Consider the following 51,143-nt stretch of genomic DNA (forward strand, 5'->3'; position numbering starts at 1 on the left):
TCCCTAAGGCGCGGTATTGTAGTCGACGACCGTCTGCGGATTTTCCTCGCCGTCATAAGACGCGTCGACATCGTACTGGACCAGGGAAAAATCGCCGTTGCGAAACAGATAGGTCCCTGATGAAGAGGCATCGCCGATGCCACGCCATTTGTTGAAGCTGGTGATCGTCTTGGTCTCTTCGTCGTAATCGGAATTAGTTGCCCAGCCGGAGGTCTGGAAGCCAACTATGGTCATGCCCAGCAATTTGCCGTCGCTGTCATTGTTCTCGTAGCGGATGTCCATCTCAGGTTCGGCGAACTGCAATTGTCTCACGCCAAGCACGTCGTCGCTCATGTAATAGATCGAGTTTTCGTTGTAGGCCGCGGCCGAGCAGGCGAAATGGAAAAGCCGCGTTTCGCTTTCGGGATCACTGGCAGACGCATCCTTGCCCTTATAGTGGATCGAGAAAATGTCCGGCTCCTGCGCCAAAAGATCCTTGTCACACTGGTCGCCATAAGTCGCGGCAAACGCCTTTTTGGCTTGCTCAAGCGCTGCGTCCTTCTTCGGCGGCGGCGGTCCTTCGCCGCAGCTTGCCGGCACCGCATCCTCGAAATCGGCCTTTGAGGGTTTCAGCGCACCCTTATCGATGAAGATCGAGCGAAATGGCGGTTCCTGGATCGAGGCGTTGATCTGGCGCAGCGTATAGCAGCCGGCAAAGACATTTTCGCTGCCGTCCTTGGCCGTCGCCCGGATGGCGACCGGAACGCTATAGTAGATGCTGCCGGCAGCCCCGTCTTCGGATACGCCACCGGTTTTGACTTCGACCGTGTCCGTGCTGTCATAGCCTTTGACGAAGGAATTGAAATCCTTGGCCGGCTTGGTGTCGCCGAAATAATCCCAGGCGCGCGCGAATTCGTGCCGGCTGATGGCACTATAAAGTGACCGGATGACCGCTTCGGCATTCGACCTGTCATCGATATAAGGCGCGTCTGCGGCGAGCGCCGATTGGCCGGCAATGGCAAGAGACACAAAAGCGGTCGCTGCAAAAAGGGCGCGTCTCATCGGGAACCTCCACTCGATGAAAAATCCTATCATATCGATTGCGGCGACGTGGTGACGCTTGAACAATCGCCTGCGAAGGCGCTACCTCTCGCCCTCGGCAGTCGGGCCGCGTGGAGATTTCTTGTGACCATATCAATGTATGAAGCATCCGTGCCGGTATTTTCGGCGAGGCTGAAGGCACTAGCCAATGTGCTGAACATTGCCGAGCAAAATGCGGCTGATCGCAAGATTGATCCGCAGGTGTATCTGACGGCGAGGCTGGCGCCGGACATGTTTGCCCTGACCAGGCAGGTACAGATTGCCACCGATCACGCCAAAGGCGCCCCGTCACGGCTTGCGGGACGCGAGGTGCCAAAATACGAGGACAATGAGGCGAACTTCGCTGATCTGCAGGCCCGCCTTACCAAGACGCTCGATTATCTCGCGACATTTTCGGCGGCCGAATTCGATGGTTCAGATGACAGGATAGTCGAACTGCGGCTTGCGGGACGCGAGGTTTCGATGCCGGGGATGCAGTATCTACTGCATGCCGCCATGCCCAATTTCTATTTCCACCTGACCACCGCCTACGACATCCTGCGCCACAACGGCGTGCCATTGGGCAAGTCGATCTTCCTCGGATCGCGTTGAGATCCGCTCGGGAGATATCCGCCACGGCGGATATCTCACAGTTGTTTAGCGCAGGGACATTTCCCGGGCGATGCGCGGGAAATCGGCCGGCTTGACGCCGATATCGGCGCGATCGGCATTGCTCATCGAATGGAGCAGCGCCAGCGCCGCTCGATAGCGCAGCTGTTCCCGCGGACGCGGACGAGCGAACATTTCAGTGAAGAATCCCATGATTCAAGCCCTTATTGAACCTCCAAGGCGGTCAATATAAGCAGATCATGACGATTGTGCAGTGCAGCATTCGCATGGCAGCCATGCTGCCCTGATCTTTTTTGACATAATTCGGCTGGTCCGGCGAAACTTCTGCGGCGCTTTGACCGTAGGCGTCTATGCCGGCACTTGGCCGGTTTTTTCCTCGCCATTCCTGGCGAACTTCCGGACTGCATGAAAATGCAGTCCGGCTTTTTATTAGCCGCAGGGATAAACCCTGTCCGCCGGCGTCCCGGGAAAGTCGTCTGACCTTCCATCCGTGGGCTTGGAAGCGGGCGACGCTTTCCTGTATGCTATTGCGTCCTCCTCGCGCAGCCGCGCAAAATTCCCGCCGGAGAAACTCCATGCACAAACGCCGTCTCGGCCAGACCGATCTTTTCGTGTCGCAAATCTGCCTCGGATCGATGACCTGGGGCCAGCAGAACACCGAGGCGGACGGTCACGCCCAGATGGATCTGGCGTTTGCTCGCGGCGTCAATTTCATCGACACCGCCGAACTCTATCCGATCCCGCCCAAGGCGGAGACACAAGGCCGTACCGAGACATTCATCGGCAATTGGATGAAGGAGAAGCGCAATCGCGGCCAGATGATCATCGCCTCGAAGGTAGTTGGTCGCACCGCCAACACTTGGTTTCGGGGCGACCGCCCGTCTAAGCTGGTGCGCGCCGATATCTTCGACGCTATCGATAAGTCACTCGCCAGGCTCAACACCGATTACATCGACCTCTATCAGATCCATTGGCCGGAACGCGACGTGCCGTGGGGCGCCAATCCGAACCGCATCGGCGCCGTGCCGCGACGCTCCGATGCCGCCGGCGTGCCGGAGGGCGAGACGCCGATCGCCGAGACGCTTGCCGTGTTCGATGAACTGGTGAAGGCCGGCAAGATCCGCCATTTCGGCCTGTCGAACGAGAATTCCTGGGGCGTCATGCGTTTCATTGGCGAAGCCGACAAGGGCCTCGGTCCGCGCGTCGCCTCCGTGCAGAACGCCTATAATTTCGTCAACCGCACCTTCGAGGTGAACCTAGCCGAAGTCTGCGAGCGCGAGCAGGTGTCGCTGCTTGCCTATTCGCCGCTGGCGCAAGGCTATTTGACCGGCAAATACGATCATGGCGCGCGGCCGCAGGGCTCGCGCTCGCAGTTGTTCAACCGCGGCCAGCGCTACGAGACTCCGAATGCTGCCGACGTGCAGCTCGAATACAACCGGTTGGCGCGCACCTTCGGCATGGAGCCGGCGCTGTTTGCCAATGCCTATGTCTCGAACCGGCCCTTGGTCACCTCGAACATCATCGGCGCCACCACCATTTCGCAACTCGAAATGGCGCTCTCTTCCGCCGACGTGGTCTGGACCGAGGACATGCAGAAAGCCGTTGATGCGATCCACCAGCGCGTCGGCAATCCGTGCCCTTGATGCGTCGGGACGTGGTTGTCCGATCGTCATAAGGAGAGGGGAACAGCCGTGGACTTCCGGATCGACGCGGTGCGCGCGAAATTTCCGGCTTTGTCGCTGACCGACAAGGGCCGCCGGCGCATCTATCTCGACAATCCTGCCGGCACGCAGGTCCCGCAGGCGGTGGGGGACGCAGTATCGCGTTGCTTGCTGACCACGAATGCCAACCTCGGCGGCTTCTTCGACACCACCGTTGCAGCACAAGGCATCGGGGACGAGGCCCATCTGGCGATGGCGGATTTTCTCGGCGCTGCGAGCCCGCAGGAAATTATCATCGGTGCCAACATGACGACATTGACCTACCACATGTCGCGAACGCTCGGCCGCACGATGAAGCCCGGGGACGAGATCATCCTCACCCGCATGGACCATGAGGGCAACGTCTCGCCCTGGCTGCAACTGGCAGAAGACCTTGGCCTTGTCGTGCGCTGGCTGCCCTTCGACCAGCAGAGCTGGCAGATCGAAGAGGCGGCGCTCGCCGCGCTGCTTTCCGAGAGGACGCGGCTCGTCGCGCTCAACTACGCCAGCAATCTCACCGGGTCGATCAACCGGGTGAAGGCGTTGACCGGCATCGCCAGGCGGGCTGGTGCGTTGGTCTACGTCGATGCCGTCCAGTTCGCGCCGCATGGCCTGATCGACGTCCAAAACCTCGGCTGCGATTTCCTGATCTGCTCGGCTTACAAGTTCTTCGGCCCGCACATGGGGATTTTGTGGGGCAGGCTGGACGTTATCGATGCGCTTAAGCCGTATAAATGCCGTTGCTCGTCCAATGCCTTGCCGGAGCGCTTCGAGCTCGGCACGCCGCAGATTGAATTGATGGCCGGCCTGTCGGCAGCTGTCGATTATTTTGCCGAGTTGGGCGCGGCAGCCGGCGCGCAAGGATCGCGTCGGCTGAAAATCGCCAAGGCCTTCGAAGTTTCAATCGCTTACGAGAACCCGCTGACGCGACAACTGATCGATGGCTTGTCGGATATTGCCGGCCTGACCATCCACGGCATCACCGATCCGAAGCGGATCAATGAGCGCGTGCCGACGGTGTCGTTCACCGTCGAGGGCATCGTGCCGGAGACGATCGTGCGGCAGATGAATGCGGAAAACATCTTCCTGTGGTCCGGCCACAACTACGCCTGGGAGATCGTCCACCAGCTCGGCATTCCGGCCGAGCAGGGCGTGGTGCGCATCGGCATCGCTCATTACAACACTGCAGCCGAGATCGACGAGACGCTGGAGAGCGTGCACCGCGTTGTCGCCATGCTGCGGCAGGAACGATCCTGAGCGGCCCTCGCGGGCGGATCATCGCTTGTGGGTGCCGCCAAAACCGGTGAGGAAGGCGGTGAGATTGTCGCCGAGCTCGTCGCAGAGATAGCCGCCTTCCTGGACGATGACCGTTGGCAGGCCGAGCCCGGCGATCACCTCGCCAATGCGCGAAAAACCAGGCGTGCTCACCGACAGCCCGCCGAACGGATCACCTTCGAAGGCGTCTAGCCCCAGCGCCACCACAAGCGCATCGGGCGAGAAGGCCTTGATGCGCTGGAACGATGCCTCCAGCGCTTCGAGGAACGTTGTATCGCCGGATTTGCGCGGCAGCGGCAGGTTGAGATTGTAGCCGAGGCCGCGCCCTTCGCCGCGCTCGTCGCCATGGCCCCAGAAAAACGGGTAGAAGCGCACCGGGTCGGCATGCAGCGACACGGTGAGCACGTCCGGCCGGGCATAGAAGATGCCTTGCGTGCCGTTGCCGTGGTGGAGGTCGACATCGAGGATCGCCACCCGCGCCGCCTGTTTGCGCAGAACCTGTGCAGCGACGGCCGAATTGTTGACGAAGCAGAAGCCGCCGGCGACATCGGCAAAGGCGTGATGGCCGGGCGGCCGGCACAGCGCATAGGCGGCCGGCGCTCCAGACATCACCGCCTCGGCGGTTTCAACCGCGCTCCAGGCGCTCCAAAGCGCGCTCTGCCACGTCTCGCCGGAGATCGGGCAGGCGGTGTCGGCCATGTGATAGCCGGCCTGGCCGACCGCCGAGGCCGGATAGGAGCCGTTCCGCGCGATCGGATGGATATTGGGGATGACCTCGGCCGAGGCGCCCTCGATGCGCTGCCAGCGAGCGAAGATGTGCTGGAGAAAATCGAGATATTCCGGCGTATGCACCGCCGCAATCGGGCTGAGTCCGTGATCCCGCGGCCGTTCGATCGTGCAGCCGGCAGCCTTTGCGCCGGCCAACAATCGCTCGACCCGTTCCGGCCTTTCCGGATTGGGCTGCGGCGCGCCGCTCGAGAGGAACGCCTTCGGGTCATGGCGCTTCTGTTCTTCGGCATAGAAGGCTTTCATGTTGGCTCCTCCGGTGCATCGGCAAAGGCGAAAAAGGCGTCGCCGACGATCTTCTGCACCTGCTCGTAGCTGGACCAGGCAATGCCCAATCGTTCGTAAAAAGCCTTGGCGGTCTCGTTGTCGGTATCGACGGACAGCCTGAGATAGGCGCCGCCGCTCTTCCGGCATTGCGCCGCGACTCGGCGCAGCAGGCGTTCACCGATCCTGCGGCCACGAAAACGGTCCTCGACATAGAGGTCCTGCACATAGACGCCGGGCCGTCCCATCCATGTCGAGAAGATCGGGAAATACAGGCAAAGCCCGGCAAATTCGCCACCGATTTCGGCAATCAGGGTCGAGAAGGCAGGCTTTTCGCCAAAGCCATAGGTGCGGAGATCCTGAGCTGTCGAGGTGATCTCCTGATGTGCGCCGACATGCGCGCCGAGCCGCAGGAGCGCGGCGTGGATGGTTTCGACGTCCTCGACGGTCCCGGGCCGGATGACAATGTCTCTTGACGGTGGGTTGGTCACGGTCGCATCTCAGAACGCCACGCGGTCGCCGCCCTTGAGCGCCAGCATCTGCCGCGCCTCGGCCGGCGTCGCGACGTCCAGCGACAATCCGTCGAGCACGCCGCGGATGCGGCGCACCTGGTCGGCATTGGACTTGGCGAGCTGGCGCCCTTCGTAGAGGCTATCCTCCAGCCCGACGCGGACATTGCCGCCCATCGCCGCCGCAATCGAGATCATCGGCATCTGGTGGCGTCCGGCGGCCAGCACCGAAAACCGGTAGCTGTCGCCGAACAGTTTGTCGGCGATGCGCTTCATATGGATCAGGTTTTCTGGATCGGCGCCGATGCCGCCAAGAATGCCCAAAACAAACTGGATGAATAAAGGTCCGGACACCAGTCCACGATCGCGAAAATGCGCCAGCGAATAGAGATGGCCGACATCGTAGCACTCGAATTCGAAGCGCGTGCCGCAACCACGCCCGAGCTTCTCGAGCACCGTCTCCATGTCGGCAAAGGTGTTCTTGAAGATCGTGTCACGGGTAGCCTCGAGCAGCTTCGGCTCCCATTCGTGCTGCCATTCTCGCGGCCGCTCGAGCATCGGGAACAGCGCGAAATTCATCGAACCCATATTGAGCGAACACATTTCCGGCTCGGCCCTGAGCGGCGCGGCCAGCCGCTGGTCGAGCGTCATCAGCGACGATCCGCCGGTGGTGATGTTGATCACCGCATCGGTCGCCTGCTTGATGCGCGGCAGGAACTGCATGAACACCTCGGGGTCGGCGGTCGGCCGCCCATCCCTAGGGTCGCGGGCATGAAGATGCAGGATCGAAGCGCCGGCCTCGGCGGCGGCGATCGCGTCTGCGGCGATCTGGTCCGGCGTCACGGGCAGATGCGGCGACATCGACGGGGTGTGTACCGACCCGGTGATGGCGCAGGTGATGATGACTTTTCGCGACGCCATGGTTCGCCTCTCAGCCTTCGACCGGCAGGTCGAGCTCGCCGGCCAGCACCTCGAGCGAGTCGCCGATGATGGATGTGATCTCGCCGATCTGCGCGGCGGTGACGATCATCGGCGGCGCGACCATGAAATTGTCGCCGTCGACGCCGCCCTTGACCTTGCGTCCGTAGATGATCAGGCCGCGCTCATAGGCGAGGTCGAGCAGCCGCTGGGTGGCCTTCTTTGCAGGCTCGATCGGCCTCAGAGTGTCGGGATCCGCAAGCATCTCGGCACCGGTGAGCAGGCCCTTGCCACGGACGTCGGCGATGAATGGAAACCGCTTCGCCAATCGCTTCAACTCGTCCATCAAAAGCTCGCCCATGTCAGCCGCATTGGCGATCAGGCCGAGACGGTCCATTTCGCCGAGTACGGCGAGCCCGGCGGCGCAGGCGAGCGGGTTGCCGGCGTAGGTGTGGCCGTGCTGAAAGCCGCCCGACGCGAGCAATGGCTGCACCAGCCGCATCGGTGCCGCCAGCGCGCCGAGCGGCGCGTAGCCAGAGCCCAGCCCCTTCGACAGCGCGACGATGTCGGGCTTGCAGTTCCAGTGGTCGCCGCCGAGGAATTTTCCGGTGCGGCCGGCACCGCTCATCACTTCGTCATGGATGAGCAGGATGCCGTAGCGATCGCAGATCTCGCGGATGCGCGGATAGTAGCTGTCGGGCGCCACCAGTGCTGCCGTGGCAGCGCCGCCGACTGGCTCCATGATGAAGGCGAGCACGCTCTGCGGTCCCTCGGCGAGGATCTTTTCCTCCAGCATGTCGGCGTAGCGGATGCCGCGCTGTTCCATCGAAAGATTGTCGCGGTCGCGCCAGGCGATGGGCGCCGGCACGGTCGGCATCATCTGCATCATCGGCACAAATGTTTCGGACAGCGCATCGTCGCCGGTAACGGCGAGCGCGCCGAGCGTGCCGCCATGATAGGAGGGAAAGCGCGAGATCACCTTCCAACGGCTGGGCTGGCCGGTGGCGACCGCCCATTGCCGCGCCAGCTTGATGCAGGATTCGGTCGCTTCCGAGCCGCCGGAGACAAAGAAGATGCGGTCCATGCCTTCAGGGAGTTTGGCCGCCAGCTGCCGCGCGAGCTCCTCTGCCGGTTCGTTCTCGAAATGCAGACGGTAGGCGAAGGTGGCGCGGTCCATCTGCCTTTTCATCGCGTCGAGCACGTTGCGATTGGAGTGGCCGATATTGGCAACCATCGGACCGCTCGATCCGTCGATGAAGCGGCGGCCATCCTGCGTCCACATGTAGATGCCTTCGGCGCGGTCGATCATCGGCCGGCGCAGGCTGGATAGATAAAACAGATGCGAGGCTTCGCGAGTTTCCGGGGCAGGAGACTTCAACATGTCATGGCTTTCCAAGATAGCGGTCAAGGACATTTCTGGTGACGCGCTCGACCATCGCATCCTGCCTTAGCAGGCCGGCAACCCATTCGCAGCTTCCGGCGTGAAACACCTCGCCTTTGCCGCGCGGGAAATTGACGATCATGCCGTTGCCGCGTTTGACCTTGTCGAGGTTGGCATCGCTTGCCTCGCCGAACAGCGTCTCGGCGGTGAAGCGTCCGTCCTCGTCGCCGAGAAACTGGTCCTCGAACGCAATGTCGGTGCTTTCCTCGACCTGGCTCGCCATGCCGACGGCCAGCACTTGCAGCCCGTCCGGTGCACCGCTGTCGGGCTTGGGGTATGGCAGGCCGCCGCGGATCTCGAAATCGAGCCCATCGACCTCGTAGCCATAGACATGGCTGTCGGCGCCGAGCAGATCGCCATAGTAGATTCCGGTGCCGGCAAATGCCCAATGCTCCGGCCGGTAGACCGGAAAGCCGCGCACGCCGCGCGGCGCGCAGCCGCCCCAGCCGGCATAGACGCCTCTTGTCGCGTTGAGGCCGAAGGTCGCGGCACCCGGCCGGCCGATTTCCGGCGCTTCCCAGGAATTGGTGGCGCGCCTTATATCGCCGCCGCGATAGGCCGGGTCCTCGGCGCGAGCGCGGTATTTGTAGCAGACCTGCCGGCGGCCTTCGTCCTCCAGCCTGGTCTGCCACATGAAATTGCCGGCAAAGCGCGCCGCATGACCGCCGCGCTCGACATAGGTGTCGACCGCATCGCGCATTTCCCAGGTCCAATATTCGTCGTGGCCGACCAGGACGACGCAGTCATAGCCGTCGAGAATGTCGGGCGAAAAATGGAGATCGTGCTGGCTGGCGAGATCGACGGCGTAGCCGGCACGCTCGGCGAAGCGGAAGAAATGGCTGTCGTAGCTTGCCCAGCCGGCTGAGGCGTATTTCTTCGAATGGCCGGTGGCAAAGGCCCATTCCATGTGCGGATAGCGCGGCACGGTTTTCGGCGGCACCGCGACTTCGAGCGGCACGCGCGGCGCATCCCTGGGCAGCACGACGAAGCCGCGGCACCAAGGCCGCTGCGTCGACACCATTCGTGCATACTGGTCGCGGGCCGGCCCGGTGATGCCTTCGTAATGGTTGGAACCGCCCCATGTGTTGTAGGCGAGCCAGGTGCCGGTGGCCGCGACCTGCAGCACGCGGCCGGGTTTCTTGCCGGGCTGCGGCGAGACGATGAAAAGGTGATGACAGCGGATCGGCTTGCCGTCGCGAGCGTCCGCTTCAAGCGTGACGCGATAGGCGCCGGACGGCCAGTCGTCGCCGATGCGAAACTCGAACGACGCTTGCCAGCCGCAGCCTTCGACCGAACATTGATCCGGCGTATCTTGCCAGCGCGCCGCAATCCCGGTCCTTTCGAACATTGTCGTTTCCGCGCCGCCGTCGCGGATGATTGCGATGCCGAAACCGGCGGCCGTCGAACTGACATGCAGCGCCACCATCTCGCCGGGGCGATAGGAAAAACGGTCGCTGTAGCACCAGATTTCGCCGCGCCTGCCATCCATACCGGGCCATTCCCAGTAATGGCTGCGCACCGCCTGGCCTCGCTGCTCCGGCGTCAGTCCGAAATCGGGAAACTCGGTCGGCAGATGGTTCATGGACACCGCTAAGGTCGAAGGCCGCCATTTCGGCCATCCGCCGGCCAAGCGTCAATTGGAAACGATCGGGCCAGCCATTGCCCGGCGCTCCCCTTGGCCTTGCCTGACAAACAGACTATCTCACAAAGGGCGGCCTTGTCCGCCACGGGAGCCGACATGCTGAGAGTGCAAAAGGTCAGGGTCAACGATATCTACGTGCCGACGGCGCGCAAGAAGACGCTGCATCCCGAGACCGTCCGCCATCTGGCCGAGGACATTCTGGAAAACGGCATGAAGATGCCGATCCAGGTGCGCCATGACGGCAAGCGCCATATCCTCGTCGAAGGGTTGCATCGGCTGGAAGCGGCCAAGTGGCTCGGCGAGACCGAGATCGACGCCTATCTGGTGCAAGCCAAGCGCCACTGAAGCCACTTATTTCCGTCGTTCGAATCCCCTGTCCCGCGGATTTTTTCGCGGACGGTGTCGGCTTGCGTCTTGTCGGTTCGTCCTAGACACGGAAGCCAAAACCGACGTGTGAGGAAACATCATGACCACCAAGCTCGACATCGCCCCCAACTCCGATCGCGAGCTGGTTCTCGCCCGCATCATCGATGCGCCGCACGAGAACGTCTATCGCTGCTGGACCGAGCCAAAGCTGTTGACGCAATGGTTCTCGCCGAAGCCGTGGATGACGCCGCGCGCCGAAATGGATGTGCGGACCGGTGGCTCCACCCTTGTCGTCATGGCCGATCCCGACGGCAAGGAGTTCCCGAATCCAGGCATCTTCCTCGAAGTCGTACCGGGCAAAAAGCTCGTCTTCACCGATGCCTATACGAAGGCGTGGGAGCCGTCCGAAAAGCCGTTCATGACGGTCGTGCTGACCTTTGAGGACGAGGGCGAGGGTAAGACCCGCTACATTGCCCGCGTCGCGCATTGGTCGGTCGCCGACCGCGAACAGCACGAGAAAATGGGTTTTCACGAGGGCTGGGGCCAGTGCGCCGAACAGCTTGAGGAGGTCGCCAAGCGACTTTGATGCAAACGGGAGAGGGAGACTGACGTGTCCAGATCGGTATTTTTCGCCATATTCGCCTCGGCCGCCGCGCTATTTGCCGCGCCGGGCACCATCAACGCAGAGGAGGCCAAGCCCGCCATGACGACCGCAACCGCAACACTGCCGACGCCGGAAAAATCCGGCCTGCTGCCGATCAACGGCCTGAACTATTATTACGCCGTCTATGGCAAGGGCGAGCCGCTGCTTCTGCTGCATGGCGGTCTCGGCACGACCGACATGTTCGCGCCGATCCTGCCGAAGCTTACCGGGAACCGCACCGTGATCGGGGTCGACCTGCAGGGCCATGGCCGCACCGCGCTCGGCGACCGGCCGCTCAGCCTGGAGGCGATGGGCGACGACATGGCGGCGATCGTCAAGGCACTCGGCTACGCCAAGATCGACGTCATGGGTTATTCGCTGGGTGGCGGCGTCGCCTTCCGCATGGCCGTGCAGCATCCCGAAACGGTGCGCCGCCTAGTGCTGGTCTCGACCGGCTACGCCGCGGACGGCTTCTACGCCGAAATGCGTGGCCAGCAGGCACAAGTCGGCGCGGCGATGGCCGACATGATGACGGACACGCCGATGTACAAATCCTATGTCGCGGTCGCGCCGCATCCGGAGGATTTTCCGAAACTGCTCGACCAGCTCGGCGCCTATATGCGCAAGGACTACGACTATTCCGCCGACGTGCCGAAGCTGAAAATGCCGGTCATGCTGGTGTTCGGCGACAGCGACATGTACCGGCCCGAGCACGAGATCAAGTTCTACCAGATGCTTGGCGGCGGGTTGAAGGACGCCGGCTGGATGCGCGAGAACCTGTCGCAAAACCGCCTGGCGATCCTGCCGAACCGCACCCACTACGACGTGTTCTTCGCGCCGGAACTGACAGCTGCCACGCTGCCGTTCCTCAATGGCGAGACCAAGGTCAAGACCTGGAATGAGGTCGTCAACGAAACGAACTGACGCCCAGTCAATTGTCTGCCGGCCGTCTTCCGCGAGATGGCCGGCATTTCGCCCATGGGGCCTTGGCCCGGCGCATCGGCCAATCGTGTATTGGCCGCATCACAGCTATAGATGGCGCCATCAAAGCTTTTCAATTGACGCTGCCACGCCTATCGATAGGTATGCCGCCTATCCTCACAGGGCAGGGATGCGGGTAATGGCAAGATATCAGGGCGGGTGTTTGTGCGGCGCGGTGCGCTACCGTGCCGAGGCGGCACCGATCAATGAGCGCGTCTGCCATTGCCGGCTGTGCCAGAAGGCACTGGGTGCCGCCTTCAACGCGCGCGTGCTGTTCCGCATCGACGATGTGACGGTCGACGGACCGCTGGCGACGGTGAATTCCTCGCCCGATCTCAAGCGCGGCTTTTGTCCCCGCTGCGGCACGACGATGTTTTCCCGACGCGATTCCGCCGGTATCATCGGCATCACCACCGGCTCGCTCGATGATCCCTCGGTGTTCAGGCCTGAGATGCATATCTGGACCGCCTCGAAGCAGCCCTGGGTGCAGATTGATGACGGCCTGCCGCACTATGAAGGCGCGCCACCTCCGGCTTGAGGTCAAATCTGGACAAAATTTAATCCGAAGCGACACGAGATAGCCGGCAAAGCGTCATTGGCGGGCCATCATTGCTGCCTATCTATTGCGTGCGGGCGGCAGTCGAGGAGGCGACGGAATGAACGACAGCATCAACACCCTGGACGAGCTCTTGAGCGATCCGATGATCAAGCTGGTGATGGAGCGCGACCGCGTGCAGCCGGCAGAACTTCGTACGCTGCTCGAGGAAAAGGTCCGCCGGGCGGACGATGATGTGGCGGTCAACGATCGTTTTGTACCGCCGGCCCACCTGATGGCCACGACCTGCCACAAGCTGTGGCTGTGCGGCTAGGGTCTTGAAACGGTCAGCCGGAATTTGCCGGCAAATAGCTGTAATGGCTGCGGAAATAGGCAAGCTTGAAGCCGAGGCGTGCATAGTTGCGGTAGGCCGGCCCGTCGCGTTCGGACTGCGGCGCCTCGATGTCGGCCACGAACAGTTTTGCACCGCCCGCAAGTCCGTCGCGCACCATCGCTTCGCCGAGCATTGCATCGAGGTCGAAGCTCGGCGCCATGATGCCGGGAACCGGCGCGTCGATGCCGCTCCAGGCCATGCCGTCGGCACCGATGAACATCGAGCGCACCGCCGCCACCGCGCCGTCCCGCCGCAGCATGTAATGCTGCCAGCCGCGTCGGCCGGCCAGCGCCAGCAACCACGGTGAGGTCGGCAACCGATATTGGCTGTCGATGAACCCGGCCCATTCCCTTGCCGTTGCCGGCGTCACCCGCTCGACCGAGACGTTCTCAGTCGGGAAAAGCGGCTCCGCTGGCAATGGGGCGGCGTCGCGAAAGATGCGTTCCCAGCCGCCCTGACGCTGCAAGCCGCGCGCCTCGAGCCAGCAGCTGAGCGTCGCCGGCTCGGTATGTGGATTGGTGTAGAACCAGGGCCGCAGAATGCCGGCGTCGCGATAATGCGCCAGAAGCGCGTCGAGCCGGCTCTCGGTGGCTGCGCTATCGACACCGAGATTCTTGACGCAGTTGAAATGGATGAACGGGATCGTCGTGCAGGTGGTCCAGACGAGATCGCCATCTTCGGCGATGGCAAGGCCTTGCCTTGCGGCAAAGTCTGCCGGGGCGGCGCGATAGAGGTCGAGCCAGGCATCGACCTCGGCGCGTTCGATGACGCGGCTGAGCTCGCCAGATATCTCGTCGATCCCGATGGCGGGCGAGTGTGGCTCGGGCGGGGCTACGGGCTGCAATTCTGACAAGGCGGCGGGCTGCATGACTTCCTCCCAAGTATGGCCTTACACCGTAAGATTAGTGGAGACTAATCTCATGCCGTGAGTTGTCAAGCGGGATTGCGAGGCAGCCAGGTGGCCGAACGCCGGGGGATAGCGCACCTCCGTCCGGGCCAACGTCCCGATGCAAAGCCCTAACAATTCGATTCAAACTTTGTTGGTAGTTTCTTGTTAGGAATCCAGCTTGGTTTGTCCGGCGGCGTTGTCCTGCCTACGGTCTGTTGTGTTTTGCGTACAGGTCCAGATGCGGTTATCAGGCGTCGTCATCTTCTCGGTCGCAGCGCTGTGCCTTGCCGGCTGCACGTCGACCTCCGGCGTCGATGCGCTGCAAGTGCCGTCCAGTGAGACCACCAGCTCGGTTGTGCGGCCACCCGCGCCGGTGGCATCCGTGGCGAAAACTGATGCTGCGCCAGCCTTCGCGGAACAGGAGCAGGACGAACAACAGGTCGCGATGGACGTACCCGACCAAAGCATCGATCCGCCGGCCGAGGTGATCGCGCTGATGGCGCCGCCGAAGCGGCTGACACGCGCAGCACCGGCGATGCTTGCCGAGCCGGTCACGCGCTATGGTTTTCGCGACGCCAAGCCGATCAATTTCGGTAAATCCTCCTCGCCGAGGCGCCTTGCCGTCCACGGCGTCGACGTTTCGCGCTGGCAGGGCAATGTGAACTGGCAAAAGCTGCGCGCCCAGGGCGCAAACTTCGCCTACATCAAGGCGACCGACGGCGGCGATCATCTCGACCCGATGTTTACCAGGAACTGGCGTAGTGCCGAAGCCGCCGGCCTCAAGCGCGGCGCGTACCACTTCTTCTATTGGTGCCGCACCGCCGGCGAGCAGGCCGACTGGTTCATCCGCAATGTGCCGAGGGTCGAGGGCGCGCTGCCGCCGGTGATCGACGTCGAGTGGAACGGCGAATCCAGCTGCAAGCGCCGCCCGTCGCGGCAAAAGGTGCTGGAGAAGATGCAGGTGTTCATGGACAAGCTCGAGCGCTACTACGGCCAGCGCCCAATCATCTACACCGCGCCTGACTTCTACCGTGACAATCTCAGGGGCGCCTTCCCAGATTATCCATTCTGGCTGCGCGCCGTGGCGGCGCACCCATCAAAGGTCTATCCCGACCGCAAATGGCTGTTCTGGCAATATTCCGGCTCCGGCCTGTCGCACGGGGTAAGGGGTCGCATAGACCTCAACGTCTTCCACGGCGATGAGAAGGCGTGGCGCGACTGGGTTGGTGGAAGGCAGATGGTGGCCGAGGCGGAGTAGCGGCAGCTCTTGCCTTCTCCCACAAGGGGAGAAGGGATAGCGCTCGGTTTTCCACACTTGGTCTCAAATTCCTTGGACGTCATGCCCAGATTGGATACCCTCGTCCCATGCCGCACCAGCCCGTCGCGCCGACCAAGCGTCGTTTCGCCCGCTCTATGCGACGCGAGCCGACCGAGGCGGAAGACCGCCTGTGGCATGAGCTGCGCGGACGCACGCTCGACAGCATCAAATTCCGGCGTCAGGTCCCGGTCGGCCGGTTCATCGCCGATTTCGTTTGCGCCGAGGGCAGGCTGATTGTCGAGATCGACGGCAGCCAGCACGCGGATTCGGGCTATGATCGGGAGCGGGATGCCGAATTGAAGGCGAGGGGCTTTCGCGTGCTGCGCTTCTGGAACGATGACGTGCTGCGGGATCTGAACGCCGTCTGCGATACCATCATCGCCTACGCACGGGACGAGAGTTTGCAGCCTTGGCGGTAGCGCGCTCTTCCCTTCTCCCCCTGTGGGAGAAGGTGGCTCGGCGCGGAGCGCCGAGACGGTTGAGGGGTGTTGGACGGAGCGCCGCCGGTGCCAAGCTGGAGCACCCCTCATCCGACCTCGCTTCGCGAGGCCACCTTCTCCCACAAGGGTAGAAGGGGAGATCGCACCTTCTACGCCTCTACATATCCCGCCAGGCTGACAGCTTTGGGCACATCCAGCCCATCGGCCCGCAGGCCTTCGATATGAAAGCGTATTGCGTCACGAATTTCGGCTTCAACCTCAGGCACCGTCCGCACCGGTGGCGATGCAGCCGGGCAGATCCGGCACATAGGCGGAAAAATTGTTTCCGGCTTTTTCAATCACCACCGCGTATCGCATGTCATCGCTCCTTCAGACCGGACTGCTTGAGGATGCTGTTCAGTGTTCCTGGCGCAACCTCTTCAGACGGGCTTGGCGGTGATGGCGCGAAGCGCCAAGACGGATGAGGGTGTAGGACGAAGTGCCCCTCTATGCCAAGCTGGAACACCCCTTGCTCATCCGTCTCGGCGCTGCGCGCCGATCCACCTTCTCCCACTAGGGGAGAAGGGACTCGATATACGCAGCGGCTTATTTTTTCCTGGACGGCTCGTTTCTCGTGTCACCGTATCCGGGCTTCGGAACTCGCTCAACGGTCGTAGTGCTAGGCCGGCGTTCGGCCTCTTTCACTGGCACAAAATGACCAGATTTGGAGTCCCTGCCTACGTCGAAGGTTTTACGCTCTTTGTCTGACATTGCATTTTCTCATAGGTGTGATGCGCCAAAGCTACCTCGACTCCGAGAATGATATTCCCCTATAATAACCTTGCTACAGGAGAGGGAAATCAAACCTCTTCGCCCCGCGTGGGCTTCGGCTTCTTCGCGGTATCCAAAGCCGGCCTTAACGAGCCGGCTTTGGTGTTTCTTCAGCCTTGGTTTGCAGCAGTCCGATTGCCGCTTTGACCTGATGCGGAACTATGATTGGCTCTGAAATCCCAAGGGTTTTGAGGCGGTTCTCGGCAGCTTTCCGACTGACTGCGAAGAACGTCACAATTTCCGAGATGTCGGTGAAATCGCGAACTAGAGTCTCCGGCATGAGAAAAGCGGCCGCAAACGCGTTAGCTTGCCACTCTGCGCTCGCGTACGCAGGTAACTCCTTCATTTGAGAGTATCGTTTGGGAGCTCGATCCAGAGGAACGGCAGACTTGTGAAGGACCAAATGCCCCAGCTCGTGCGCAGCCGTCCACCTGCCACGGCCCTCGAAGTCCGCTGCAGCTTGATATGTTATTGCTGACAAGACAATGCGAGGCGGATCAAATTCGGTATATCCTTCTGCATCGTCCATAAGATGATCGTCTTTCACGACAAGTGCGAAATCGCCAAAAAGCCGTGGCATTTCATTTTCAAGGACACTAGCCATATCAGGGGCTTGGCAAGTCGTTCCTATGTGCAGTGCTTGGCGCCATGCCGCTGCTAGTATCTCAATATCAGCGCGGCTCTTGGCGGACACGCAATAGTCGTGGCTCATCTTTCGTCTCCTGGAAGTTCCGCATCAAGTTTTCGAATCTCGTCTGGAGACATCTTGTTGATCTTCCTAAACAATCTTCTAGCGAGAGCGGCGCGTTCTTTGTTGATCGGTGTAAATCGAATAACGTTTATTCGAGCATCAGCGAGAGCTTGTAAGTGCTTTCTTGTAATCACGTCCAATTTCAGCCAATTTCCAAAGTTTTCAACGTACCCTTCTGGAACCTGTTTTCCTCCAGTCTCAACAGCTGAGATAAAAGAAGGCGAGCACTTGATCTCCTTTGCTTGATCAATCATCCGCAGCTTTCGTGCCATTCTGATTTCCCGGCATGCGGACCCAAACGCCGTCAGAGTTTTTTCCGCCATTTTGATTCCCTTTCTTTTTTCACCTGCAGGTGAAACGCTCCCTCGAAAAAAAACCTCACTGCCGCAGATCCGCTGCAGTGAGGCGCTGTTGGTCTCAGCTACACCCGCTCGTAGCCCCACAAGTATCGCACTTCTCACAAGTCCCGTTCCGCACCATCGTGAAGTTATGGCATTCCGAGCATTCGTTGCCGGTGTAGCCCTGCATCAATGATTGCTGGCGCCGGTTGGCGGCGAGCGCTTTGGCTTCGGCTGCTTCTTTCGCGGCCTCGTCGGTGAACAGCTCCGTCGGGTCGGAGGCTTCCGCGTAGACGATGTCCTCGACCAGTTCCCTGGCGCGCTCCTCGTAGTCGCGCTTGTAGGCGATGGCTTCGTCGCTGGCCGGCTTCAGCGTCAGCACGTTGGAGCCGGAGAAGGCGGTCGGGGCGGTCCGGGCTGGAGTTCCGGAGCCGGAACCCGCAAAGCCTTTCGGCTCGGCGCCCATGCCCGACACCAGCTTGACCGGCGAGGCGCCGCGGGTCAGGCCCTTGGAGAAGGGCGTTGCCTTGCCTTCGTTGATGCCGCGCCCGAGCGCAGTCTTGTCGAAGTCCGACTGGTCGACATGGGCGAGGTCGTGGCGGCCGAGATAGGAGACGGCCAGTTCGCGGAAGACATAGTCGAGGATCGACGTGGCGTTCTTGATGGCGTCATTGCCTTGCACCATGCCAGCCGGCTCGAATTTGGTGAAGGTGAAGGCCTCGACATATTCGTCGAGCGGCACGCCATATTGCAGGCCGAGCGAGATGGCGATGGCGAAGTTGTTCATCATCGCCCGGAAGGCGGCACCTTCCTTGTGCATATCGATGAAGATCTCGCCGAGGCGGCCGTCATCGAATTCGCCGGTCCTGAGATAGACCTTGTGGCCGCCGACGACCGCCTTCTGGGTATAGCCCTTGCGGCGGTTCGGCAGTTTCTCGCGGTCGCGGTAGAGACGCTCGACGACGCGCTCGACGATCTTCTCGGTCACCTGCACGGCGCGCTGCGCGGCCGGCGCCGCGATCAGCTGCTCGATGGCTTCGTCCTCGTCGTCTTCGACGTCGGCAAGCAACGAGGCGTTGAGCGGCTGCGACAGCTTTGAGCCGTCGCGATAGAGCGCGTTGGCCTTGAGCGCCAGCTTCCACGACAGCATGTAGGCGCCCTTGGCATCTTCCACCGTTGCGTCGTTCGGCATGTTGATGGTCTTGGAAATGGCGCCGGAAATGAAGGGCTGTGCCGCCGCCATCATCATGATGTGGCTGTTGATCGACAGCGAGCGCTTGCCGATCTTGCCGCACGGGCTGGCGCAGTCGAACACCGGCAGGTGTTCGGCCTTCAGGAACGGCGCGCCTTCCAGCGTCATCGCCCCGCAGACATGGATGTTGGCGGCCTCGATGTCTTTCTTCGAGAACCCCAGCGCCGGCAGCATCTCGAACGAGAAATCGTTGAGCTGCTCATCGGTGAAGCCGAACGTCTCCTTCACCCAGTCGGCACCCAGCGTCCACTGGTTGAAGACGAACTTGATATCGAAGGCCGACTTCAGCGCCGCATTGAGCGCTGCGATCTTTTCGTCGGTAAAGCCTTTTGCCTTGAGCGAGCCGGGGTTGATGCCCGGCGCCTGGTTGAGATTGCCGTGGCCAACCGCATAGGCCTCGATCTCGGCGATCTGGGCCTCGGAATAGCCGAGCGTACGCAGCGCTTCGGGCACCGCGCGGTTGATGATCTTGAAATAACCGCCGCCGGCCAGCTTCTTGAATTTTACCAGCGCGAAGTCGGGCTCGATGCCGGTGGTATCGCAATCCATCACCAGGCCGATCGTGCCGGTCGGCGCGATCACCGTTGCCTGCGCGTTGCGGTAGCCATGCTCCTCGCCGAGCTCGATGGCGCGGTCCCAGGCGGCCTTGGCATGTTCGGCAAGCTCCTGCTGCTTGAGATCCGAGGCGACCAGTGGCACCGGGTTGACGGCAAGCTTCTCATAGCCGTCTCTTTCGCCATAGGCCGCGCGGCGGTGGTTGCGCATGACGCGCAGCATGTTCTGCGCGTTGCGGTCGTAGTCGGGGAAGGCGCCGAGCTCGGCGGCCATTTCGGCCGAAGTGGCATAGGCCGTGCCGGTCATGATCGCGGTGAGGGCGGCGCAGATGGCGCGGCCCTCGTCGGAATCATAGGGAATGCCGGAGGTCATCAGCAGGCCGCCAATATTGGCGTAGCCGAGGCCGAGCGTGCGGTACTCGTAGGAAAGCTTGGCGATCTCCTTCGAGGGGAACTGCGCCATCATGACGGAGATTTCCAGCACCATGGTCCACAGCCGCACCGTGTGCTCGTAGGCTGATATGTCGATGGTGCCGTCGGTGTTGCGATAGGGCAGAAGGTTGATCGAGGCCAGGTTGCAGGCGGTGTCGTCGAGGAACATGTATTCCGAGCACGGGTTGGACGCCCGGATCGCACCGGCCGAGGCGCAGGTGTGCCAGTCGTTCATCGTCGTGTTGAAATGCAGGCCCGGATCGGCCGATGCCCAGGCGGCATAGCCGATCTTTTCCCAGAGATCGCGCGCCTTCAGTGTCTTCAGCACCTTGCCGTCCTTGCGGGCGGTGAGATGCCAGTCGCCGTCCTGCTCGACGGCGCGCAGGAAATCGTCCTTCAGCGACACCGAATTGTTGGAATTCTGGCCGGAAACGGTGAGATAGGCGTCCGAATCCCAGTCGGTGTCGTAGGTCTTGAACGACATCGAGGTGTAGCCCTGCCTGGCGAACTGGATGACGCGGTAGATGTAGTTCTCCGGCACCGCGTCCTTCTTGGCCGCCTTGATCTCGCGCTTCAGCGCGGTGTTGACCGCCGGGTCGAAGCAATCGTCGCCATTGCCTTCGCAGTTGATGCAGGCCTTCATGATCGCTTCGAGATGCTTCTTGACGATCTTCGAGCCGGTGACCAGCGAGGCGACCTTCTGCTCCTCATTGACCTTCCAGTCGATGAATTCCTCGATATCGGGATGATCGGCGTCGACGATGACCATTTTCGCGGCGCGGCGTGTCGTGCCGCCCGACTTGATGGCGCCCGCGGCGCGGTCGCCGATCTTGAGGAAGCTCATCAGCCCCGACGAACGACCGCCGCCCGACAGCTTTTCGCCTTCACCGCGCAGGAACGAGAAGTTGGAGCCGGTGCCGGAGCCATATTTGAACAGGCGCGCCTCACGCACCCACAAATCCATGATGCCGCCTTCATTGACGAGGTCGTCCTGCACGCCCTGGATGAAGCAGGCATGCGGCTGCGGATGCTCGTAGGAAGACTTCGACTTGGTCAGCTTGCCGGTGAACGGGTCGACATAGAAATGGCCCTGGCTCGGGCCGTCGATGCCATAGGCCCAGTGCAGGCCGGTGTTGAACCATTGCGGCGAGTTCGGCGCGACGCGCTGGGTGGCCAGCATATAGGCGAGCTCGTCGCGGAAGGCGCGCGCGTCTTCCTCCGACTTGAAGTAGCCGCCCTTCCAGCCCCAATAGGTCCAGGTACCGGCAAGCCGGTCGAAGACCTGGCGGGCGTCGGTCTCGGAACCGTAGCGCTCGGCTTCCGGCAGCTTGGCCAGTTCAGCCTCGTCGGCGACGGAGCGCCACAGGAAGGAGGGGACTTGCGTCTCTTCGACCTTCTTCAGCCGTGCCGGGACGCCAGCCTTGCGGAAATATTTCTGCGCCAGGATATCGGCGGCAACCTGGGAGAACTGAGCCGGCACGTCGATGTTGTCCAAGCGGAACACCACCGAACCATCCGGATTCTTGATCTCCGAAAGCGCCTTGCGGAATTCGATCTCCGAATAGGCAGATTGTCCTGGCTTGGTGAAACGACGCTCGATGCGCATTGGTCCGGTCCCTTTTGTCTACATATAGCGCTTTTCCCAGAGGATTTCTGCCCTCCTGACGAAACGCGCATGTCCGCCATCTGCCGGCGTTCGAAAACCGCCGGCTCTCATCGTCACAGTCTCCGCCGCCCTGCCGGTCGAACCTCTTGCGAGGCCGCTGTCCAACGCGCTCACGGACCCTGTGGGTCCCTCAAAACTGAAAACTTTTTGTAACGCCCTCGATCGAGGGAAATTCACATTATCTAGCGTCGAACCTACCTGCAAACACTAAATATAGTATTAACAGACAATTTATTCAAGTCCGACAATCCTCCCCTTTCGCCCCCCAAGGCTTCAAAATCCCACGCCTTCGCCGGCCTCGTAAACAGGCGGGAATGCGGCTCAAAACGCACATATTCCGGGAAAAAGACCGGCCTCGAAACTTTTCCGGTCGCACTCTCAACAGGAGCGCATGGCCTATAAAAGGCGACTCGTTTTGCGCCGTCAAGGATTCGTTTGCGTAGCTTTTATGACCCCAACATCTTGTGTGTCACATATGTGGATAACGGGGATAGAAGCGGAGCGCAGCGAAGAAGGTTCGGCTCTGGGTGGAGGCGCTTCGGCAACGACGTTCACAGCACCTGAGCGATAGGCTATGCTCGACTGAGACTCAGGAGAACCGATGCGGATCCGCGCAGAAATGGGCGATGATCTGGCTGAGGTCGGGTTCGTTGACCATGCGCACAGCCTCGGCGGCGCTGACCCACTTGCGGATGCGTGCCCGCTTTTCCTTCCAGCGGTCGGCGACCTTGTCGACCTGCAGCGGGAACACCAGCACCTCGCACGGCACTTCCTCGCCGGAATCCAGCACCTTGGCATAGAAATAGCGGCCGGCCTCGTGATGCGAGATCGTGCCGCGCAGCCCGGCCTCCTCGCCGGCTTCGCGCGCCGCCGCCTCGCAAAGCGGCTCCTTTGCTTCCGGCCAGCCCTTGGGAAGCACCCAGCGGCCGGTATCGCGGCTGGTGATCAGCATGATTTCGACGCCGTCCCCGCTATCGCGCCAAGGCAGGGCTGCAACCTGCAGGCGGTACGGCACCGCGCCTAAGAGTCGCCGGACCCTTTCGGCCTTATGGTTGTGCGTCGTTGGCCTCGTCAACATCGGAGAAGCTTGCCCCAGCTTCCAGAATCATTTGCCGTCTCACGAATCTTACGGCTAATTATAAGCAATGAAAGTAAAAAATGTTTCACGGATCGGCCAGATTCCGTCAATCTGCGCCGATCTCAGCCTAATGGCGCGACTGCAGCAGCGTCGCGCCACGCCTTTATCGGTGTGCGGAGGTCCTCTGGGCGGACTCGGTGCATCAAGCGGCGTTGCCGCGAATCAGCCGGCGTGGTCGTCGGCGATCGGCTTCTGGTAGGTGAAGCCCATGTCCCAGGGGAAATAGATCCAGGTGTCCTGGCTGACCTCGGTAACGAAAGTGTCGACCATCGGCCTGCCTTTCGGCTTGGCATAGACGGTGGCGAAATGCGCCTTGGGCATCATCGCGCGCACGATGCCCGCCGTCTTGCCGGTGTCGGTGAGGTCGTCGATGATCAGCACGCCGGCCCCGTCATCGACGAGCAGCGCCGGCGTGACCTCCTTCAGCACCTGCAATTGCCCCTGGCTGGTATAATCGTGGTAGGAGGCGACGCAGACCGTCTCGATGATGCGGATGCCAAGCTCGCGCGAAATGATAGCCGCCGGAACCAGGCCGCCGCGCGTGATGCAGACGATCGCCTTCCATTGCCCCTTGTTGGCGCCGGCAAGCCGCCAGGCGAGCGCGCGCGCATCGCGGTGGAACTGGTCCCAGGAGACCGGGAAGGCTTTTTCGGGCAGGGACATCTTTCGCGCACTCCGCAAAGCGCGCATCGCGCGCAGACACCATGGAATGCGCGCGGAATTAACTGGAAAGGCTTGGCCTTGGCAAGGGGCGTGGAAAGCTATCCCTGTGAACCTACCGCGACAGAAAGGCCGCCACGGGTGCGGTGCGCAGCACCGTTCGCGTCACGCCGCCGAACAGCAGCTGGCGCAGCCAGGAATGGCTGTAGGCGCCGAGCACGAGCAGGTCCGCACCCGACTCGGCGACCCTGGTCTGGATGATGTCGTCGACCGAGGCGCCGCCGGACCTCAGCACCGAGACGCTGACGGTCGCGCCATGCCTGGACAGCGAGGCGGCGATCTCGGCGCCGGCTGTTTCCGGCGCCTCGTCGAGCGTATCGGGCGGGTCGATGACGACGATGTCCGTCTTTTCGGCCTCGATAATGAAGGGCAGGGCATCGAAGGCCGCGCGCGCGGCTTCCTTGCTGCCGTTCCAGGCGAGCAGCACATGCTTGAAGCTGGTCACCAGCGAACCCGAATGCGGCACCACCAGCACCGGCCGGCCGGCATCGTAGACCAGGGTGTCGACGTCGGCGCTCGGGTCGCTGCCCGATTCGCGCTGCGCGGCGATGATCAGGTCCGCGGTGCGAACGGTCGAGATGCCGGTCAGCGCACTGTCGCCGGAAAAACTCTCGAGGCTGCGCCACTCGAACGACAGGCCGGAATTCTCGATGCGCTTGTGAAAGGCGGCCTGCAACTTCTCGGCGCGCTCCCGGTTCATGTCGGCGGAAACCTGCAGGAACTCGGTGTCCGGAAAGCCGGTGGCAGAGGTGTAGGGCACGGGCAGCGCCTCGGCATGGATGCCGATCAGATGGCTCTGGAATCGGCTGGCCAGCGGGATCGCGCAATCGAGGACGCGCTCGGCATCCGGTTCATTCTGCAATATGGCGACGATGGTCTTGAAGCGCATGGCAGTCCCTCACTTCATACGGCGATCCCACTCGTGACAAACGTCACTGCGCGATGCTGGTTCCGTCAGGCCGGCCGATCAGCCCACTCGGCTTGCCTTGATCAAGCCAGCCACCATAGCCTCTACGTCGGCGCGTGCGGAGTCCAGCGCCTGCTGGCTGCGGGCGCGCACCACCAGTTCCGTCCAGAACTTGCCGTCGCCATATTTCGGGTAGGAGCCGATGATCGTGTCCGGATGCGCCTTCTGGATGTCGCCCAGCGGCCCGCCGATCAGGCCTTCGCCGAACGGGCATTCCACGGTTGCCGACAGCATTTTGGTGCCGGCCCGCAATGTCGGCACGACATTGTCGAGCATCGCCTGGAAAATCGCCGGCACGCCGGCCATGACATGGACGTTGCCAATGCGAAAGCCCGGCGCAACCGACACTGGATTATCGATGTGGTCTGCCCCGCGCGGCATCCGCGCCATGCGCTTGCGCGCTTCGGTGTATTCGATGCCGCGGGCGGCGTAGCTTGCCTCCAGCAGGGCGTAGGCCTTGGCGTCGTATTCGCATGGCACGCCAAAGGCCTTGGCAACCGAATCGGCGGTGATGTCGTCATGCGTCGGGCCGATGCCGCCGGTGGCGAAGACATAAGTATAGCGGGTGCGCAGCGCATTCACCGCAGCGACGATCTCGTCTTCTTCGTCCGCAACGATGCGCACTTCCTTCAGGTCGATGCCGATCGCCGTCATGATCTCGGCGAGGTGGCCGATGTTCTTGTCCTTGGTGCGGCCGGACAGAATCTCGTCGCCGATGACGAGCATGGCGGCGGTGACGATTTCGGTCATGGCAGGCTCCGGAAAACGGGTCGCCTGAGATAGCGCGGCAAACGGCCGGCGGCAATGCCGCCAAACGACGGATCCACCTGTGCCACCTCCCTTGCAGTGGAGCCGTCGGCGGGTGATGCTGCGCGCTGGTTTGGGCGCTGAGTGAAAAATGCCGGTATCAATTCTGCTATGGCTACCCGGCGCGCTGTTTCTGCTGGCGCTCGTCGTGGCAGCCTATCCGCTGCTGGCGACGCTGCGGATCGCGGCGAAGGCCGAAAGGCTGGTGCCGGCCAGTGGCAAATTCATCGAGATCGACGGCAACCGCATCCATTATGTCGAGACGGGCGAGGGGCGGCCGATCGTCTTCCTGCACGGCCTCGGCGCGCAGCTTCATCAATTCGGCCACACGCTGTTCGGACGGTTCGGCCCGGACTATCGGCTGATCGCGCTCGACCGTCCGGGCTCCGGCTATTCGGTGCGGGCCAGGGGCGCCAGCGGACGGCTGTCCGAGCAGGCCGAGGTCGTGCGGCATTTTATCGACGCGCTTGGGCTGGAAAAGCCTCTGGTCGTCGGTCATTCGCTGGGTGGCGCCATCGCGCTGACGCTGGCTATCGAGCATCCCACGGCGATTTCCGGTATCGCCTTGCTGGCACCGCTGACCCATCTGGAGCCGGACGCGCGCGAGAAGTTCGGCCCGCTATATGTCAAGTCGCCGCTGCGGCGCCGGATCATGGCTTATACGGTGGCGATCCCGGCGGCTCTCAAATATGCCGAAGCGACGCTTGCCTTCATTTTCGCGCCGCAGACGGCGCCGACCGACTATATGGTCGAGGGCGGCGGCTGGTGCGGGCTCAGGCCAAGCCATTTCTACGCGACATCGACCGATGTCGTGGCGATCGCGCACGACCTTGGCCGCATCGAGCAACGCTATGGCGAGATCACCTTGCCGGCCGGCATTCTGTTTGGTGCTTCCGATCGCGTGCTGGGCATCGATATCCACGGCTGGCCGCTGATGGAAAAGATCAGCGGGCTCGATTTCGAACCTGTCGAGGGGCTTGGCCACATGCCGCAATTCGTCGAGCCGGAACGGGTCGTCGCTTTCATCGAACGCATTGCCGACCGCGCATTTGCGCCGAAGTCCGACACCAGCAGCTGACACCCTCCCGGAACGCGGTCTCGGCCGGCAGGGTGCCCGCCCCGGGCATCCCGGTCGCCGGGAATACCTCCGAACTTAATCACGTCGGCTATTCCTTCACGGCTCCGGTCATCGAGGAAACATAATGCTCGACAAAGAACGAATAGAGCACCACCACCGGCAGCGAGCCGATCAGCGCTCCCGCCATCAGCGCCCCCCATTCATAGACGTCCGAGCGCACCAGCTCGGTGAGCACGCCGACCGGCACAGTCTTGTTTTCGGACGACTGGATGAAGGTCAAGGCGTAGATGAACTCGTTCCATGACAGCGTGAATGCGAAGATGCCGGCGGAAATCAGCCCCGGTACCGACAGCGGCAGCACGATCTTGGTGAGGATCTGCCAGCGGCTCGCCCCGTCGATCAGCGCGCATTCTTCCAGCTCGAACGGGATCGAGCGGAAATAGCCCATCAGCAGCCAGGTGCAGAACGGGATCAGGAAGGTCGGATAGGTGAGGATGAGCGCGAACGGCGTGTCGTAAAGTCCAAGGTTGAACACCATCACAGACAGCGGAATGAACAGGATCGACGGCGGCACGAGATAGGCGAGGAACACCGCGAGGCCGACCTGCCGCGCCCCGGAGAACCTCAAGCGTTCGATCGCATAGGCAGCGAACACGGCAGCCAGCAGCGACAGGAACGTGGCGGCGGTCGAGATGATGATCGTGTTGAGCAGCCAGCCCGGATAAGACGTCTCGAAGAGCAGGTAGCGGATATGCTCGAGCGTCGGATGCACCACCCAGAACGGATTGAAATTGGCGTAGTCGGTCATCTCGAGGTTGGGCTTAACCGCCGTGATCGTCATCCAGTAGAACGGAAACAACAGCACGATGACGAAGATCAGCAACGGCAGGTAGACCGTCACCACGCGCCGCGGCAAACTCTGCAGGTAGCCCATGCCGCCTTCGTCGAGTTCCGGGCGTTTGCTCGTTTCGATCGCGGTCATGTCAATCTCCGCCGCCCTGCTGCCATTTGCGACGCTGCAGGCCAAAATAGCTGAACAGGATCGCCGCCAGCAGGAACGGGATCATGGCAACTGCGATCGCGGCGCCTTCGCCAAGCTGGCCTCCGGAAATGCCGCGCTGGAACGACAGCGTCGCCATCAGATGCGTGGCGTTCACCGGCCCGCCGCGCGTCAGCACATAAATCAGCTGGAAGTCGGTGAAGGTGAACAGCACCGAAAACGTCATGGTGATGGCGATGATCGGCGTCAGCAGCGGCAGCGTCACATAGCGGAACAATTGCCAGCGGCTGGCGCCGTCGAGCGTGGCGGCCTCGTAGAGCGACTGCGGAATCGTCTGCAGGCCGGCAAGCAGCGTGATCGCCACGAAAGGAATGCCGCGCCAGACGTTGGCGGCGATGACCGAAGCCCGCGCATTCTCGGGATCGCCGAGGAAGTTGATGCGATGGTCGATCAGGCCCATTTCCATAAGCGCCCAGGACAGGATCGAGAATTGCGAATCGTAGATCCACCAGAAGGCGATCGCCGACAGCACCGTCGGCACCACCCAGGGCAGCAGGACGATCGCGCGGAAGAACGACTTGAACGGCAGGTTCTGGTTGAGGATAAGCGCCAGCCACAGGCCGAGCGCAAACTTCAGGACCGAGGCGCTGATCGTGTAGAGCAAGGTGTTGAAGACCGAGAGCCAGAAGACGGCGTCATCCCACAGATATTCGTAGTTCTCGATACCGATGAAGATGCCGGGGCGGCCGATGCGGGCATCGGTGAAGCCGAGCCAGACGCCGAGCCCGAGCGGATAGGTCAGGAAGACCAGTAGCAGCGCCGCCGCCGGCAGCATGAAGCCGAAGCCAAGCGCGTTATGACTTTCGGACACGAACGTCATAATGCGCGACAGCGCCGACCGGCGTGGCTGAGCGGCAGTGGAGGTCACGGCCATGGGTCGGCTCCTCTAAGGTCTCATTGAACGGCGGGCGGCCATGCGCGATTCGAAGCCGGGCAGCATGGCTGCCCGGCTGAACCCGGCTCAAACGCGATAGTAGCGGTTTGCGCGCTTCTCGGCCTCTTCCATCGCTTCTTGCGGTGTCGCCTGGCCTGTCACCGCCTTGGCGAACATGTCGACCAGCACATAGTCGGCCATGGTCGCTGCCGAGGCATAGCCAAGCGGGCCGGCATAGCCGTTGGGCCGCAGCGTCGCCGAGGCCTTGGCGTAGGCGGCATTGTTCGGATCGGCCGTCCACACCGGGTTGTTGTCGAAGGCCTTGAGCGTCTGGCAGCAATAGCCTGCCGACGACGTGATCCACTGCGACATTTGCGGATCCTCGAACATGAACTGCAGGTAGGCCTTGGCGGCGTTGGGGTAGGGCGTGTAGTCGAAGATCACGGCCGTGGTCACCTGGAACAGCTCGACGGATTTTCCGACCGGGCCGATCGGCAGGTTGGTGGTGCGGATGTCCTTGGCCATCTCGGCCAGTTTCGGATCCTTGTCCTTGTTGATCTTGGCGGTGTTGTAGGCCGAAATGCCGTTGGCGATGACGCTCAATTCGCCGGCCAGGAAGGCGCGGTTGTTGTTGACGTCGAGCCAGCTTTCGGTACCGGGAATGAAGGTCTTGTAGAGTTGCTGCGCGTATTCGATCGCCTTCAGCGTCTCGGGGCTGTTGATCGTCACCTTGCTGCTCTCGTCGACCATCTGGCCGCCATGGCTCCACAGCAGCCAGTGGGCGTAGTTGTTGCCATCGCCGACGCCGTGGCCATGCGTGAAGCCGGCCGGGTGCCCCTTCGCCTGCAATGCCTTGCAAAGCTCGAGCAGGCCTGCCGTGTCCTTCGGAAATTCGGAGAAGCCAGCCTCTTTCACCCAGCTTTCACGATAGACGATGGCATTGCCGATGGTCGCCAGCGGCAGGCCGAGGAACTTGCCTTGCCGTGTCGCATATTGGTGCGGTCCATCGTGCCAGCCGCCATATTTCGAGCCGAGATATTCCCCCAGCTCCGTCACGTCGTGCAGCTTGTCGGGATATTGGTGCGGGTCGTCGAACCAGACGAACATCAGGTCCGGACCGGAGCCGACATTGGCGGCGACCGCCGCCTTGGGGCGGATGTCCTCCCAGCTTTCCTTGTCGACACGGACCTCGACGCCGGTCGCTTCGGTGAAGCGTTTGGTGTTGGCCAGCCATTGATCCTCGTCGCCCTGCACGAAAGGCGACCAGCGCAGCAGCCTGAGCTTGGCGCCGTCCTCGGGCTTGTATTTCAACCCCTCCTGGGCAAAGGCGGGAGAGCCGACGAGCCGGCTTCCCAAGGCTCCCGCCGCAACGCCGGCGGTGGTGCGGATCACGTCGCGTCTGGTGAATTTCATGCTCGCTTCCTCCTGCTTATTGTCCTTGCCGTCCTACTGCCTGATGGGCGTTTCGAACCGCTGACCGGTTTCGCCGTGAAAGAGGTGGATGAGGCCAGGCTCGGCCGTAAGCCGGATGGTTTCGCCCGGCGTGAAGGAATGGCGTTCGCGGAAATTTGCGACGATCTCATCGCCGCCGGCGGTGCGGCCGATGAGCTGCACTTCGGACCCTGTCGGCTCGACCACCACGACGGTGACCGGAATGCCCTGATTGTCGGACAGCCGTAAATGCTCGGGCCGTATCCCCAGCACGACCGGCTCACCATTGCCGATGGAAAGTGCCGAGGCCAACGGGACCGAAATCCCGCCGGCGCCGCGAAATGACGGCGAGCCGTCGCTGACGATGTCGCCTCTGAGCATGTTCATGGCGGGCGAGCCGATGAAACTGGCGACAAACAGATTGTTCGGCCGGTCGTACAACTCGAGCGGCGGCCCGATCTGCTCGACGATGCCGTCATGCATGACGACGATCTTGTCGGCCATGGTCATCGCCTCGATCTGGTCGTGGGTGACGTAGACCGTCGTCGTCTTCAGGCGCTGGTGCAGTTCCTTGATCTCGGCACGCATCTGCACCCGGAGCTTGGCATCGAGATTGGACAGCGGCTCGTCGAACAGGAAAACCTGCGGATCGCGCACGATCGCCCGGCCCATGGCAACGCGCTGGCGCTGGCCGCCGGAAAGCTGGCGCGGATAACGGTCGAGCAGCGGCACCAGTCCCAGGATTTCGGCCGCGCGCCGCACGCCGGCATCGCTCTCCGTCTTGGGAACGCCCTTGAGCATCAGCGAGAACGCCATGTTCTCGGCGACCGTCATATGCGGATAGAGCGCATAGTTCTGGAAGACCATGGCGACGTCGCGCTCCTTTGGCGCAACGTTGTTGACGACACGTTTGCCGATCGCGATCTGGCCGCGCGAGATCTTTTCCAGGCCGGCGATCATCCTGAGCAGGGTCGACTTTCCGCAACCCGAAGGACCGACCAGCGTGACGAACTCGCCGTCGTCTATGTCGACGCTGACCCCGTGCAGGACCTCGACGGTCCCAAATGATTTGTAGACATCGCCGATCGCGACAGACGCCATCGATCTCCTCCCGATTGATTCCCGCAACGACTTCGAAGGAAACCGCTTTCCTGCCTGGCCCGCGACGGCGCCCAGGCTCCTCCCCGGTCACCCGCGATGTGAGACGGTAGCGCTACCATACCGACCTGTAAAGCACGCCGGCATCACCTGGATATCGGCACACTCTAATCCGAAACCTCGGTCTGCGGCCGGTCGCGGCCGTCGGCGAGCTCGTCGTGCCATTTGCCGTCGGCGTCCTCGTACTGGATGCCGTCGGTGTTGCCGGCGACCTGCTGTTCGGCCGAAGCGATTTCGGCGGCGCGCAACGCGTCCTGATGGGTGGGGAACGTTTCGGAGAATGTCGAGCCGACCTTGTAGGCCCAGCCTCCGTCATGCTCGACGATCTTGTAGGTCAGTTTCGCCATGAAACCCTCCGGTTGAAAGCCCGTTGCCTCAATGCAGCCTATCGTCGGCCAATCTGTCGTCTGGCAGCCTGTCGTCTGGGACCAGCACGTCCGATTCCCTGGCGGCTTCGATCAGTGCCCGGCGCGCATCCGCCGTCGAACGATAACCTTCCAGCACTTTTAGGCAAGTGTCGAGGGCATCACGATGACGCGGCCCGCGGTTGAGTGGCCAGATCGTCATCAAGCACTCCGCCGCCTCCTGGGCGCTGCGGATCTGCCGATATTTGCCGACATGGCCGAGTTCGACCACGACCGGCTTTTCAAATGGCTTGCTGTCCATCATCGCCGCCAACGCGGAGCGGCCGATTTGGTTGCAACAGCTATTTTAGCTCAGGCGAAAATAGCTCAATAGCCGCAGTCGTTGCGCAGCCAGCTTGCATTCGCCCAGCCGGTGCGGCCGCCGAAATCGACCTTGTACCAGCTTCCGCGGCGGTCGAAGATCTCGGTTTGGTCGCCGTTGAACAATTGCCCGATCATGCGCGACGACGAGTTCGGTCGGGCTCGAACGGCGAGAAAGCCGCTTCCCGTCGCCAGATTGTAGTGCCTGGAAAGGCCGTGCACCGTGCCTTCGCAATATTGCGCCCCGGCCGGCGTCGGTGCGGCGAACGACAGCCCGGCCAACACCGCGGCAGCAGCCGCAATGGAATTCCCCCTGAACGGCATGTCTCTGCTCCCCCAACCCGCCGCGCCCAGCCGCGGCCCCGGCCACCCTACACCGGCAGAGGATCAATGCGAAGCTGTGCTGGCCCGTCTAGCGAGACGAACCCGCCGTCAGTTCGCCGCCTTCATCCAGTGCTGCATCGTCGTCACCGAGCGGGCAAGCTGCGGCGCCGGGTGGATTTTTTCGCCGAAGGTGGCCGCGGCGCGCCAGCCCCAGCGCGGATCGGCAAGGAAAGCGCGCGCCAGCGCCACCATGTCGGCGCGGCCGTCGGCGACGATCGCCTCGGCCTGTTTCGGATCGTCGATCAGACCGACGGCCCGCGTCGGGATGCCGACGGCCTTGCGCACCGCTTCGGCCAGATGAACCTGGTAGCCGGGCCCGGAGGGCAGCTTCTGCAACGGTGAATTGCCGCCGCTCGAGCAGCAGAGATAGGCGACGCCGGCTTCCTTCAGCGCTTTTGCCACTTCGATCGCATCCTCGACCTCGAAGCCGCCATCGACCCATTCCTTGATCGACAGACGCGCGCCCAGCATCAGCCTGGGCACCGCCTTCTTCACCGCCTTGGCGATCTCGACGGCGAAACGCATGCGGTTTTCCAGCGAGCCGCCCCAGCGGTCGGTGCGCCGGTTGGAGAGCGGCGACAGGAACTGGAAGATCAGATAGCCATGCGCGGCATGCAGCTCGATGAAGTCGAAGCCGGCGCGCTCGGCCCGCCGGGCTGCTTCGGCGAAGCGTTCGATGATTTGCAGTATCTCGTCATCCTCCAGCGCCCGCGGCACCTGCCAGCCGGTGTCGTAGGCGATGGCCGAGGCCGACACGATCGGCCACGGATCCTGATCGGCATGCAGCGGGCCGCCGCCCTCCCAGGGTTTGCGGTTCGAGGCCTTGCGGCCGGCATGGGCAAGCTGCGTGCCGAATTTCGTGCCCGGTGCGGCGACACGCTTGGCTGCATCCAGCGTGCGTCGCGCCGCCGCCTCGTTGTCCTCGGAATAGAGGCCGAGACAGCCATGCGAGATGCGGCCGCGCCGTTCGACATCGGTCATCTCGACTGTGACCATGCCGGCGCCCGACATCGCCAGGTTCATCCAGTGATAGAGGTGCCAATCGCTGGCCGAGCCGTCCTCGGCCGAATACTGGCACATCGGCGCGACCGCGATGCGGTTGGGGAAGGTCAGGCCGTCGAGGGTGATCGGCTGGAAAAGCGATGAGGTCATAAAAAACTCCGGAAAGGGTTGCCGCTATTTATGCAGCCGATTGTGCCAGCGCCAGACACGAGACGGTGAACCGGTGCTCTGGACCAATTGGTGGCCCGATTGCACGAACCGCCGTTCGCGGCTACGCCTTGCCGCGGCAGCAGGGAGTCCACCATGGAAGATCGCATTCGCATCCGCTCCGAGGAAGTCCTTTCCGACGAGTGGGCGGTTTTGAAAAAGACCGTCTTCGACTATCGCCGGCGCGACGGCAAATGGGAAACGCACACCCGCCAGACCTACGATCGCGGCGACGGCGCGGTGATCCTGCCTTTCGATCCGGAGCGTTCGACGGTGCTTCTGGTGCGGCAGTTCCGCTACCCGGCCTACGTCACCGGCCACAAGGAGCCGCTGATCGAGGCCTGCGCCGGCCTGCTCGACGAAGACGATCCCGAAACCTGCATCCGCAAGGAGGCCGAGGAGGAACTCGGCTACCGCCTGAAGGACGTGCAGCGGCTGTTTTCGCCCTATATGAGCCCCGGCAGCGTGACCGAGCGGCTCTGGTTCTTCGTCGCCCGCTATTCGCCCGCCGACCGCATTTCCGACGGCGGCGGTGCGCATGACGAAGGCGAAGACATCGAAGTTCTCGAAATGCCGCTCGACGAAGCACTGGCCGGCATCCACGACGGTCGCATCATCGACGCCAAGACGATTATTTTGATCCAGCACCTGAAGCTGAACCCGATCGGGAGGTGAGCCATGCTATAGGCCACGATCCCGCCAACGAACGATTCCGCACGGGCTGTGGAGGAATATTCCTCTATGTAGCGATACAGCGCATCCAACTGGCGCTCCGCTTGCGCGGAAAATACAACCGTGCGCGTCATTCCTTAGTGGCATCATCACGTCGCGCGGCGGCGCGGTCGCGGATACGCAGCATGACCTGCTCGGCAGGGATGGCGCTGGACGGATTCGCCTTGTACTCGTCGTAGCTCTGGGCGACTTCCTCGCGCAGCCAGCGTTCAACGGCGGCGTCGCGGTCGAGCAGCGCGCGCACGCCCTCGCGCAGCACTTCGCTGACGGAGGCGTAGGCGCCGGATTCGACCTTGCGCGCGACGGCCTCGGCCATGTCGCGCGGGAGGGTGATACTTATCGGCTGGGTGGTTCGCATGGGCGGACTCCTTTTCCACCATATAGCAGCCGATGTGACAAAATCATATCGAAATTGCTGGCGATGATGCGCGCGACCGATACCGCCGCCCTTGCCTGAGTGCGCTTTGGAAGCTGGCAAACGAACATGCGGACACCGGATACGCATATCGCAGTTCTCGTATCGGCTCGCCGGCTCCTGGTCGTGAAATGGCATGTGGCAGCCTGTATCCGGCGAGTTCACGCTCTTGCTTAGGCCGCAATGGCGCCGATGTTGCTGGTGCGGACGACGGGAATCGAACCCGTACGATCAGAGATCGAGGGATATTAAGTCCCTTGCGAGGCTTGGTGTGGGCGACGGGATTTGAACCCGTAAGTGCTTGAAACACCGGCAGATTTTAAGTCTGCTGCGTATACCAGTTCCGCCACGCCCACTTCCCACATTGTGGGGAAATCCCACCGGTCTCCCACATGGCTTTCCCACACGGTCGGCTTAGGATTTGCCGTTCACTACCACGAGCCTCGGAGCCGCGCCACCTTCGAGGCGGTCAGGTTGTCGAGCAAGTGATTGGGTGCGAGGTGGGCGTAGTTCAGGGTGGTCTGGATCGACTTTTGACCCGTCCAGATTTGGACGCGCCGGATGTCGATGCCACGGATGATCTGCCACGAGCAGCACGTATGCCGCGTTGTGTAGACCACGGTGTCGGACAGTCCTGGGATGTGTTCGCGGATGCTGCGCCACACCTCTATGACCTCCCACTTGCCGATGTCGCAGAGGTCGCTGTGCTGCATCGGACGATGGATGCCCTTGCGGTTCTGAGCCATCAGGCGACTGCCGAGAGATCGGGGTCGTGATGCGTTAATGGGGTTGGCTGGACTAGCTTTGAAGGCGATGTCCTAAACACCGTCCTCTCCTACTCCAATGCGAGCGCCTAGTTTCCCGCAAGTTGAGATCAGCAAGGCGCCTCGCAGCGCCCTTGAACGTGGTGTCCATGATGTTTTTCTGTGTTTTTGTGGGGGGCAGGCTTTTCTTGGCCACGACTTATGAATAGTAGAAGGTAACGAGCGCTATATTTCGGCGATCTCTAATTTAGGAGTATATGATTTGTGGTGGTCAAGGTTCAAAAGAGGTTTTGCAGGAACATGGGAGGATAGACTGGACGGGATATTCTCATTGGAGATCGACTATGCTGGGAAATCCATTCTCGATGTTGGCTGCAATATGGGTGTTGTCGCCTATGAGATCTCCAAGCTGAAACCCAGTTCGATCCACGGGATCGACATTGCCAAGCCGCATATCGAGACTGCAAAGATGTTGTTGAGTGGCTCCCCGGTGCATGCCCGGTTCGATCGCCTGAATCTTGGCAGCCGGCGCCTCGGTAATATCCTTCTACCGAAATACGATATCGTCCTGCTGCTGGCCGTCTATCAGCACATGCAGCGCAACATCGGCCCGGACAAGGCACGAAGGGTGCTTTCCAATATTGTGAGGCGCACCTCGAACGTCGTTGCCCGCGTTCCGCCTGGAACGGATGGCGAATTTATCGAAACGCTTTCTGACGAGGGGTTCAAGGTTAAGAGCACTCACACATCACCTCTTGGCAGTCATGTGCTGGTGCTTGAGAAACCGCCTCACGCACCTCTAAGATTGTGCTGATTTAATTCGATTTCCTCTTCTGGAGCCACCCTTGGCGTAGTTGTCTAACTCGTCGTCGGTGCCGGCCTGCAGATTCATGTGGATTGGTTTGGCCATGAACGTCGGTTCTCCTTTTCCCACACGATTCCCACAACGGCGTGTTTCCCACAAAATCCGTTGCACGAGTGGTGAAATGAAAAACCCCGGCGCAAACCGGGGAATTACAAGCCTTGAGGGGTTAGTTGCGAGGGTGCAAAGGACTAGGACGGGATTTTAAGTCCCTTGCGTCTACCAATTCCGCCACATCCGCAGGCCAGTCCTTTTCAGATGCCGGGCAGGGGCCGTCAAGCCGTCTTTTGCCGTAGAGAAATCTGGAAGCTAGCGAGGCCGATCACCTACAGTTATACAAACAAAATCGTTTCACCTGGAAATGTTTTTAGCGGCAGCTTCCGCGGCTACCGCGAATGCGCGTCCCCCGTTCGCAGGATGCGTTCGGGCGCTCTGCCCTGATAGACTCCAATTGGCAAGTGGATCGGCGCGCCGATACTCGACGCCGTCCTCTACAGACATTGGGAGATTGTCATGCTCAAGCTTGCCTCTGCCCTGGCACTGCTGCTTGTTGGGACGGCGCCTCTGTTTGCCGATGAGATGCCGATGAACGCCAAAGACATCAAATGGGGTCCTGCTCCTGCTGTCATTCCCGCTGGCGCGGAAATGGCTGTTGTCGCTGGAGACCCCTCAAAGGACGGCGCCTTTGTGCTGCGGTTGAAGACACTCGCCGGCTACAAAATTGCCGCACATAATCATCCCACCACGGAATACGTAACGGTGCTTTCCGGCAACTTCCATATTGGAATGGGCGATAAGCTCGACGAGTCGAAAGGTGTCGAACTGACTGCTGGCGGCTTCGGCGTCGCGCCGGCCGGAATGAATCACTTCGCCTGGACGACAAGCGATACGATCATCCAGGTTCATGGCGAGGGGCCATTCAAGATCACCTACGTCAACCCGGCAGACGATCCGAGCAAGAAGTGACAGTTCGGGATCGAATTGAGTGAACCGGCCGAAGGCTCGGAACGAGTGCGTCGAACTCCGCCACCGTCGATTCAGAAGGATCCTCTAACGAGACGAAAGCTGATTGGCCGCAACGGAATCGCATTCCCGCTTGGGCCATTTTGCCGTGAATGGCGCCATAACAGAAAAACCCGCCTCGGGAGGCGGGTCGTTGGAGCCAATTAGCACCATACCCAAATTAGTAGCATAGCTGCAGGCACAAAGCAAGAACAAAGTTGCTGCGGCCGGCACAAAATGCCCTTGGCGATTGGCGAAGGCCATGGCGCATCGATCTCCCTCCTTGAGGGCTCCTTGAGGGGAGATGGCCGGTAGGCCAGAGGGGGTCGTCGCGCGTGGATAGGCGACCCCTCTGTCGCCTTCGGCGACATCTCCCCCTCGAGGGCAGGGCTATCGCAGATGGAACGCCGAGGCTTTCGCTCTACGACGTACCCCCACCCCTAACCCCTCCCCACAAGGGCCTCGAGGGGGGAGATCTGCAACTTCGCCGTCCGCGCTTACTTCCCCGCTGGTCAAAATCCTCGCGGCTTGGCACAGTCGGGCAAAGAGGAGCCTGTTGATGCCGAAGACCGCCAATGCGACGAAACCAAAACCCTGGGCCGAGATGGCGACGCATCTGGTCGATGTCGCCATGGGCCGCAAGCCCGCCGATCTCGTCATCCGCAACGGGCGCTGGGTCAACGTCCATTCAGGCGAGATCATCGCCGGCACCGACATTGCCATTGCCGGCGGCCGCTTTGCCTATTGCGGGCCGAACGCCGGCCATGCCATCGGCCAGGGCACTAAGGTGGTCGATGCCGGCGGCCGCTATCTGGTGCCGGGGCTTTGCGACGCGCATATGCATGTCGAGAGCGGCATGGTGACGGTGACGGAATTCTGCCGCGCGGTGATCCCGCACGGCACCACCTCGATGTTCATCGATCCGCATGAGATCGCCAACGTGCTCGGCCTGCCGGGCGTGCGGCTGATGCATGACGAGGCCGTCGCCATGCCGGTCAACGTACTCGTGCAGATGCCGTCCTGCGTGCCTTCGGCACCGGGGCTGGAGCATGCCGGCGCCGAACTGACCGTCGCCGACGTTGCCGAAGCGATGAGCTGGGAAAACATCATCGGGCTCGGCGAGGTGATGAATTTTCCCGGCGTCGCCGCCAACGATCCGGTGATGTCGGGTGAGATCGCCGCGACGGTGAGGGCCGGCAAGACCGTCGGCGGGCATTATGCCTCGCGCGATCTCGGCCTGCCGTTCCATGGCTATGTCGCCGGCGGCCCTGAGGATGACCACGAAGGCACGCGCGCCGAGGACGCCATCGCCCGCGTCCGCCAGGGCATGAAGGCAATGCTGCGGCTGGGCTCGGCCTGGTACGACGTGGCCTCGCAGATCAAGGCGGTGACGGAGAGCGGGCTCGACCCGCGCAACTTCATCCTGTGCACCGACGACAGCCACTCCGGCACGCTGGTGCACGAAGGCCATATGGACCGGGTCGTGCGCCACGCCATCAGCCAGGGCTTGAAGCCGGTGACGGCGATCCAGATGGCGACGCTCAACACCGCCCAGCATTTCCGGCTGGAGCGCGAGATCGGCTCGATCGCGCCGGGACGGCTCGCCGATCTGCTGATCGTCTCCGACCTCGCCGAAATGACCATCGACGAGGTCTATGGCCGCGGCGTCAGGCTGGCCAAGGGCGGCAAGCTCGAAATCGACATTCCGGCCTACGACTATCCGAAGACGGCGAAGAACACCGTCAAGCTCGGCAGGAAGCTCAAGCCCGGCGACTTCGACATCGCCGCACCCATGGGCGCCAACGAGGTGCGGGTGCGCGTCATCGGCGTGATCGAGAATCAGGCGCCGACGCGGGCGCTGGAGGCCGATCTTGCCGTCGAGGACGGGCTGGTCGCCATGGACCGCCGCAACGATGTCTGCCAGATCGCGCTGGTCGAGCGCCACAAGGGCACCGGTGGCGTCACCAACGCCTTCGTCTCCGGCTTCGGCTACATCGGCGATTGCGCCATGGCGTCGAGCGTGGCCCACGATGCCCACCACATCATCGTCGTCGGCACCAACAAGCAGGATATGGCTCTGGCCGTGAACCGGCTGGGCGAGGTCGGCGGCGGCGTCGTGCTGTTTTCCAACGGCAAGGAGCTGGCGCTGGTCGAAATGCGGATCGCCGGGCTGATGTCGGACGAGCGCGCCGAAATCGTCGCCGCCAAGGCCGACAAACTCAGCGACGCCATGCGGCAGATGGGCTGCTCGCTCAACAACGCCTACATGCAGCACTCGCTGCTGGCGCTGGTCGTCATCCCCGAGCTCAGAATTTCCGACGTCGGCCTGATCGACGTGACGACTTTTCAGAAGGTCGATCTGTTCGTTTGAAGAATCATTGAACCCTGGAGGGACAGCGCCCCCCTCTGTCCTGCCGGACATCTCCCCCTCAAGGGGGGAAATTGGCAGTTTCGTTGACAGCGCCTTGTTCAAAGATGGAGATTGGCGAAAGCCGAAAGTGGTGGCCAATCTCCCCACTAGAGGGGGAGATGTCCGGCAGGACAGAGGGGCGCGAAGGATCGCTGCCGTGCGCTTTGTTCCGAACTGACGTCAACAGTGACCGCTCATCGATCGCTCACCCGCCGGTGGCGATGGTCAGCACTTTGAACGGCGTGGTGATGACGATTTCGGCGACCGAACCGACGGCCTTGCCGAGGCCCTGGCCGAGATTGTCGAGCTGGGCCGGCGCGGTCTCTTCGGAGGCGAGGCCCGCGGGGGCACGCAAGCGGTCGCCGAGCAGCTGCACCAGGAACGGATTGTCGGCGAATTTGGCGTGGTTCAGCCGGTCGCCGCCCTTGGTCTTGGTCAGGTCGACCACCGAGACGCCATAGCTGGCGAGGTCGGCCGCGTCGCCATAATCGCCGACGCGTGGCTTGTCGCCAGAGATCAGGGTCGACAGCCTGAGCGCCCGGTCGTCGCCCGAAAGCAGCACGGCGAACGGCTTGTCAGGCTTGCCGTAGCGGATCATCTGCTTCTTGAACACGTCGACGTCGATATCGGGTGAGGCCAGGATGACGTAGCCGAGCTTGCCGCCGAGGTCGCGGTCGCCGGTGATGGCAAGCTGGCGCAACGCTTCCATGGTCACCCAGGTCCCCATCGAATGGGCAATGATGTCGATGCTCTTGGCGCGGCTCTTGGCGAGCATGCGCAGCGTCGCTTCGAGATCGTCGCGCGCCGCATTGGCGCTTTCCTTGTCGTAGATGTAGCCGGTCGTCTTGCCGCTCGACGCCCACGAAAACAGCACCGGCGTGCCTGGGTATTTCGTGTCGTGCGCGATCTGCGTCAGCCGGTAGATACCGTCGTCGAAGCCGTTGTTGAAGCCGTGCACGAAAACCAGCGCGCGGTCGCCGCGCATCGCGATATCGGCGCCGACCGCTTTGGCGAATTGCGGCGCGCCTTCGTAGAAGGTGACGCCGGTCGCCGTGAAATCCTTCGCCGGATTGCTGTTGGCCGAGCCCTTGACCCGCTCGATGGCGCCGAGCTGGTGGATTTTGGGCACCGTCACCTCGACGCTGGCAAAGCTGGTGGTCGGCGAACGGTCGCCGTCGAACACCTGCCGGGGCGCTTTCATTGCCTTTTGCCGGGTCGTTGCGACGAAGATTTGATGCGTCGCCGCGATATCGGCAGCAGGCACGGTGATTGTCGTCTTGTTGAGCAGATCGTGCGTGTTCTGGCCGGCGCAGCCGGTAACCGCGAGCGCGAACGCAGCGACGAGAAAGATCTTCGAAGGCACGATCACGCGGGCTCCCGCAAAGGCGACGTCGAGCCGGAGACGTCTTGGCCTATTCGATAGAGGCAGAGGCCGGCACGGTCCAGTTCAAACTGTTCCGATTGTGCGGCAATGGTCAACGGTCGCTGCCGCGCAATGCAGCTATTGTCCGACCGAGGCGATGCGGTCTGTCACTTCGCGGTCGCTGGCAAACCCGTCATCCTCGCGCAGCTTCTGGCCGATCAACTGCACCAATTCCGGATTATCGGCGAATTTGGTGTGGTTGAAGCGGTCGGTTCCCTTGACGCTGGAGAGATCGACGACCGACACGCCATAGCTGGCGAGGTCGGCGGCGTTCTTGTAGTCGCCGACGCGCGGCCGCGCACCGGCGATCAGGCCGGAGAGCCGTAGCGCCCGGTCGTCGTCGGAGAGCAGCAGGATGAACGGCTTGTCCGGCTTGCCGTAGCGGCGCATCTGGCTCTTGAACACGTCGACGTCGATGTCGGGCGAGGCCAGCACGACGTCGCCGAGCTTGCCGCCCAGATCACGGTCGCCGGTGATGGCGAGCTGGCGCAACGCCTCCATGGTAACCCAGGTCCCCAGCGAATGGGCGACGATGTCGATGCGCCGCGCGCCGGTCTGCGCCAGCATTCTCAGCGTCACTTCCAACTGGTCGCGGGCAACGCTGGCGCTTTCCTTGTCGTAAACGTAGTCGGTGGTCTTGGCGCCCGACGCCCAGGAAAACAGCACCGGCGTGCCCGGATAGCCGGAATCATGGGTGATCTGGGTGACGCGGTAGACTGCGTCGTCGAAGCCGGTGTTGTAGCCGTGGACGAAGACCATGACGCGGCCGCCGCGCGCCGCGATGTCGGCGCTGAGGGCGCTGGAGAATTTCGGCTGGGTGTCGTAGCCGACGACCTCGGAAGCCATGAAGTATTTGGCCGGATCGTCCGACTTGCCGCGTGAGCGCCGCTCGATCTGGCCTGTCTTGTGGATGCCGGGGACGGTGACGTTGACGCGGGCATAGTTCAGCGTCGCCGAGCGCTCGCCGTCGAAGACCTTGTTGGGATCGTCGGAGCGCTTGCGCGTCGTGGCGATGAAGATCGAGTGATTGCCGGCGATTTCCGTCACCGGCACCGCCATCATGGCGCTGCCGAGCAGTTCCTCGGTTTGGCGGCCGCCGCAGCCAGCGAGCAGCGCGGCAAGGACAATGATGCAAATCGTCTTCAAGGGCACTTAAGCAATTCCACTCCGGCCTGACCAAAGGCCCATCCACCTCCGCCGCACCTCCCGGACAGGCGAAGTGCGGCAGAAGTAAGTCGCAGGCGCCCGAAATGCGCTCAGCGCCCCACGACTGCCATCGCACTGTTGCGCGAAAGCCAGAACGGCGGCAGGAACGCCGGAATGTTGGAAAACGGCAGCACTTCCGGCTTCAGTCTTATGCCAAGCACGTCGCGCATGAAGGCGCGGCGCGCCTCGATGCGGCGCCAGGCTTCCGGATAGCGCGCCGCGATCTCTTCGCGCAGCGCCTCGTCGGCCAGCGCGATGCCGTCCTCGATGTTTGTAGTGAAATAATCGGTGCCGGTCGCCGGGATGATGTCGACCTGCAACGCCATGCCCGATTTCAATCTGATGTCGGAGCCGGAAAATACCGGCGAATGCATCCATTCGTCGATATGGATGAGATGGCCGGGGTTGAGCGCTACGCCGAAGAACCGATCGCCGATGCGCTCGTGCACAGCTTGCCACAACGCGCCGCCGGGAACGCCGATGCCGACCGTCTCGTACCAGTCGACGACGGCGCAGAAATAGGGCGCGACCAGCTTCTCGACATAGTCCTGGATGCCCCTCGGAAGCTCGGCCGCGTCCTCGACCAGAAAACCGGCGCGGGCATTGAGCGAGCCCTGGATGCCATAGGCCATGGTGATCGGGTCGCCGCGCTTGATGACGTCAAGACGCGGGCTCGGCAGGCCATAGGCCGCCCGCCTGCCGGCCGACAGCATCGGGTGGCAGCATTGCGGCAGGCCGTTGATGCCCATCAGCCGCGCCGCCTGCAATTCGGTCATGCCGGGTTCGATGCCTTGCAGGACATTGCGCAGGCCTTGCGAGGAATAGGTCGCGGCGAATTCGAACGCGGCCAGTTGGTCGGCCTCGTTGATGGCGCGCAGGCCGTCGGCAGGGTTCATCAAAAGGTTCGCCGCGTTGATGATCACGCCCCTATCGCCGGCAAGGCTGCGCAGCGTGTCGGCGATGAAGGACGGCAGGTCGAGCGTCGTTTCGCCAAAACCCGCATCGCCGGGGCCGAACGGCTTCCAGCCGATGGCGCCGATGCGCTGGCCGGCTTTCAGGCCGCAACCGACGAGGATGTCGGCCAGCGCTTGCGAGCGGTCGCGCGGCTGCGCCGGCAGCGAGAACGTCTGGTAGAGCACGCGCTCGTAAGGCCCGTCGCAGATCTCGGCATAGCCCCAGCCCTCGTTGCCGACCAGCAGTTTCGGCGGCTTGCCGGGAACGATGACCAGCAGCGTCTCCTCGAAGCGAGGATCGTAGCCGCAGAGGTAGGCGACATTGGCCGCATGTTCGCGGTCGCCATAGACGACGAAGGCATCGAACCCGCCGCGCGCGACCAGTGCCGCTATACGGGCCTCGTAGGTGGCGCGCGTAACCAGCGGCATCACCGTCGGCTCGCCGAACTCCGGCAGCGACACGGTTTTCTGGGCCACCGATGCGACAGGCATGAACACACGCTCCTAACGGCCAACGAGGTTTTGGGAACACCCTTTCGGGTGGCCGGACAATGGCTTCGCGAGGCCGGATATGCAATAGCGGGACCGAATTCGCCTAGCCTGTGGGGTGCTCCTGCCATGACCAGTTTCTCCTCTCGCGTCGCTGCCGCCGCTGCCGCGATCCGCGAGATCTTTCCGGAAACGCCGCTGCAGGAAAACGACTATCTGTCGAAGAAGACCGGCGCGCGGGTGCTGCTGAAGCGCGAGGACCTGACGCCGGTGCGCTCCTACAAGATCCGCGGCGCCTTCAACTTCTTCCGCAAGACGCTCGCCGCCGGCAATGAGGCCGAGCTGTTTGTCTGCGCCTCGGCCGGCAATCATGCGCAGGGCTTTGCCTTCGTCTGCCGCCATTTCGGCAAGAAGGGCGTCGTCTTCATGCCGGTGACGACGCCGCAGCAGAAGATCGACAAGACGCGGCTGTTCGGCGGCGAATTCGTCGAGATCAGGCTGGTCGGCGATTTCTTCGACGACTGCTACCGCGCGGCACTTGAATTCACCGAAACTGCCGGCGCCCACATGGTGCCGCCGTTCGACCATAAGGACATCATCGAAGGGCAGGCGACCGTCGCCTATGAGATATCAGGCCAGATGCCCGGCGCGCGCATGGCTGATATCGTCATGCTGCCGGTCGGCGGCGGCGGCCTGGCCGCCGGTGTCACCCATTATTTCGCCGACCAGCACCGCGAAACGCGCTTCGTCTTTTGCGAGCCGGCCGGCGCCCCGAGTTTGAGCGATAGCCTTGCCGCCGGAAAGCGGATCAAGCTCGCCAAGGTCGACAATTTCGTCGACGGCGCAGCAGTGGCCGAGATCGGCCGCGAGCCGTTGCGCCACCTGAAGGAGTTTGCCGCCGACACCGTGCGGCTGATCCCGGAAAACCGGCTCTGCGCAACCATGATCGAAATGCTCAATGTCGAAGGGGTCGTGCTCGAGCCGGCCGGCGCGCTGGCGATCGATGCGCTCAAGGATTTTTCCAGGAAGGAAATCAGGGGCAAGACCATCGTTGCCGTGGTGTCGGGCGGCAATTTCGATTTCGAGCGGCTGCCGGATGTGAAGGAACGGGCGCTGCGCTTCGAGGGCTTGAAGAAATACTTCATCATCCGCTTCCCGCAACGGCCCGGCGCGCTGCGCGATTTCCTCGAATTGCTGGGTCCCGACGACGATATCGCCCGCTTCGAATATCTGAAGAAATCGGCGCGCAATTTCGGTTCGGTGCTGATCGGCATCGAAACCAAGGACCGCCGCAATTTCGACCTGCTCAAGGCGAATTTCGACGCCGAGAGCGTCCATTACCAGGACATCACGGACAACGAGACGCTCGCCGGGTTCATCATATGAGCAGCAACGATCTTCCGAACGCTCCGGCGAAGGATTTTATCGCGCTGTTTTCCGGCATCAATGTCGGCGGCAACCGCATCGTTAAGATGGCGGAACTCAGGTCATTTTTGGAGCAGCTCGGCTTCTCCGATGTCGCCACCTATGTGCAGAGCGGCAACGCCGTGTTCCGGTCGCCAGATGGCGATGGGGCGACGCTGACCAAGCGGTTGGAAGCGGAATTCGAGAAGAAATGGGGGTTCCATTCACGCATCATGGTGCGCGATCTCGGCTGGCTCGAGCGGCTGGCGGCGGACAATCCCTATCCGGAAGTGGCCGGCGAGCCGACCAAGCTGCATGCCTATGCGCTGGAGCGCCGGCCGACCGCCGAGGAGGTCGCCCGGCTGGCGGAAAAATGCACCGGGCCAGAACGCTTCGAGATCAAGGGCGACGTGCTCTACCTGCATGCGCCTGACGGGCTCGGCAAATCCGTGTTTGCCAATCAAATTCCGCGCGTTCTGAAGGTGCCGGGCACGGCGCGCAATTGGCGCACCGTGCTGATGCTGCTGGACATGGCCAAGGCCGGCGGTTGACAGGTCGTCTACGCGGTCGGATCGCGTTTCCAGTCGAATGCCAGCTCTTCACGGAAGGCGAAGCGCTTGATGTGCTCGGCGACGACCGTTTCCAGGCGCTCGAGCGACCCGGCTTCATCGGTCGTCACTGCAATGTGCAGCGCAGCCGGGTCGGCATCGAGAACCGTGCGGCCGAGCGTCAGATCGATGGTGCCGTGGTTCGGGTCGAATTCGACGGGAAACTTGTGCGCCCAATGTTTGCACAGCTGCTGCAGATAGCGGCTGGCGTGTTCGGTGGCGACGTCGACATGGCTGGCCGGCATGATGAATTCTCCTTGGGAATGCGGACGCGAAAACCGAACCAGGGCCCGCCTGCGTCCGTTCAACGTGATCGGTTACCAGCTGCCGGTGTTCGGCATCGACGCCCACGGCTCGGCCTTCGGCTTGGCCGGACCTTTCTGCAACAGCTCGATCGAGATGCCGTCCGGCGATTTGACGAACGCCATGTTGCCGTCGCGCGGCGGCCGGTTGATGGTAACGCCATTGTCCATCAGCCGCTGACAGGTGGCGTAGATGTCGTCGACCTCATAGGCGAGATGGCCGAAATTGCGGCCGCCCTTGTAGTCTTCCGGGTCCCAATTGTAGGTCAGCTCGACCAGCGGCGCTTTCTCGCTGATGCCGCTTTGCTCGTCTTCGGGGGCGGCGAGGAAGATCAGCGTGTAGCGGCCTTGCTCGTTTTCATGGCGGCGCACTTCCTTGAGGCCAAGCTTGCTGCAGTAGAAATCGAGCGAAGCATCGATGTCGGCGACACGGACCATGGTGTGCAGATAGCGCATGATTTCCTCCTTATGTTGCGTTGCGGCGCAACATAGGGGCGGCCCGGCCAAAGGGCAATTGGCCACGCTTGCCGGCGCCGGCAAACGGCAAATCCGCTATTCCTGTACGGAACCGTGAAAAAAGGCACGTCAGGTCTTGCACACACCGGAAGCCGCGGTGTTAATCTGATACCAAGAATCAGTTGCGGTGTTTGTTGAAAAAAGGGGGCGTTCTTATGGGGGAAAAGGCCTCTTTCATGGGGCGGGACGGGGCCGGTAACGATGCGTTGAAGCGGGATGAGAGCGCCGATACGGCCGATCTCATCGAAATCGCCGGCGCCATCAAATGGTTCGACGTGGCCAAGGGCTACGGTTTCATCCTTCCCGATGATGGTACTTCGGGCGACATCCTCCTCCATGTGACATGCCTTCGAAAGGACGGTTTTCAGACCGCCCTGGAAGGCGCCCGTGTCGTCTGCCTGGTCAAGCAGGGCGAGCGCGGGTTGCAGGCCTTCCGCGTGCTCTCGATGGATGTCACCACGGCGGTGCATCCGGCGGAGCTGCAGGAGCAGCGCACCCGTGTCGCGGTGACGCCGGAAAGCGGCCTCGAACGGGCGCTGGTCAAATGGTTCAACCGCACCAAGGGGTTCGGCTTTCTGACCCGGGGCGAGGGCACCGAGGACATTTTCGTCCACATGGAGACGCTGCGCCGGTACGGCATCACCGAACTCCGGCCGGGCCAGGTGGTGCTGGTCCGCTTCGGACGCGGCGACAAAGGCCTTATGGCTGCCGAAATTCACCCCGATATGGGTACCTTGCCGGTCTCGCATTAGTTCCGGCCGAGGATTTCATATGGCTCACAGGAACCGGCTGACGGCGGGCGCGCTCTGCGCCGGGATTTTCCTCATCGTCGCCGCAAGTGCGTTCTTCTATTTTCAGCAACCGAGTTCGGCCGACGGCAAGGCGATGATCCTTCCCGTCGACCCGGCGCCGCTGGTCGCGGTGACGAAGGCCGGCGAGCGTTCTTTTTCCGTGGAAATCGCCGACACGCCCGCCGAGCGCGAAGCCGGCCTGATGTTCCGCCGCCACATGGCCGACAATCACGGCATGCTGTTCGTCTTCGGCGCGCCGCAGGATGTGAGTTTCTGGATGAAGAACACGCCGATGCCGCTCGACCTGATCTTCGTCGGACAGGACGGCCGGATCCGGGCGATCGAGCAAGGCGAGCCGCAGTCGGAGGCGATCATCTCGCCGGACGAACCGGTGCGCTTCGTGCTCGAGCTCAAGGCGGGCACGGCCGCCAAAAAGGGCATTAAGGACGGCGACCTGCTGCGCCATCCGGCCATCGGCACGGCGCCGGGGCCGGCCATGCCGCCGCCCGACAAGGGCGATGCGCCGAGTGTCGATTCCGACTGAGCGGGCAGGATCTTCAGCCGATGCAGTTCTTCTCACATGACGGTTTCGACCTTGCTTTCCTTGACCGCCAGCCGGCATCGGGGCAGGGCGATCCGGTGCTGATGATCCACGGCTTTGCCTCGAGCCATTACGTCAACTGGGTGTCACCCGGCTGGTTCAAGACGCTGAACGACGCCGGCTATCGTGCGATCGCCTTCGATAATCGCGGCCATGGCTCGTCGTCGAAGAGCTATGACGAAGCTGACTACACGCCGGCAAAAATGGCGTCGGACGCGGCAGCGCTTTTGAACCATCTCGGCATCGAACGCGCTCATGTCATGGGTTATTCGATGGGCGCGCGCATATCGGCCTTCCTGGCGCTCTCCGACCCGGAGAAGGTGGCGACGCTGGTCTTCGGCGGTCTCGGCATCGGCATGGTCGACGGCGTCGGCGACTGGGATCCGATAGCCGACGCCCTTCTGGCCGACGATCCGGCAGGCACCAGCGATCCGCGCGGCCGCTCGTTCCGCGCCTTCGCCGATCAGACCCGCAGCGATCGCCGCGCGCTCGCAGCCTGCATCGCCACCTCGCGCGAATTGCTGAGCGAGGCCGACATTGCCCGCATTGCCCAGCCGACCTTGATTGCGGTGGGAACCAAGGACGACATCGGCGGCTCGCCGGATGAACTCGCCGCCCTGATGCCCAACGCCAGGGCTTTTCACATCGAAGGCCGCGACCATATGCTGGCGGTCGGCGACAAGACCTTCAAGCAGCGCGTGCTGGAGTTTTATGCCGAGCATCCGCTCTGATGGATGGCTACCCAAAAAGCGGCCATCGGGCCTGAAGCTGGGGTCCTTAGCGGTTTTGCAACGATACCGGGGTAACTAAGCGTGACGCGTGGATCGGTTCAAACCCGCCACGCTGAACGAGGGGCAGGGGGTACGATGGCACAATGGGGAAGAAGCGACGCCGCTTTGCTGGGCGTCGTTGCGAAAAGCAGGTTCGGCGAATGGTCCGTTGTTCTAGCGCTGGCTGCATTGGTGGCAGGCGCGATGGCGATCACCGCGTTGATGGCAATGCCCAGCGACGCGTCCGTGCTTATCCAGCACAGTGTGACAGGCTTCTTCATGGCGGTATTTTTCCTGGTCGGGCCATTGGCGCATCTTACCGGCGCGGTCTTCGGGCTGATGGCGCTGGGTCGTCCAAACGACAATCGTTTGCTCGGCCTGGCTGGCATCGTGGTCAACGGCGCGTCGCTTGCCGCCGGGGTGTTTATGCTGTGGGCCATGGCATCGACCATAGGCGCGTTTACGTGATTTCGGGCAAATCTTCCGGACGCAAGTGGCCGACGCTTCGGGCTACGATCGGCGCGGGCTGTGCCCCAGCGCCCTGAGCGAGCGCGCCATGTTATGCCGGGCCTGGGTTTCGAAGCGCCGGCGGAATTCCTCGCTGTGGAAGATATGCGGACGCGCGAGGAAGCCCTCTAGCACTGCGGCACGGCCGGCCCGCCACATCGGCTCATCGACCCACTTATATTCGCGGCGGACCGCCTGTTCATAAGCGTCGAACGCCTCGGGCGCAGCACCCAGGATCGCCAGGTCCATGTCGAGGAACAGCGCCGCGTCGCGAACCGAATGCTGGTCGCCAAGGGGCGGCAATTCGTGGCCGGCGGTGGCAGTGATCATCGCCGCGATGTGGCCGAGGCGTTGTGCATCGGCGCGACGGGCGAGCTTTTCCTCGGCAAGTGCGGCACTCCTCGCCTCATTGTCCTTGGCGCGGCTGTCGTAGATCGCGTCGTGAAACCAGATCGCTGCCTCGACTGCTTCAGGGTCATGCAACAACGCCTTGTAATCATTGGCCAGCGCCAGCATCGCCTCGATGTGGCCAAGGTCGTGGTAGTGGCGATCTTCGGCCTCATAGAGCGCGGAAAGCTCGCGCTTCAGGGTCTCGTCCATCAAGGTTGCGTTTTCCATGGCTGCTTGAAATTCCGCCAACCAAATCCATTTCACCAAGCACTAAGGAAAATTGAGTTCACCCGTGCTATGATCTGGCTTATAGGTGCGGCCGGAGAATAGGCAAGCCGCCAACCGAGACATTGGGTAGCCGAGACATTGGATGGCCGGAGACATCAGATGAACAGCGTTACGATTTCCCGTCCCACCAGGGTGCAGCCGGTAGATCCGATCTGGCGTTCGATCCGCGACGAAGCGATGGAAGCGGTCAACCGCGATCCGCTGCTGGCGGCGTTCCTCTATTCGACCATCCTCAATCAGGAAAACCTGGAAGAAGCGGTCATTCACCGGCTGGCCGAGCGCCTCGCCCATCAGGACATCGGCTCCGACCTCATCCGCCAGACGTTCAAGGCGATGGCGGCCGACGACAAGGACTGGTCGACGACGGTGCGCGTCGATATCCAGGCCTATTACGACCGTGATCCGGCATGCGACCGCTTCATCATGCCGGTGCTCTACTTCAAGGGTTTTCACGCCATCCAGACGCACCGGCTGGCGCATTGGCTGTGGAACCAGGGCCGCCAGGACTTCGCGCTGTATTTGCAGAGCCGGTCGTCCTCGGTGTTCCAGACCGACATCAATCCGGCTGCCCGCATCGGCAAGGGCATCTTCCTCGACCACGCCACCGGCCTCGTCGTCGGCCAGACGGCGGTGATCGAGGACGACGTGTCAATCCTGCACGGCGTGACGCTGGGCGGCACCGGCAAAGCCGGCGGCGACCGCCATCCCAAGATCCGCTACGGCGTGCTGATCGGCGCCGGCGCCAAGATCCTCGGCAACATCGAGATCGGCCATTGCTCGAAGATCGCGGCCGGCTCGGTGGTGCTGTCGCCGGTACCGCACAACAAGACGGTTGCCGGCGTGCCGGCCCGCGTCGTCGGCGAGACCGGCTGCGACCAGCCTTCGCGGCAGATGGACCAGCTGTTGCCATCGCAGACGATGGACCACGTCGTCAGCTTCGACATCTGAGTGCTCGGGCAGGGGCTGAATTCCTGCCCCCCATGCCGGCTTGCCTTTACATGGCCATTGTCGACGTGCCAGAAGCGCGCTCAAACGAAGAAGCCGACGATCGGAGAAGACTGTTGAAGCCGGACGAAATCAGAAAGCTGGATGCCTATTTCAAGCGCACCTTCCAGAACCCTAAACTCGAAGTGAAGGCGCGGCCGCGCAAGGAAGATTCGGCCGAGGTCTATGTCGGAGACGAGTTCCTCGGCATCGTCTTCAAGGACGAGGACGACGGCGACTATAATTTCTCGATGGCGATCCTCGACATCGATCTGGCCTGAGCTGGGAGTTTAGCTGGCCGCTACGCCTCAAGTGCTGCGGCGATACGGAACCTTGCAGGACGCCGGTGGGACAGCGCCCCCCTCTGGCCTGCCGGCCATCTCCCCCACGAGGGGGGAGATTGGCAGCCTCGGCGCTGCGCTCTTCCTGCAACATTGGAGATTGGCGAAAGCCAAGATGACGGCCGATCTCCCCCTTGTGGGCAGGGCTATCGCATATGAGTGATGGCATTGATGAGATAGTCGTCGTTCCAGGCGCATTTCTTGATGCGATGGCTGATGGGAACTTTGGCAGCATCGGCGG

At 62.3% G+C, this 51,143-nt stretch carries 55 protein-coding genes, 1 tRNA gene and 1 pseudogene (1 of these 57 running past the window's edge); 24 read left to right on the forward strand and 33 right to left on the reverse strand.

Going from position 1 to position 51,143, the window contains the following annotated elements:
- Positions 1–7, forward strand: the 3' portion of a protein-coding gene (locus NKJ15_RS24800; RefSeq protein ID WP_352772732.1) for an alpha/beta hydrolase. The gene continues 851 nt to the left of window position 1, outside the view; the window shows 7 of its 858 coding nt (coding positions 852–858); the start codon falls outside the window, past its left edge; its stop codon occupies positions 5–7.
- Here NKJ15_RS24800 and NKJ15_RS24805 read toward each other — a convergent pair.
- Positions 4–1,041, reverse strand: a complete 1,038-nt coding sequence (locus tag NKJ15_RS24805; protein ID WP_352818137.1) for a DUF1176 domain-containing protein — start codon at positions 1,039–1,041, stop codon at positions 4–6. The genes NKJ15_RS24800 and NKJ15_RS24805 overlap by 4 nt on opposite strands.
- Before the next feature lie 123 nt (positions 1,042–1,164).
- Here NKJ15_RS24805 and NKJ15_RS24810 point away from each other — a divergent pair, with 123 nt between their 5' ends.
- Positions 1,165–1,671, forward strand: a complete 507-nt coding sequence (locus NKJ15_RS24810) for a DUF1993 domain-containing protein (protein ID WP_352766959.1) — start codon at positions 1,165–1,167, stop codon at positions 1,669–1,671.
- 45 nt (positions 1,672–1,716) lie between these two features.
- Here the strand turns inward: NKJ15_RS24810 and NKJ15_RS24815 are convergent, their stop codons facing one another.
- Entirely contained in the window at positions 1,717–1,881 is a 165-nt protein-coding gene (locus NKJ15_RS24815; RefSeq protein WP_023674744.1) for a hypothetical protein, read from the reverse strand.
- 383 nt (positions 1,882–2,264) lie between these two features.
- Here NKJ15_RS24815 and NKJ15_RS24820 point away from each other — a divergent pair, with 383 nt between their 5' ends.
- Together NKJ15_RS24820 and NKJ15_RS24825 are read left to right on the forward strand one after the other, a co-directional pair.
- Complete coding sequence (locus tag NKJ15_RS24820; protein WP_352818140.1) at positions 2,265–3,332, forward strand: aldo/keto reductase; 1,068 nt, start codon at positions 2,265–2,267, stop codon at positions 3,330–3,332.
- Positions 3,333–3,380: 48 nt separating this feature from the next.
- Complete coding sequence (locus tag NKJ15_RS24825) at positions 3,381–4,646, forward strand: cysteine desulfurase-like protein (protein ID WP_352818143.1); 1,266 nt, start codon at positions 3,381–3,383, stop codon at positions 4,644–4,646.
- 18 nt (positions 4,647–4,664) lie between these two features.
- Here NKJ15_RS24825 and NKJ15_RS24830 read toward each other — a convergent pair whose 3' ends face one another.
- Genes NKJ15_RS24830 through NKJ15_RS24850 form a run of 5 tightly spaced genes read right to left on the reverse strand, consistent with a single transcriptional unit; the run spans position 4,665 to position 10,164 of the window.
- Positions 4,665–5,696 carry a histone deacetylase family protein gene (locus NKJ15_RS24830; RefSeq protein ID WP_352474026.1) on the reverse strand — a complete coding sequence of 344 codons (1,032 nt, stop codon included), beginning with the start codon at positions 5,694–5,696 and terminating at the stop codon, positions 4,665–4,667.
- The gene (locus NKJ15_RS24835; protein WP_352766785.1) at positions 5,693–6,205 is read right to left on the reverse strand and encodes a GNAT family N-acetyltransferase; all 513 of its coding nucleotides are present in this window, start codon (positions 6,203–6,205) and stop codon (positions 5,693–5,695) included. The genes NKJ15_RS24830 and NKJ15_RS24835 overlap by 4 nt, the downstream gene beginning before the upstream one ends.
- Before the next feature lie 9 nt (positions 6,206–6,214).
- Positions 6,215–7,144: a 3,5-dioxohexanoate:acetyl-CoA acetone transferase gene (gene kce / locus NKJ15_RS24840; protein WP_352501605.1), complete on the reverse strand. Its 930-nt coding sequence runs from the start codon at positions 7,142–7,144 to the stop codon at positions 6,215–6,217.
- Between the two features lie 10 nt (positions 7,145–7,154).
- Positions 7,155–8,522 (reverse strand): aminotransferase family protein, encoded by a 1,368-nt coding sequence (locus tag NKJ15_RS24845; RefSeq protein ID WP_352818147.1) that lies wholly within the window; start codon positions 8,520–8,522, stop codon positions 7,155–7,157.
- Position 8,523: 1 nt separating this feature from the next.
- Positions 8,524–10,164, reverse strand: a complete 1,641-nt coding sequence (locus tag NKJ15_RS24850; RefSeq protein ID WP_352818150.1) for a N,N-dimethylformamidase beta subunit family domain-containing protein — start codon at positions 10,162–10,164, stop codon at positions 8,524–8,526.
- Positions 10,165–10,320: 156 nt separating this feature from the next.
- Between NKJ15_RS24850 and NKJ15_RS24855 the strand changes: the two genes are divergently transcribed.
- The 5 genes from NKJ15_RS24855 (at position 10,321) to NKJ15_RS24875 (ending at position 13,083) form a co-directional block, all read left to right on the forward strand.
- Positions 10,321–10,569 carry a ParB N-terminal domain-containing protein gene (locus tag NKJ15_RS24855; protein WP_023674751.1) on the forward strand — a complete coding sequence of 83 codons (249 nt, stop codon included), beginning with the start codon at positions 10,321–10,323 and terminating at the stop codon, positions 10,567–10,569.
- Between the two features lie 121 nt (positions 10,570–10,690).
- A complete protein-coding gene (locus NKJ15_RS24860) occupies positions 10,691–11,176 on the forward strand; it encodes an SRPBCC family protein (protein ID WP_352620675.1) in 486 nt (161 codons plus the stop codon).
- 24 nt (positions 11,177–11,200) lie between these two features.
- On the forward strand, positions 11,201–12,157 hold the full coding sequence (locus NKJ15_RS24865; protein ID WP_352818153.1) for an alpha/beta fold hydrolase: 957 nt from the start codon (positions 11,201–11,203) through the stop codon (positions 12,155–12,157).
- Positions 12,158–12,353: 196 nt separating this feature from the next.
- The gene (locus NKJ15_RS24870; protein WP_352474034.1) at positions 12,354–12,752 is read left to right on the forward strand and encodes a GFA family protein; all 399 of its coding nucleotides are present in this window, start codon (positions 12,354–12,356) and stop codon (positions 12,750–12,752) included.
- Positions 12,753–12,870: 118 nt separating this feature from the next.
- Positions 12,871–13,083, forward strand: coding sequence for a hypothetical protein (locus tag NKJ15_RS24875; RefSeq protein ID WP_023717422.1), 213 nt, complete (start codon positions 12,871–12,873; stop codon positions 13,081–13,083).
- Positions 13,084–13,096: 13 nt separating this feature from the next.
- Here NKJ15_RS24875 and NKJ15_RS24880 read toward each other — a convergent pair whose 3' ends face one another.
- The gene (locus tag NKJ15_RS24880) at positions 13,097–14,011 is read right to left on the reverse strand and encodes a hypothetical protein (RefSeq protein ID WP_352818156.1); all 915 of its coding nucleotides are present in this window, start codon (positions 14,009–14,011) and stop codon (positions 13,097–13,099) included.
- Between the two features lie 259 nt (positions 14,012–14,270).
- Here NKJ15_RS24880 and NKJ15_RS24885 point away from each other — a divergent pair, with 259 nt between their 5' ends.
- Both NKJ15_RS24885 and NKJ15_RS24890 read left to right on the forward strand, forming a co-directional pair.
- Positions 14,271–15,290, forward strand: a complete 1,020-nt coding sequence (locus tag NKJ15_RS24885) for a glycoside hydrolase family 25 protein (RefSeq protein ID WP_352818159.1) — start codon at positions 14,271–14,273, stop codon at positions 15,288–15,290.
- A gap of 107 nt (positions 15,291–15,397) precedes the next feature.
- Positions 15,398–15,769 (forward strand): endonuclease domain-containing protein, encoded by a 372-nt coding sequence (locus NKJ15_RS24890; protein ID WP_352818161.1) that lies wholly within the window; start codon positions 15,398–15,400, stop codon positions 15,767–15,769.
- Positions 15,770–15,939: 170 nt separating this feature from the next.
- Here NKJ15_RS24890 and NKJ15_RS24895 read toward each other — a convergent pair.
- The 8 genes and pseudogenes from NKJ15_RS24895 to NKJ15_RS24930 form a co-directional block, all read right to left on the reverse strand.
- Positions 15,940–16,147: pseudogene (locus NKJ15_RS24895) on the reverse strand (type II toxin-antitoxin system HicB family antitoxin).
- A 538-nt stretch (positions 16,148–16,685) separates the two neighbouring features.
- Entirely contained in the window at positions 16,686–17,312 is a 627-nt protein-coding gene (locus tag NKJ15_RS24900) for an ImmA/IrrE family metallo-endopeptidase (protein WP_352818163.1), read from the reverse strand.
- Positions 17,309–17,623 (reverse strand): hypothetical protein, encoded by a 315-nt coding sequence (locus NKJ15_RS24905; protein ID WP_352724718.1) that lies wholly within the window; start codon positions 17,621–17,623, stop codon positions 17,309–17,311. Before NKJ15_RS24905 ends, NKJ15_RS24900 begins: the two co-directional genes overlap by 4 nt.
- Before the next feature lie 145 nt (positions 17,624–17,768).
- On the reverse strand, positions 17,769–21,533 hold the full coding sequence (locus NKJ15_RS24910; RefSeq protein ID WP_352818167.1) for a vitamin B12-dependent ribonucleotide reductase: 3,765 nt from the start codon (positions 21,531–21,533) through the stop codon (positions 17,769–17,771).
- 649 nt (positions 21,534–22,182) lie between these two features.
- Positions 22,183–22,671 (reverse strand): NUDIX hydrolase, encoded by a 489-nt coding sequence (locus NKJ15_RS24915; RefSeq protein WP_352818169.1) that lies wholly within the window; start codon positions 22,669–22,671, stop codon positions 22,183–22,185.
- A gap of 222 nt (positions 22,672–22,893) precedes the next feature.
- Positions 22,894–23,394: a xanthine phosphoribosyltransferase gene (gene gpt, locus NKJ15_RS24920; protein WP_352474044.1), complete on the reverse strand. Its 501-nt coding sequence runs from the start codon at positions 23,392–23,394 to the stop codon at positions 22,894–22,896.
- A gap of 112 nt (positions 23,395–23,506) precedes the next feature.
- The gene (locus tag NKJ15_RS24925) at positions 23,507–24,340 is read right to left on the reverse strand and encodes a universal stress protein (RefSeq protein ID WP_352474045.1); all 834 of its coding nucleotides are present in this window, start codon (positions 24,338–24,340) and stop codon (positions 23,507–23,509) included.
- A gap of 78 nt (positions 24,341–24,418) precedes the next feature.
- A complete protein-coding gene (locus tag NKJ15_RS24930) occupies positions 24,419–25,168 on the reverse strand; it encodes a competence/damage-inducible protein A (protein WP_352818172.1) in 750 nt (249 codons plus the stop codon).
- Between the two features lie 148 nt (positions 25,169–25,316).
- On the opposite strand from NKJ15_RS24930, the gene NKJ15_RS24935 reads away from it, so the two are divergent.
- Entirely contained in the window at positions 25,317–26,303 is a 987-nt protein-coding gene (locus NKJ15_RS24935) for an alpha/beta fold hydrolase (RefSeq protein ID WP_352818175.1), read from the forward strand.
- Positions 26,304–26,391: 88 nt separating this feature from the next.
- Here NKJ15_RS24935 and NKJ15_RS24940 read toward each other — a convergent pair whose 3' ends face one another.
- From NKJ15_RS24940 to NKJ15_RS24975, 8 genes are all read right to left on the reverse strand, one after another.
- The gene (locus NKJ15_RS24940; RefSeq protein WP_023674766.1) at positions 26,392–27,285 is read right to left on the reverse strand and encodes a carbohydrate ABC transporter permease; all 894 of its coding nucleotides are present in this window, start codon (positions 27,283–27,285) and stop codon (positions 26,392–26,394) included.
- Between the two features lies 1 nt (position 27,286).
- The gene (locus NKJ15_RS24945; RefSeq protein ID WP_352453492.1) at positions 27,287–28,183 is read right to left on the reverse strand and encodes a carbohydrate ABC transporter permease; all 897 of its coding nucleotides are present in this window, start codon (positions 28,181–28,183) and stop codon (positions 27,287–27,289) included.
- Positions 28,184–28,324: 141 nt separating this feature from the next.
- The gene (locus NKJ15_RS24950) at positions 28,325–29,650 is read right to left on the reverse strand and encodes an ABC transporter substrate-binding protein (protein ID WP_352474051.1); all 1,326 of its coding nucleotides are present in this window, start codon (positions 29,648–29,650) and stop codon (positions 28,325–28,327) included.
- A 33-nt stretch (positions 29,651–29,683) separates the two neighbouring features.
- A complete protein-coding gene (locus tag NKJ15_RS24955; protein WP_352818177.1) occupies positions 29,684–30,769 on the reverse strand; it encodes an ABC transporter ATP-binding protein in 1,086 nt (361 codons plus the stop codon).
- 164 nt (positions 30,770–30,933) lie between these two features.
- Positions 30,934–31,173 (reverse strand): DUF2188 domain-containing protein, encoded by a 240-nt coding sequence (locus tag NKJ15_RS24960; RefSeq protein ID WP_023674770.1) that lies wholly within the window; start codon positions 31,171–31,173, stop codon positions 30,934–30,936.
- A gap of 28 nt (positions 31,174–31,201) precedes the next feature.
- On the reverse strand, positions 31,202–31,495 hold the full coding sequence (locus NKJ15_RS24965; RefSeq protein ID WP_352541401.1) for a DUF982 domain-containing protein: 294 nt from the start codon (positions 31,493–31,495) through the stop codon (positions 31,202–31,204).
- 62 nt (positions 31,496–31,557) lie between these two features.
- A complete protein-coding gene (locus NKJ15_RS24970; RefSeq protein ID WP_352818180.1) occupies positions 31,558–31,875 on the reverse strand; it encodes an SH3 domain-containing protein in 318 nt (105 codons plus the stop codon).
- Positions 31,876–31,983: 108 nt separating this feature from the next.
- Positions 31,984–33,087 carry an NADH:flavin oxidoreductase/NADH oxidase gene (locus tag NKJ15_RS24975; RefSeq protein WP_352501621.1) on the reverse strand — a complete coding sequence of 368 codons (1,104 nt, stop codon included), beginning with the start codon at positions 33,085–33,087 and terminating at the stop codon, positions 31,984–31,986.
- Between the two features lie 153 nt (positions 33,088–33,240).
- On the opposite strand from NKJ15_RS24975, the gene NKJ15_RS24980 reads away from it, so the two are divergent.
- Positions 33,241–33,819, forward strand: coding sequence for an NUDIX domain-containing protein (locus NKJ15_RS24980; RefSeq protein ID WP_254817694.1), 579 nt, complete (start codon positions 33,241–33,243; stop codon positions 33,817–33,819).
- A gap of 127 nt (positions 33,820–33,946) precedes the next feature.
- Here the strand turns inward: NKJ15_RS24980 and NKJ15_RS24985 are convergent, their stop codons facing one another.
- From NKJ15_RS24985 to NKJ15_RS24995, 3 genes are all read right to left on the reverse strand, one after another.
- Positions 33,947–34,234, reverse strand: coding sequence for a ribbon-helix-helix domain-containing protein (locus tag NKJ15_RS24985; RefSeq protein ID WP_023674775.1), 288 nt, complete (start codon positions 34,232–34,234; stop codon positions 33,947–33,949).
- A 324-nt stretch (positions 34,235–34,558) separates the two neighbouring features.
- Positions 34,559–34,647: transfer RNA gene (locus NKJ15_RS24990), tRNA-Leu, on the reverse strand.
- A gap of 75 nt (positions 34,648–34,722) precedes the next feature.
- On the reverse strand, positions 34,723–35,037 hold the full coding sequence (locus NKJ15_RS24995) for a site-specific integrase (RefSeq protein ID WP_352818183.1): 315 nt from the start codon (positions 35,035–35,037) through the stop codon (positions 34,723–34,725).
- 349 nt (positions 35,038–35,386) lie between these two features.
- Between NKJ15_RS24995 and NKJ15_RS25000 the strand changes: the two genes are divergently transcribed.
- The 3 genes from NKJ15_RS25000 to ade all read left to right on the forward strand — a co-directional run bounded on the left by NKJ15_RS25000 (position 35,387) and on the right by ade (position 39,290).
- The gene (locus NKJ15_RS25000; protein ID WP_352818186.1) at positions 35,387–35,869 is read left to right on the forward strand and encodes a class I SAM-dependent methyltransferase; all 483 of its coding nucleotides are present in this window, start codon (positions 35,387–35,389) and stop codon (positions 35,867–35,869) included.
- Positions 35,870–36,430: 561 nt separating this feature from the next.
- Positions 36,431–36,883, forward strand: a complete 453-nt coding sequence (locus NKJ15_RS25005; RefSeq protein ID WP_352818188.1) for a cupin domain-containing protein — start codon at positions 36,431–36,433, stop codon at positions 36,881–36,883.
- 595 nt (positions 36,884–37,478) lie between these two features.
- Positions 37,479–39,290, forward strand: coding sequence for an adenine deaminase (gene ade / locus NKJ15_RS25010; RefSeq protein WP_352541395.1), 1,812 nt, complete (start codon positions 37,479–37,481; stop codon positions 39,288–39,290).
- Positions 39,291–39,534: 244 nt separating this feature from the next.
- Here ade and NKJ15_RS25015 read toward each other — a convergent pair whose 3' ends face one another.
- The 3 genes from NKJ15_RS25015 to NKJ15_RS25025 form a co-directional block, all read right to left on the reverse strand.
- Complete coding sequence (locus NKJ15_RS25015) at positions 39,535–40,698, reverse strand: alpha/beta hydrolase (protein ID WP_352818190.1); 1,164 nt, start codon at positions 40,696–40,698, stop codon at positions 39,535–39,537.
- 132 nt (positions 40,699–40,830) lie between these two features.
- Positions 40,831–41,904, reverse strand: coding sequence for an alpha/beta hydrolase (locus NKJ15_RS25020; RefSeq protein ID WP_352451120.1), 1,074 nt, complete (start codon positions 41,902–41,904; stop codon positions 40,831–40,833).
- Positions 41,905–42,008: 104 nt separating this feature from the next.
- Positions 42,009–43,403, reverse strand: a complete 1,395-nt coding sequence (locus tag NKJ15_RS25025) for a hypothetical protein (protein WP_352818192.1) — start codon at positions 43,401–43,403, stop codon at positions 42,009–42,011.
- Between the two features lie 126 nt (positions 43,404–43,529).
- Between NKJ15_RS25025 and ilvA the strand changes: the two genes are divergently transcribed.
- Entirely contained in the window at positions 43,530–44,786 is a 1,257-nt protein-coding gene (ilvA, locus tag NKJ15_RS25030) for a threonine ammonia-lyase IlvA (protein ID WP_352614213.1), read from the forward strand.
- Entirely contained in the window at positions 44,783–45,355 is a 573-nt protein-coding gene (locus NKJ15_RS25035) for a DUF1697 domain-containing protein (protein ID WP_352541391.1), read from the forward strand. The genes ilvA and NKJ15_RS25035 overlap by 4 nt, the downstream gene beginning before the upstream one ends.
- A gap of 8 nt (positions 45,356–45,363) precedes the next feature.
- On the opposite strand, the gene NKJ15_RS25040 is transcribed toward NKJ15_RS25035, so the two are convergent.
- Together NKJ15_RS25040 and gloA are read right to left on the reverse strand one after the other, a co-directional pair.
- Entirely contained in the window at positions 45,364–45,657 is a 294-nt protein-coding gene (locus NKJ15_RS25040; protein WP_352818195.1) for a DUF2218 domain-containing protein, read from the reverse strand.
- Positions 45,658–45,729: 72 nt separating this feature from the next.
- Positions 45,730–46,170 carry a lactoylglutathione lyase gene (gene gloA / locus NKJ15_RS25045; protein WP_352818198.1) on the reverse strand — a complete coding sequence of 147 codons (441 nt, stop codon included), beginning with the start codon at positions 46,168–46,170 and terminating at the stop codon, positions 45,730–45,732.
- 236 nt (positions 46,171–46,406) lie between these two features.
- On the opposite strand from gloA, the gene NKJ15_RS25050 reads away from it, so the two are divergent.
- The 4 genes from NKJ15_RS25050 to NKJ15_RS25065 all read left to right on the forward strand — a co-directional run bounded on the left by NKJ15_RS25050 (position 46,407) and on the right by NKJ15_RS25065 (position 48,860).
- The gene (locus NKJ15_RS25050; RefSeq protein ID WP_352818201.1) at positions 46,407–46,982 is read left to right on the forward strand and encodes a cold-shock protein; all 576 of its coding nucleotides are present in this window, start codon (positions 46,407–46,409) and stop codon (positions 46,980–46,982) included.
- Between the two features lie 19 nt (positions 46,983–47,001).
- On the forward strand, positions 47,002–47,565 hold the full coding sequence (locus NKJ15_RS25055; protein WP_352477423.1) for a DUF192 domain-containing protein: 564 nt from the start codon (positions 47,002–47,004) through the stop codon (positions 47,563–47,565).
- 20 nt (positions 47,566–47,585) lie between these two features.
- Positions 47,586–48,353 (forward strand): alpha/beta fold hydrolase, encoded by a 768-nt coding sequence (locus tag NKJ15_RS25060; RefSeq protein WP_352702391.1) that lies wholly within the window; start codon positions 47,586–47,588, stop codon positions 48,351–48,353.
- Between the two features lie 135 nt (positions 48,354–48,488).
- A complete protein-coding gene (locus NKJ15_RS25065) occupies positions 48,489–48,860 on the forward strand; it encodes a hypothetical protein (protein WP_352472741.1) in 372 nt (123 codons plus the stop codon).
- A gap of 42 nt (positions 48,861–48,902) precedes the next feature.
- On the opposite strand, the gene NKJ15_RS25070 is transcribed toward NKJ15_RS25065, so the two are convergent.
- A complete protein-coding gene (locus tag NKJ15_RS25070) occupies positions 48,903–49,517 on the reverse strand; it encodes an HD domain-containing protein (RefSeq protein ID WP_352818205.1) in 615 nt (204 codons plus the stop codon).
- Positions 49,518–49,676: 159 nt separating this feature from the next.
- On the opposite strand from NKJ15_RS25070, the gene cysE reads away from it, so the two are divergent.
- On the forward strand, positions 49,677–50,525 hold the full coding sequence (cysE, locus tag NKJ15_RS25075) for a serine O-acetyltransferase (RefSeq protein ID WP_023717455.1): 849 nt from the start codon (positions 49,677–49,679) through the stop codon (positions 50,523–50,525).
- Positions 50,526–50,638: 113 nt separating this feature from the next.
- Entirely contained in the window at positions 50,639–50,842 is a 204-nt protein-coding gene (locus NKJ15_RS25080) for a DUF3126 family protein (protein WP_023674799.1), read from the forward strand.
- The last annotated feature ends 301 nt before the right edge of the window (positions 50,843–51,143 follow it).

It is taken from the genome of Mesorhizobium sp. M0207 (assembly GCF_040321995.1).
Taxonomy (GTDB): domain Bacteria; phylum Pseudomonadota; class Alphaproteobacteria; order Rhizobiales; family Rhizobiaceae; genus Mesorhizobium.

What these genes read in the sequence shown, in the direction of transcription:
- NKJ15_RS24805 (WP_352818137.1), bottom strand. Translation starts at nt 1,041, where the DNA reads ATGAGACGCGCCCTTTTTGCAGCGACCGCTTTTGTGTCTCTTGCCATT.
- NKJ15_RS24815 (WP_023674744.1), bottom strand. Translation starts at nt 1,881, where the DNA reads ATGGGATTCTTCACTGAAATGTTCGCTCGTCCGCGTCCGCGGGAACAG.
- NKJ15_RS24820 (WP_352818140.1), top strand. Translation starts at nt 2,265, where the DNA reads ATGCACAAACGCCGTCTCGGCCAGACCGATCTTTTCGTGTCGCAAATC.
- NKJ15_RS24830 (WP_352474026.1), bottom strand. Translation starts at nt 5,696, where the DNA reads ATGAAAGCCTTCTATGCCGAAGAACAGAAGCGCCATGACCCGAAGGCG.
- kce (WP_352501605.1), bottom strand. Translation starts at nt 7,144, where the DNA reads ATGGCGTCGCGAAAAGTCATCATCACCTGCGCCATCACCGGGTCGGTA.
- NKJ15_RS24845 (WP_352818147.1), bottom strand. Translation starts at nt 8,522, where the DNA reads ATGTTGAAGTCTCCTGCCCCGGAAACTCGCGAAGCCTCGCATCTGTTT.
- NKJ15_RS24850 (WP_352818150.1), bottom strand. Translation starts at nt 10,164, where the DNA reads ATGAACCATCTGCCGACCGAGTTTCCCGATTTCGGACTGACGCCGGAG.
- NKJ15_RS24855 (WP_023674751.1), top strand. Translation starts at nt 10,321, where the DNA reads ATGCTGAGAGTGCAAAAGGTCAGGGTCAACGATATCTACGTGCCGACG.
- NKJ15_RS24860 (WP_352620675.1), top strand. Translation starts at nt 10,691, where the DNA reads ATGACCACCAAGCTCGACATCGCCCCCAACTCCGATCGCGAGCTGGTT.
- NKJ15_RS24870 (WP_352474034.1), top strand. Translation starts at nt 12,354, where the DNA reads ATGGCAAGATATCAGGGCGGGTGTTTGTGCGGCGCGGTGCGCTACCGT.
- NKJ15_RS24875 (WP_023717422.1), top strand. Translation starts at nt 12,871, where the DNA reads ATGAACGACAGCATCAACACCCTGGACGAGCTCTTGAGCGATCCGATG.
- NKJ15_RS24880 (WP_352818156.1), bottom strand. Translation starts at nt 14,011, where the DNA reads ATGCAGCCCGCCGCCTTGTCAGAATTGCAGCCCGTAGCCCCGCCCGAG.
- NKJ15_RS24885 (WP_352818159.1), top strand. Translation starts at nt 14,271, where the DNA reads ATGCGGTTATCAGGCGTCGTCATCTTCTCGGTCGCAGCGCTGTGCCTT.
- NKJ15_RS24890 (WP_352818161.1), top strand. Translation starts at nt 15,398, where the DNA reads ATGCCGCACCAGCCCGTCGCGCCGACCAAGCGTCGTTTCGCCCGCTCT.
- NKJ15_RS24900 (WP_352818163.1), bottom strand. Translation starts at nt 17,312, where the DNA reads ATGAGCCACGACTATTGCGTGTCCGCCAAGAGCCGCGCTGATATTGAG.
- NKJ15_RS24905 (WP_352724718.1), bottom strand. Translation starts at nt 17,623, where the DNA reads ATGGCACGAAAGCTGCGGATGATTGATCAAGCAAAGGAGATCAAGTGC.
- NKJ15_RS24910 (WP_352818167.1), bottom strand. Translation starts at nt 21,533, where the DNA reads ATGCGCATCGAGCGTCGTTTCACCAAGCCAGGACAATCTGCCTATTCG.
- NKJ15_RS24915 (WP_352818169.1), bottom strand. Translation starts at nt 22,671, where the DNA reads ATGTTGACGAGGCCAACGACGCACAACCATAAGGCCGAAAGGGTCCGG.
- gpt (WP_352474044.1), bottom strand. Translation starts at nt 23,394, where the DNA reads ATGTCCCTGCCCGAAAAAGCCTTCCCGGTCTCCTGGGACCAGTTCCAC.
- NKJ15_RS24925 (WP_352474045.1), bottom strand. Translation starts at nt 24,340, where the DNA reads ATGCGCTTCAAGACCATCGTCGCCATATTGCAGAATGAACCGGATGCC.
- NKJ15_RS24930 (WP_352818172.1), bottom strand. Translation starts at nt 25,168, where the DNA reads ATGACCGAAATCGTCACCGCCGCCATGCTCGTCATCGGCGACGAGATT.
- NKJ15_RS24935 (WP_352818175.1), top strand. Translation starts at nt 25,317, where the DNA reads ATGCCGGTATCAATTCTGCTATGGCTACCCGGCGCGCTGTTTCTGCTG.
- NKJ15_RS24940 (WP_023674766.1), bottom strand. Translation starts at nt 27,285, where the DNA reads ATGACCGCGATCGAAACGAGCAAACGCCCGGAACTCGACGAAGGCGGC.
- NKJ15_RS24945 (WP_352453492.1), bottom strand. Translation starts at nt 28,183, where the DNA reads ATGACGTTCGTGTCCGAAAGTCATAACGCGCTTGGCTTCGGCTTCATG.
- NKJ15_RS24950 (WP_352474051.1), bottom strand. Translation starts at nt 29,650, where the DNA reads ATGAAATTCACCAGACGCGACGTGATCCGCACCACCGCCGGCGTTGCG.
- NKJ15_RS24955 (WP_352818177.1), bottom strand. Translation starts at nt 30,769, where the DNA reads ATGGCGTCTGTCGCGATCGGCGATGTCTACAAATCATTTGGGACCGTC.
- NKJ15_RS24960 (WP_023674770.1), bottom strand. Translation starts at nt 31,173, where the DNA reads ATGGCGAAACTGACCTACAAGATCGTCGAGCATGACGGAGGCTGGGCC.
- NKJ15_RS24965 (WP_352541401.1), bottom strand. Translation starts at nt 31,495, where the DNA reads ATGATGGACAGCAAGCCATTTGAAAAGCCGGTCGTGGTCGAACTCGGC.
- NKJ15_RS24970 (WP_352818180.1), bottom strand. Translation starts at nt 31,875, where the DNA reads ATGCCGTTCAGGGGGAATTCCATTGCGGCTGCTGCCGCGGTGTTGGCC.
- NKJ15_RS24975 (WP_352501621.1), bottom strand. Translation starts at nt 33,087, where the DNA reads ATGACCTCATCGCTTTTCCAGCCGATCACCCTCGACGGCCTGACCTTC.
- NKJ15_RS24980 (WP_254817694.1), top strand. Translation starts at nt 33,241, where the DNA reads ATGGAAGATCGCATTCGCATCCGCTCCGAGGAAGTCCTTTCCGACGAG.
- NKJ15_RS24985 (WP_023674775.1), bottom strand. Translation starts at nt 34,234, where the DNA reads ATGCGAACCACCCAGCCGATAAGTATCACCCTCCCGCGCGACATGGCC.
- NKJ15_RS24995 (WP_352818183.1), bottom strand. Translation starts at nt 35,037, where the DNA reads ATGGCTCAGAACCGCAAGGGCATCCATCGTCCGATGCAGCACAGCGAC.
- NKJ15_RS25005 (WP_352818188.1), top strand. Translation starts at nt 36,431, where the DNA reads ATGCTCAAGCTTGCCTCTGCCCTGGCACTGCTGCTTGTTGGGACGGCG.
- ade (WP_352541395.1), top strand. Translation starts at nt 37,479, where the DNA reads ATGCCGAAGACCGCCAATGCGACGAAACCAAAACCCTGGGCCGAGATG.
- NKJ15_RS25025 (WP_352818192.1), bottom strand. Translation starts at nt 43,403, where the DNA reads ATGCCTGTCGCATCGGTGGCCCAGAAAACCGTGTCGCTGCCGGAGTTC.
- ilvA (WP_352614213.1), top strand. Translation starts at nt 43,530, where the DNA reads ATGACCAGTTTCTCCTCTCGCGTCGCTGCCGCCGCTGCCGCGATCCGC.
- NKJ15_RS25035 (WP_352541391.1), top strand. Translation starts at nt 44,783, where the DNA reads ATGAGCAGCAACGATCTTCCGAACGCTCCGGCGAAGGATTTTATCGCG.
- NKJ15_RS25040 (WP_352818195.1), bottom strand. Translation starts at nt 45,657, where the DNA reads ATGCCGGCCAGCCATGTCGACGTCGCCACCGAACACGCCAGCCGCTAT.
- gloA (WP_352818198.1), bottom strand. Translation starts at nt 46,170, where the DNA reads ATGCGCTATCTGCACACCATGGTCCGTGTCGCCGACATCGATGCTTCG.
- NKJ15_RS25050 (WP_352818201.1), top strand. Translation starts at nt 46,407, where the DNA reads ATGGGGCGGGACGGGGCCGGTAACGATGCGTTGAAGCGGGATGAGAGC.
- NKJ15_RS25055 (WP_352477423.1), top strand. Translation starts at nt 47,002, where the DNA reads ATGGCTCACAGGAACCGGCTGACGGCGGGCGCGCTCTGCGCCGGGATT.
- NKJ15_RS25060 (WP_352702391.1), top strand. Translation starts at nt 47,586, where the DNA reads ATGCAGTTCTTCTCACATGACGGTTTCGACCTTGCTTTCCTTGACCGC.
- NKJ15_RS25065 (WP_352472741.1), top strand. Translation starts at nt 48,489, where the DNA reads ATGGCACAATGGGGAAGAAGCGACGCCGCTTTGCTGGGCGTCGTTGCG.
- NKJ15_RS25070 (WP_352818205.1), bottom strand. Translation starts at nt 49,517, where the DNA reads ATGGAAAACGCAACCTTGATGGACGAGACCCTGAAGCGCGAGCTTTCC.
- cysE (WP_023717455.1), top strand. Translation starts at nt 49,677, where the DNA reads ATGAACAGCGTTACGATTTCCCGTCCCACCAGGGTGCAGCCGGTAGAT.